Annotated in this window: 53 protein-coding genes and 2 tRNA genes (2 of these 55 only partly in view); 45 read left to right on the forward strand and 10 right to left on the reverse strand. The window is 71.3% G+C overall.

All coding sequences use genetic code 11. The annotated features are described in order from the left end of the window. Positions 1-87, forward strand: the final stretch of a protein-coding gene (locus IEZ20_RS19670; protein WP_189300412.1) for a GNAT family N-acetyltransferase. Its footprint begins 738 nt before the window's first position; only the last 87 of its 825 coding nucleotides appear in the window; its start codon lies off the left edge, out of view; the stop codon is at positions 85-87. A 119-nt stretch (positions 88-206) separates the two neighbouring features. Here the strand turns inward: IEZ20_RS19670 and IEZ20_RS19675 are convergent, their stop codons facing one another. Beyond that, positions 207-734 (reverse strand): DsbA family protein, encoded by a 528-nt coding sequence (locus tag IEZ20_RS19675; RefSeq protein ID WP_189300414.1) that lies wholly within the window; start codon positions 732-734, stop codon positions 207-209. A 312-nt stretch (positions 735-1,046) separates the two neighbouring features. Between IEZ20_RS19675 and IEZ20_RS19680 the strand changes: the two genes are divergently transcribed. Beyond that, complete coding sequence (locus tag IEZ20_RS19680) at positions 1,047-1,502, forward strand: hypothetical protein (RefSeq protein WP_189300416.1); 456 nt, start codon at positions 1,047-1,049, stop codon at positions 1,500-1,502. Between the two features lie 132 nt (positions 1,503-1,634). Beyond that, entirely contained in the window at positions 1,635-1,808 is a 174-nt protein-coding gene (locus IEZ20_RS19685; protein ID WP_189300597.1) for a hypothetical protein, read from the forward strand. Positions 1,809-1,896: 88 nt separating this feature from the next. Here IEZ20_RS19685 and IEZ20_RS19690 read toward each other — a convergent pair whose 3' ends face one another. Together IEZ20_RS19690 and IEZ20_RS19695 are read right to left on the reverse strand one after the other, a co-directional pair. After that, positions 1,897-2,457: a CGNR zinc finger domain-containing protein gene (locus tag IEZ20_RS19690; protein ID WP_189300419.1), complete on the reverse strand. Its 561-nt coding sequence runs from the start codon at positions 2,455-2,457 to the stop codon at positions 1,897-1,899. A gap of 328 nt (positions 2,458-2,785) precedes the next feature. Beyond that, a complete protein-coding gene (locus IEZ20_RS19695; RefSeq protein ID WP_004002642.1) occupies positions 2,786-3,199 on the reverse strand; it encodes an SsgA family sporulation/cell division regulator in 414 nt (137 codons plus the stop codon). 191 nt (positions 3,200-3,390) lie between these two features. Between IEZ20_RS19695 and IEZ20_RS19700 the strand changes: the two genes are divergently transcribed. The 10 genes from IEZ20_RS19700 to IEZ20_RS19745 all read left to right on the forward strand — a co-directional run bounded on the left by IEZ20_RS19700 (position 3,391) and on the right by IEZ20_RS19745 (position 13,415). Beyond that, positions 3,391-3,879 carry a TIGR02611 family protein gene (locus IEZ20_RS19700; protein WP_189300422.1) on the forward strand — a complete coding sequence of 163 codons (489 nt, stop codon included), beginning with the start codon at positions 3,391-3,393 and terminating at the stop codon, positions 3,877-3,879. 85 nt (positions 3,880-3,964) lie between these two features. After that, a tRNA-Val gene (locus IEZ20_RS19705) sits at positions 3,965-4,036 on the forward strand. 835 nt (positions 4,037-4,871) lie between these two features. Then, positions 4,872-5,879 carry an alpha/beta fold hydrolase gene (locus IEZ20_RS19710; RefSeq protein WP_189300424.1) on the forward strand — a complete coding sequence of 336 codons (1,008 nt, stop codon included), beginning with the start codon at positions 4,872-4,874 and terminating at the stop codon, positions 5,877-5,879. Between the two features lie 246 nt (positions 5,880-6,125). After that, entirely contained in the window at positions 6,126-7,409 is a 1,284-nt protein-coding gene (locus IEZ20_RS19715; RefSeq protein WP_189300426.1) for an ABC transporter substrate-binding protein, read from the forward strand. Then, positions 7,409-8,380, forward strand: coding sequence for a carbohydrate ABC transporter permease (locus tag IEZ20_RS19720; RefSeq protein ID WP_189300428.1), 972 nt, complete (start codon positions 7,409-7,411; stop codon positions 8,378-8,380). Before IEZ20_RS19715 ends, IEZ20_RS19720 begins: the two co-directional genes overlap by 1 nt. Then, positions 8,377-9,246: a carbohydrate ABC transporter permease gene (locus IEZ20_RS19725; protein ID WP_189300430.1), complete on the forward strand. Its 870-nt coding sequence runs from the start codon at positions 8,377-8,379 to the stop codon at positions 9,244-9,246. Before IEZ20_RS19720 ends, IEZ20_RS19725 begins: the two co-directional genes overlap by 4 nt. A gap of 4 nt (positions 9,247-9,250) precedes the next feature. Beyond that, entirely contained in the window at positions 9,251-9,844 is a 594-nt protein-coding gene (locus tag IEZ20_RS19730; RefSeq protein ID WP_189300437.1) for a hypothetical protein, read from the forward strand. Between the two features lie 150 nt (positions 9,845-9,994). Next, the gene (locus tag IEZ20_RS19735) at positions 9,995-12,733 is read left to right on the forward strand and encodes an exo-rhamnogalacturonan lyase family protein (RefSeq protein WP_189300439.1); all 2,739 of its coding nucleotides are present in this window, start codon (positions 9,995-9,997) and stop codon (positions 12,731-12,733) included. A 124-nt stretch (positions 12,734-12,857) separates the two neighbouring features. Next, positions 12,858-13,304, forward strand: coding sequence for an SRPBCC family protein (locus tag IEZ20_RS19740; protein ID WP_189300441.1), 447 nt, complete (start codon positions 12,858-12,860; stop codon positions 13,302-13,304). A 39-nt stretch (positions 13,305-13,343) separates the two neighbouring features. Next, a tRNA-Val gene (locus IEZ20_RS19745) sits at positions 13,344-13,415 on the forward strand. Between the two features lie 50 nt (positions 13,416-13,465). Here the strand turns inward: IEZ20_RS19745 and IEZ20_RS19750 are convergent. Beyond that, positions 13,466-14,191 carry a 3'-5' exonuclease gene (locus IEZ20_RS19750; RefSeq protein WP_189300443.1) on the reverse strand — a complete coding sequence of 242 codons (726 nt, stop codon included), beginning with the start codon at positions 14,189-14,191 and terminating at the stop codon, positions 13,466-13,468. A 168-nt stretch (positions 14,192-14,359) separates the two neighbouring features. On the opposite strand from IEZ20_RS19750, the gene IEZ20_RS19755 reads away from it, so the two are divergent. The 3 genes from IEZ20_RS19755 to thrS all read left to right on the forward strand — a co-directional run bounded on the left by IEZ20_RS19755 (position 14,360) and on the right by thrS (position 18,231). Next, a complete protein-coding gene (locus tag IEZ20_RS19755; protein ID WP_189300446.1) occupies positions 14,360-14,926 on the forward strand; it encodes a DUF4365 domain-containing protein in 567 nt (188 codons plus the stop codon). Then, the gene (locus IEZ20_RS19760; protein WP_189300448.1) at positions 14,923-16,140 is read left to right on the forward strand and encodes a hypothetical protein; all 1,218 of its coding nucleotides are present in this window, start codon (positions 14,923-14,925) and stop codon (positions 16,138-16,140) included. The genes IEZ20_RS19755 and IEZ20_RS19760 overlap by 4 nt, the downstream gene beginning before the upstream one ends. Positions 16,141-16,254: 114 nt before the next feature. Further along, on the forward strand, positions 16,255-18,231 hold the full coding sequence (gene thrS, locus IEZ20_RS19765; protein WP_189300450.1) for a threonine--tRNA ligase: 1,977 nt from the start codon (positions 16,255-16,257) through the stop codon (positions 18,229-18,231). A 37-nt stretch (positions 18,232-18,268) separates the two neighbouring features. Here thrS and IEZ20_RS19770 read toward each other — a convergent pair whose 3' ends face one another. Next, positions 18,269-18,934, reverse strand: a complete 666-nt coding sequence (locus IEZ20_RS19770) for a potassium channel family protein (RefSeq protein ID WP_189300452.1) — start codon at positions 18,932-18,934, stop codon at positions 18,269-18,271. Between the two features lie 67 nt (positions 18,935-19,001). On the opposite strand from IEZ20_RS19770, the gene IEZ20_RS19775 reads away from it, so the two are divergent. Then, positions 19,002-19,559 (forward strand): HIT family protein, encoded by a 558-nt coding sequence (locus IEZ20_RS19775; RefSeq protein WP_189300454.1) that lies wholly within the window; start codon positions 19,002-19,004, stop codon positions 19,557-19,559. 33 nt (positions 19,560-19,592) lie between these two features. Here IEZ20_RS19775 and IEZ20_RS19780 read toward each other — a convergent pair whose 3' ends face one another. Continuing rightward, the gene (locus tag IEZ20_RS19780; protein ID WP_189300456.1) at positions 19,593-21,239 is read right to left on the reverse strand and encodes an AbeC-like domain-containing protein; all 1,647 of its coding nucleotides are present in this window, start codon (positions 21,237-21,239) and stop codon (positions 19,593-19,595) included. 213 nt (positions 21,240-21,452) lie between these two features. After that, the gene (locus IEZ20_RS19785) at positions 21,453-23,654 is read right to left on the reverse strand and encodes an elongation factor G-like protein EF-G2 (RefSeq protein WP_189300458.1); all 2,202 of its coding nucleotides are present in this window, start codon (positions 23,652-23,654) and stop codon (positions 21,453-21,455) included. A 252-nt stretch (positions 23,655-23,906) separates the two neighbouring features. On the opposite strand from IEZ20_RS19785, the gene pgsA reads away from it, so the two are divergent. The 18 genes from pgsA to IEZ20_RS19875 all read left to right on the forward strand — a co-directional run bounded on the left by pgsA (position 23,907) and on the right by IEZ20_RS19875 (position 42,334). After that, positions 23,907-24,626, forward strand: coding sequence for a phosphatidylinositol phosphate synthase (pgsA, locus tag IEZ20_RS19790; RefSeq protein ID WP_189300593.1), 720 nt, complete (start codon positions 23,907-23,909; stop codon positions 24,624-24,626). After that, positions 24,623-25,531, forward strand: a complete 909-nt coding sequence (locus tag IEZ20_RS19795; protein ID WP_189300460.1) for a phosphatidylinositol mannoside acyltransferase — start codon at positions 24,623-24,625, stop codon at positions 25,529-25,531. Before pgsA ends, IEZ20_RS19795 begins: the two co-directional genes overlap by 4 nt. After that, positions 25,528-26,691 (forward strand): glycosyltransferase family 4 protein, encoded by a 1,164-nt coding sequence (locus IEZ20_RS19800; protein WP_189300462.1) that lies wholly within the window; start codon positions 25,528-25,530, stop codon positions 26,689-26,691. Before IEZ20_RS19795 ends, IEZ20_RS19800 begins: the two co-directional genes overlap by 4 nt. 340 nt (positions 26,692-27,031) lie before the next feature. Next, complete coding sequence (locus IEZ20_RS19805) at positions 27,032-27,574, forward strand: LemA family protein (RefSeq protein WP_189300465.1); 543 nt, start codon at positions 27,032-27,034, stop codon at positions 27,572-27,574. 114 nt (positions 27,575-27,688) lie between these two features. Then, positions 27,689-28,594: a pyridoxal 5'-phosphate synthase lyase subunit PdxS gene (gene pdxS / locus IEZ20_RS19810; RefSeq protein ID WP_023552068.1), complete on the forward strand. Its 906-nt coding sequence runs from the start codon at positions 27,689-27,691 to the stop codon at positions 28,592-28,594. 22 nt (positions 28,595-28,616) lie between these two features. After that, positions 28,617-29,222: a pyridoxal 5'-phosphate synthase glutaminase subunit PdxT gene (gene pdxT, locus IEZ20_RS19815; protein WP_189300467.1), complete on the forward strand. Its 606-nt coding sequence runs from the start codon at positions 28,617-28,619 to the stop codon at positions 29,220-29,222. Between the two features lie 75 nt (positions 29,223-29,297). Then, positions 29,298-30,050, forward strand: coding sequence for a YebC/PmpR family DNA-binding transcriptional regulator (locus tag IEZ20_RS19820; RefSeq protein ID WP_059248257.1), 753 nt, complete (start codon positions 29,298-29,300; stop codon positions 30,048-30,050). Between the two features lie 106 nt (positions 30,051-30,156). After that, positions 30,157-30,696 (forward strand): crossover junction endodeoxyribonuclease RuvC, encoded by a 540-nt coding sequence (ruvC, locus tag IEZ20_RS19825; RefSeq protein WP_189300469.1) that lies wholly within the window; start codon positions 30,157-30,159, stop codon positions 30,694-30,696. Then, on the forward strand, positions 30,693-31,298 hold the full coding sequence (gene ruvA / locus IEZ20_RS19830) for a Holliday junction branch migration protein RuvA (protein ID WP_189300471.1): 606 nt from the start codon (positions 30,693-30,695) through the stop codon (positions 31,296-31,298). The genes ruvC and ruvA overlap by 4 nt, the downstream gene beginning before the upstream one ends. A 25-nt stretch (positions 31,299-31,323) precedes the next feature. Next, a complete protein-coding gene (gene ruvB, locus IEZ20_RS19835; protein ID WP_189300473.1) occupies positions 31,324-32,394 on the forward strand; it encodes a Holliday junction branch migration DNA helicase RuvB in 1,071 nt (356 codons plus the stop codon). A 178-nt stretch (positions 32,395-32,572) separates the two neighbouring features. Further along, positions 32,573-33,070, forward strand: coding sequence for a preprotein translocase subunit YajC (gene yajC, locus IEZ20_RS19840; protein ID WP_189300476.1), 498 nt, complete (start codon positions 32,573-32,575; stop codon positions 33,068-33,070). Positions 33,071-33,212: 142 nt separating this feature from the next. Continuing rightward, complete coding sequence (secD, locus tag IEZ20_RS19845) at positions 33,213-34,997, forward strand: protein translocase subunit SecD (protein WP_189300478.1); 1,785 nt, start codon at positions 33,213-33,215, stop codon at positions 34,995-34,997. Positions 34,998-35,000: 3 nt separating this feature from the next. Continuing rightward, complete coding sequence (secF, locus tag IEZ20_RS19850; RefSeq protein ID WP_189300480.1) at positions 35,001-36,110, forward strand: protein translocase subunit SecF; 1,110 nt, start codon at positions 35,001-35,003, stop codon at positions 36,108-36,110. After that, entirely contained in the window at positions 36,107-36,646 is a 540-nt protein-coding gene (locus IEZ20_RS19855) for an adenine phosphoribosyltransferase (protein WP_189300482.1), read from the forward strand. The genes secF and IEZ20_RS19855 overlap by 4 nt, the downstream gene beginning before the upstream one ends. Before the next feature lie 198 nt (positions 36,647-36,844). Continuing rightward, positions 36,845-39,388 carry a RelA/SpoT family protein gene (locus tag IEZ20_RS19860; RefSeq protein WP_189300484.1) on the forward strand — a complete coding sequence of 848 codons (2,544 nt, stop codon included), beginning with the start codon at positions 36,845-36,847 and terminating at the stop codon, positions 39,386-39,388. 25 nt (positions 39,389-39,413) lie between these two features. Continuing rightward, positions 39,414-40,772, forward strand: coding sequence for a serine/threonine-protein kinase (locus tag IEZ20_RS19865; protein ID WP_189300486.1), 1,359 nt, complete (start codon positions 39,414-39,416; stop codon positions 40,770-40,772). Further along, a complete protein-coding gene (locus IEZ20_RS19870; protein ID WP_189300488.1) occupies positions 40,765-41,211 on the forward strand; it encodes an effector-associated constant component EACC1 in 447 nt (148 codons plus the stop codon). The genes IEZ20_RS19865 and IEZ20_RS19870 overlap by 8 nt, the downstream gene beginning before the upstream one ends. Further along, positions 41,195-42,334 carry a caspase family protein gene (locus tag IEZ20_RS19875; RefSeq protein WP_189300491.1) on the forward strand — a complete coding sequence of 380 codons (1,140 nt, stop codon included), beginning with the start codon at positions 41,195-41,197 and terminating at the stop codon, positions 42,332-42,334. Before IEZ20_RS19870 ends, IEZ20_RS19875 begins: the two co-directional genes overlap by 17 nt. Before the next feature lie 73 nt (positions 42,335-42,407). Here the strand turns inward: IEZ20_RS19875 and IEZ20_RS19880 are convergent, their stop codons facing one another. Both IEZ20_RS19880 and IEZ20_RS19885 read right to left on the reverse strand, forming a co-directional pair. After that, positions 42,408-43,637: a DUF349 domain-containing protein gene (locus IEZ20_RS19880; protein WP_189300493.1), complete on the reverse strand. Its 1,230-nt coding sequence runs from the start codon at positions 43,635-43,637 to the stop codon at positions 42,408-42,410. Positions 43,638-43,791: 154 nt separating this feature from the next. Next, positions 43,792-44,616 (reverse strand): peptidylprolyl isomerase, encoded by an 825-nt coding sequence (locus IEZ20_RS19885; RefSeq protein WP_189300495.1) that lies wholly within the window; start codon positions 44,614-44,616, stop codon positions 43,792-43,794. A gap of 168 nt (positions 44,617-44,784) precedes the next feature. Here IEZ20_RS19885 and IEZ20_RS19890 point away from each other — a divergent pair, with 168 nt between their 5' ends. From IEZ20_RS19890 to rpsD, 5 genes are all read left to right on the forward strand, one after another. After that, entirely contained in the window at positions 44,785-45,492 is a 708-nt protein-coding gene (locus IEZ20_RS19890; protein WP_189300497.1) for an MBL fold metallo-hydrolase, read from the forward strand. A 13-nt stretch (positions 45,493-45,505) separates the two neighbouring features. Further along, on the forward strand, positions 45,506-46,768 hold the full coding sequence (gene hisS / locus IEZ20_RS19895) for a histidine--tRNA ligase (RefSeq protein WP_189300499.1): 1,263 nt from the start codon (positions 45,506-45,508) through the stop codon (positions 46,766-46,768). A gap of 233 nt (positions 46,769-47,001) precedes the next feature. Then, positions 47,002-47,658, forward strand: a complete 657-nt coding sequence (locus IEZ20_RS19900) for a vitamin K epoxide reductase family protein (protein WP_189300501.1) — start codon at positions 47,002-47,004, stop codon at positions 47,656-47,658. Between the two features lie 43 nt (positions 47,659-47,701). Beyond that, positions 47,702-49,057, forward strand: coding sequence for a replication-associated recombination protein A (locus IEZ20_RS19905; protein ID WP_189300503.1), 1,356 nt, complete (start codon positions 47,702-47,704; stop codon positions 49,055-49,057). Positions 49,058-49,350: 293 nt separating this feature from the next. Next, a complete protein-coding gene (gene rpsD / locus IEZ20_RS19910; protein ID WP_189300505.1) occupies positions 49,351-49,965 on the forward strand; it encodes a 30S ribosomal protein S4 in 615 nt (204 codons plus the stop codon). 21 nt (positions 49,966-49,986) lie between these two features. Here the strand turns inward: rpsD and IEZ20_RS19915 are convergent, their stop codons facing one another. Then, on the reverse strand, positions 49,987-52,158 hold the full coding sequence (locus IEZ20_RS19915; RefSeq protein WP_189300507.1) for an ATP-binding protein: 2,172 nt from the start codon (positions 52,156-52,158) through the stop codon (positions 49,987-49,989). Positions 52,159-52,311: 153 nt separating this feature from the next. On the opposite strand from IEZ20_RS19915, the gene IEZ20_RS19920 reads away from it, so the two are divergent. From IEZ20_RS19920 to mltG, 5 genes are all read left to right on the forward strand, one after another. Next, a complete protein-coding gene (locus IEZ20_RS19920) occupies positions 52,312-52,746 on the forward strand; it encodes a DUF948 domain-containing protein (RefSeq protein WP_189300509.1) in 435 nt (144 codons plus the stop codon). 16 nt (positions 52,747-52,762) lie between these two features. Further along, positions 52,763-53,110 (forward strand): hypothetical protein, encoded by a 348-nt coding sequence (locus tag IEZ20_RS19925; protein ID WP_189300511.1) that lies wholly within the window; start codon positions 52,763-52,765, stop codon positions 53,108-53,110. After that, positions 53,110-55,782, forward strand: a complete 2,673-nt coding sequence (gene alaS, locus IEZ20_RS19930) for an alanine--tRNA ligase (protein WP_189300513.1) — start codon at positions 53,110-53,112, stop codon at positions 55,780-55,782. Before IEZ20_RS19925 ends, alaS begins: the two co-directional genes overlap by 1 nt. A gap of 2 nt (positions 55,783-55,784) precedes the next feature. Further along, positions 55,785-56,249: a Holliday junction resolvase RuvX gene (gene ruvX, locus IEZ20_RS19935; RefSeq protein WP_189300515.1), complete on the forward strand. Its 465-nt coding sequence runs from the start codon at positions 55,785-55,787 to the stop codon at positions 56,247-56,249. Between the two features lie 176 nt (positions 56,250-56,425). Beyond that, positions 56,426-56,731 carry the start of an endolytic transglycosylase MltG gene (gene mltG, locus IEZ20_RS19940; protein ID WP_189300517.1) on the forward strand. It continues 1,308 nt past the right edge of the window, so only the first 306 of its 1,614 coding nucleotides appear in the window; it begins with the start codon at positions 56,426-56,428; its stop codon lies beyond the right edge, outside the window.

Genomic DNA, 56,731 nt, shown 5'->3' on the forward strand with positions numbered 1-56,731 from the left:
TTCGCGGACAACACCCCGGCCGAGCGGCTGTACGCGTCACTCGGCTACGAGACGGTGACCCGCTCCCTGAGCAAGACCCTGCTGTAGCGGCAGACCCCGCTGCAGCGCCGGTCACGGTCGTCCGGCGTCGCCGGTTCCCCGCTGCTCTCGGTGGTCATGGTGTTGCCGGTGTTCTTGGTGCTGTGGTGCTGTGCTGCTCTGCGTGCTCAACGGCCGTCGCGGTCGGCCAGCAGGCGGTCCGCGATCTCCTCGATGCGTGCGCGCAGACCTTCCTGGCTCTTGCCGCCGTCGAGGCGTTCACCGCCGATGACGTAGGTCGGGGTGCCGGTCACGCCGATCGCCTTGCCCTCGGCCTGGTCGGCGTCCACGGCCAGGATGTGCCGGCCGTCGATCAGCGCGGTGTCGAACTCCTCGGCGTCCAGCCCGAGTTCCCGGGCCACGTCGACCAGGAGGGGTTCTCCCTGACGGTCCAGCTCCGCCACCCGCTCCAGCACGGCCTCCACGTACGGCCAGCCCTTGCCCTGCTCCAGCGCCTCCTCGGCGGCCTGGGCGGCGGCGAAGGCGTGCTTGTGCTTCTCCAGCGGGAAGTGCCGCAGCCGCAGCTCCAGCCGGTCGCCGTAGCGGGCGCGCAGGGCACGGACGTCGTCCAGGGCGGTGCGGCAGTCGGGGCACTGCAGTTCGCACCAGACGTCGAGGACGAGGGCATCGGTGCGTGCGGGGGTGGAGTCGCTCATGCCCACCAGTCTTCCAGGCCGGGCGCGGGCGACCCAATCGGGACGCCGACGGCTCGGGGTGCGACAGGCTGGGGAGAGGGTCGGCACTCGGGACGGGCATTCCGGAGGGGACCGGCGTTCCGGAGGAGATCGCCGCTTCGGAGGGGAGCGGCGCTTCGGCAGAGGCAGGAACTCCGGAAGAGACAGGTACTCCGGGTGGACGCGACCCGGAGAGCGACCCGGAGATGTCCCTGATGTCCGGCTGGAGCATGGCATCGCGGGGATCCGGCGGTGCACGATGGAAGCGACGAGACGACCTGCCAGGAGGACCGGATGATCGCCGAGACAGTCTGCTCCGCCGTGTCCGCGGCGGGCCTGGGTATCGCGGTGGTCACGGCCTACCGCAAGCGTTTCCTGACGGCGGCCCGCCTCGCGGCCTACTCGCTGGTGCCGATCGGCCTGGTGATGACCGGAGTCGTCGGCTGGCTCGCCGACACCGCCCTCAGCCCCACCGCCTGGGCGGGATTCGGCGTGCTGGGCGCGGCCTGGCTGCTGTTCGCCGGTACGCGTGCCGTGGAGCGCCGGCGCGCAGGTGCCGGCGCCGACCGCAAGGCGGCCGGGAGGGCCGGGCGGGACGCGGTGGCGCCCACGGCCTCGGCGCCGTCCCTGGGCGGGACCGCCCGCGGTACCGCCCGCCCCGGGGCGCGCCCGTCCGCCACGCCCCGTGCCGCCGACTCCGCCGAGGACTTCAGCGACATCGAGGCGATCCTCAAGAAGCACGGCATATGACAGTCACATGACTCGGTGAAACGACACACTGTGTCCCCGGCCGTCCGGAATCGTTCACCAGCCGAACGAGACCTCACGGTATTGGCGAACTCCCGCAAGATCCCTGTGCGCTGATCGCGAGCGGGGCGCCGCGTGCGTCATGATCTGCGCGAGATGCTGGACACGACACAGAGCGAGGCCGCGCCGCCGAAGGACGAGCCGCGCGGGTGCCTCTTCGCCCTTTCCCAGCCACCGCTGATGATCTTCCTGGCGGTGATCGGGTGTCTGATCCTCATGGCTGCGCTGCACGATCTGCTGTTGCTGTGAGCCGTACACGTCCGTCCCGGCGCCACCCGCCGGGACCGACGTCGCAGTGGCCGGGCGGGCGCCGTACGCGCCGTACGCGCCGCACGCCTCAGCCCGCCGCCTCCCTGCGCCGCGCCCGGTAGGCGGCGACATGCAGCCGGTTTCCGCAGGTGCGGCTGTCGCAGTAGCGGCGCGAGCGGTTGCGGGACAGGTCCACGAAGGCGCGCCGGCAGTCCGGTGCCTCACAGCGCCGCAGTCGTTCCCGTTCCCCGGCCACCACGAAGAAGGCGAGCGCCATCCCGCAGTCGGCGGCGAGGTGATCGGCCACGGAGGCGCCGGGTGCGAAGTAGTGCACATGCCAGTCGTAGCCGTCGTGGTCCGTCAGCTGGGGCGTGGTGCCCGCCGCCGCGACCAGCTCGTTGATCATCATGGCGGCGGAGCGGGAGTCCGGCGCCGCGAAGATCGCCGCGAACCGCCCCCGGACCCTGCGTACGGCCGAGAGATCGAACTCCGACAGCACGCCGATGTCGCTCATCTTGTGGTTCCGCACGAAATCCGCGAGGGCCGGGACATCGGGCAGTCCGTCCGCCGCCGCGTCGTCCTCCGGCGCGGTGTTCACCAGATCCACCACGGTGTCGAGGGCGCACCGGGTGTCGTGGGTGATCAGCACGTTTCGCTCCCTGGCCTGAGGGTCGGGCGCGGGCGCCCGCCGATGCTGGCCGATGGTAGCGACAACCGCGCCCACCGCACCCGCCCGTGACCGACCTGACTCCCCGGAACCGGCTCACCGGGAGAACGCGACGGAACCTTCCGGGGTTCCAGCCCCCGGTCGGCACCGGCTGCTGTCGGCCGCACACGCTCGGCAGCGGCCGCACACGGCCCGACGCCGTCACCGCGAGTACTTACGGTGACGGCGTCGGCCTGTGCCGTATGCGGTTGTCTTGGCCCGAGCCGTCTCCCCGAGTGGACGGCGCCGGGCTGCTTCGAAGGGCCGCGACCTAGCTCTCCGCCAGGATGTGCGACAGTTCCTGATCCAGATCGAAGTGCCGGTGCTCCGTGCCGGGCGGCACGGCGGCGTCGGTTCGCTTCAGGAAGGACTCCAGAGCCCGCGCCGGGGCCTCAAGCAGCGCCTCCCCCTCCGGGGAGCTGAGGGCGATGCACACGACGCCCTGACCATGACTGCGCGATGGCCAGACGCGGACGTCGCCGGTGCCGGTGGGCCGGTGAAGCCCCTCGGCGAGGAGGTCGCGGGCGAACACCCACTCGACGGTCTCCTCGGCTCCGGTGTGGAAGGTGGCGTGCACGGCGTAGGGGTCGGCCGTGTCGTACCGCAGGCCTGCGGGGACAGGCAGGGAGGACTCGCTCGACACAACGAGGCGCAGGTGCAGCTCGCAGCTGACCGTGGTGTTCATAAGCGCCAGGGCCTTTCGCTCAGTGTGCGCTCGGGGATTCGCACGTCGGCGAAATCGACATGCCACCTACGGTGCCGTTGTAAACCCCTCTGAGGGTTTTGCGTGTCTTTACGTAACTCTTCCGGCCGAGAACTCGTACCAGTCCTGCCGCCATTCCGGTGACTGGATTCACTCCGGTAGGGTTTGTCTGTATGAATACGGGGAGTGACGAGCCGGGCGAGGTCGCCGTGGCAGCAGACAAGGCGGGAACGGGTCGGCCCGAGGCCGTGCGGGAGGCCGGACAGGAGGCCGGGCAGAACGCCGAGCGCGGGCTCGGCTCACGCGCGCCGGAATTCGTCAAGGCCCGCCGGCTCCTGCACCTGAGCTGGCAGGTCGGGGTCTTCGTGGTCGGCCTCGCGGTGGTCGGCGCGGGCATCGTCATGCTCCCGCTGCCCGGTCCCGGCTGGGTGGTGATCTTCGGCGGCATGGCGATCTGGGCGACCGAGTTCGTCTGGGCCCAGCTGGTGCTCCGCTGGACCAAACGCAAGGTCACCGAGGCGGCCCAGCGGGCCCTCGACCCCAAGGTGCGCCGCCGCAACATCACCCTGACCGTGATCGGACTGGTGATCATCGCCGTGCTCGCCGGGGTCTACCTGTGGAAGTTCGGCCTCGTCATGCCATGGAAGATCAAGGACCAGTGACGCGGCTTCGGGGGCTGGTGCCGTCCGCCGCCCGGCCCTTGGTCGGAAGCACCCCCTGACATGCGGTAATGTTCTTCCTGCGCCCGGGCGATTAGCTCAGTGGGAGAGCGCTTCGTTCACACCGAAGAGGTCACTGGTTCGAACCCAGTATCGCCCACCCGGACCGACGGCCCACCTGCGACAAGCAGGTGGGCCGTCGGCGTATCCACACCCCTGCGACAGCTCCGCGACGACCTCCGCCCCTGCGACAGCTCCGCAACGACCTCCGGTCCCTACGGCAGCTCCGCGATGACCTCCGGTCCCTACGGCAGCTCCGCGCGGCCCCTGTCCTCTGTGGCGGCTCCGCGACGACCTCCGTCCCTACGGCAGCTCTCCGAAGACCCCGCCCAGCTCTGCGACGGTCTCACCCCCTTCGGCAGCCCTGCGCCGGTCGCCCCCGCGGCGGCTGCGCTGCGGTGCCGCCCCGCGGCAGCTCCACGGCGATCCCGCCCCCGCGGCCTCGCCCCTGCGACGGCGCCAGCGCAGTCCCGCCCCCGCGGCCTCGCCCCTGCGACGGCTCCACCGCAGTCCCGCCCCTGCGGCAGCTCGCTGCACCCCCCTGCGGCAGCTCCCTGCGCCCCCCTGCGGCGGCTCCACCGCAGGCTCCCTCTCGGCAGCTCCCCTGCGGCCCCGCCCGCACCTCCCACAGCCCAGACGCGGCCCCGCCACAGCTCACGCACGCAGACAAGCCCCACCGGAGCTCACGCACCCAGACAAGCCCCACCGCAGCTCACGCACCCAGACAAGCCCCCGGATCTCACGCACCCAGGCAAGCCCCGCCGCAGCTCACGCACCCAGACAAGCCCCACGCCCTTTTTGCCGAACCGGCAACAACCCTCGTGCCCGCCCGCCCGCTCACCGGATCATCGTCCTGCGGAGCCTGCCCAGCCCAGCCCTCTCCCCGCGACCACCCGGCAGCCCCCGCGCCATGCCCCACCACCCCAGGAGGCCCCATGTCGCCCACCACCCCGGACCGTACGCCCGCCCCCGCGCACCTCCTCGTCCCCAGCCCCGCGGGCCGTACCCACCTCGTCCAGCAGGGCCCCGACGACGGCCCCCTGGTGCTGCTCCTGCACGGCTTCCCGGAGTCCTGGTACGCCTGGCGGCACCAGTTGCCGGTGCTCGCGGCCGCCGGTTACCGGGCGGTGGCGATCGACGTCAGGGGCTACGGCCGCTCGTCGAAACCGGAGCCCGTGGACGCGTACCGGATGCTCGACCTGGTCGCGGACAACGTCGCCGTGGTGCGGGCGCTGGGCGAGCGCCCGGCGGTGGTCGTCGGGCACGACTGGGGCGCGACGATCGCCGCCGTATCCGCCCTGACCAGGCCGGACGTGTTCCGCGCGGTGGGGTTGCTGGGCGTGCCGTACACCCCGCCCGGGGGCCCGCGGCCCAGCGACGTCTTCGCGGGGATGACCGGGGAGGGGACCGGTGAGGAGTTCTACGTCTCGTACTTCCAGCGGCCGGGCCGCGCGGAGGCCGAGGTGGAGCCCGATGTGCGCGGCTGGCTCGCCGGTTTCTACGCCGCCCTGTCCGCCGACACCATGCCCGCGCCGGGCGCCCCGGACCCGCACTTCGTCGGCGCCGGCGGCACCCTGCGCGAACGTTTCCCCGCCGGTGTGCTGCCGTCCTGGCTGGGGGAGCGGGACCTCGACGTCCTCGCCGGGGAGTTCGAGCGGACCGGGCTGACCGGGGCCCTGAACCGGTACCGGAACATGGACCGGGACTGGGCGGATCTGGCCGGCTTCGCGGGCGCGGCGATCGAGCAGCCGTCGCTGTTCATCGGGGGTGCGCGGGACGCCTCCCTCGCCTGGCTGGCCGACGCCGTCGCGGCGTACCCGCGGACCCTGCCCGGACTCCGGGGCTCGCACATCCTGGACGGATGCGGGCACTTCGTCCAGCAGGAACGCCCGGACGACACGAACCGGCTCCTGCTCGACTGGCTGGCGTCCCTTCCTCTCTGAGCCGGCCTCTCTGAGCCGGCCCGCCCGCGTGTTCGGCCCGCCGGTCGCGCCCCCTCTCACCAGGGCGGACGACCGACGGGCCGCGCCTGCCCGCCCGCACCGCCGGCAAGGCTCCCGCGCGCGGCCGGGAGAAAATCCTGTGCGAATCATTGACGCACCACGGACCCCTCCGTACCTTGTGCCAGCAAGCGCTTACTTGAAACGATTCATGCGCGCGGCGACGATGCCGCGGGGAGGGGCCCGACTGTGGGAACCAGGAATCTTGACAGGCGTACGATCCTGAAGGCGGCCGGGGCCTCGGCGGCCGCGTTCGGGCTCGCGGCGACGGCCGGCTGCGGGGGTGAAAGCGGTTCCGGGAACGGGACGGTGACGATCCGTTACTCCTGGTGGGGTGCCGAGGAGCGGGCCAAGAAGATCAACCGGTCCATTGCCCTCTTCGAGGAGAAGCACCCCAGGATCAAGGTCAAAACGGACTTCCAGACGTACCAATCGTTCTGGGAGAAGTTCCAGACCCAGGCGGCCGGCGGAAATCCCCCGGACGTTTTTCAAAACGCCGTCACTTTCCTGCGGAAGTACGACAAGCGAGGAATTCTCCTCGATCTGAAGTCCCAGGTGCAGGCCGGGAATCTGAGCCTGGATCACTTCCGTGAGGGCGTCACGAAGGTCGGCGAGGTCGACGGCAAGCAGCTCGGCATTCCCGTCGGCTCCAACACCATGTCACTCGTCGTCGACAAGAAGCTCTTCCGGAAGGCGGGCGTCGAGCCGCGACCGGGCTGGACCTGGGACGAGTACTTCAAGGCCCTGAAGACCATCCACGACAGGACGAAGGTCCCCGGGGACACCGGTTACTTCACCATCATGTACCTGTACGACCTCTACCTCCGGCAGAACGGCAAGGCGTTCTTCACCGACGACGGGCTCGGCTTCGACCAGGCCGATCTGACGGAGTGGTGGGCCGACGGCCTGGGCCGCGTCAAGGCCGGCCACGTCACCGACCCGAAGGTCGTCTCCCAGGACCAGCCCAAGTCCTCCCTCTCCGCGGGCCACGGCGCATCCGAGTTCACCTGGGACAACTTCACCGTCCGCTACTCCGCCGAAGGCGACAGCGAGTACGGCCTCGCGCCGATCCCCACCACGGACGGCAAGCACACCGGTCAGTACCTCGCCTCCCTGATGCTCAGCGCCTCCGCCCGCACCTCGCACCCCAAGGAAGTCGCGCAGTTCATCGACTTCATGGTCCACGACCCCCGCGTCGGCAAGATCATGGGCTACGACCGGGGCATCCTCGCGAGCACCGAGCAGTACGAGGCCTACAAGCCGGCCGACCCGACCGACAAGGAGATCGCGCAGTACGAGGAGGACACCGCCAAGTCCAAGGTCCTCGGCACGATCACCCCGCACCCCTCCGGTGCCGACACCATCGAGGCCGCCTTCCTGCGCATCGGCGGCGACCTCGGACAGGGCAAGGCGAAGGTCGCGGACGCGGTGAAGCAGTTCTTCACCGAGGCCGAGGCCGCCTTCCAGGCCTGATGGGAACAGCCGTGACGCTCGTCAAGGACTCCGTGCCCACGACCCGCGCGGCACGCTCGGCCGCCACCGCGAGGACGGGGCGCCCGGGCCGGCGGCGGGAGAACCTCGCCGGCTACCTCTTCATGTCCCCGTGGATCGCCGGCTTCCTGCTGCTGACCGCGGGCCCGATGGTCGCCTCGCTGTACTTCGCGTTCACCGACTACAACCTCTTCAACACCCCCAGGTGGATCGGGTTCGACAACTTCACCAGGATGTTCGACGACCCGCGCTGGCAGAAGTCGGTGGAGGTGACGGCCAAGTACGTCGTCATCGGGACCCCGCTGAAGCTGTTGCTCGCCCTGGGTGTCGCCCTGCTCCTCGCACAGAGCCGCCGCGGCCAGGCCTTCTACCGGGCCGCGTTCTACGCCCCCTCGCTCATCGGCGCGAGCGTCTCGGTCGGCTTCGTGTGGCGGTCGCTGTTCTCCGACGACGCCGTCGTGGACCGTGCGCAGAGCTTCCTCGGCTTCCACGTCGGCGGCTGGGTCGGCAACGCCGACTGGGTGCTGTACTGCCTGGTCGCACTGACCGTCTGGCAGTTCGGCGCACCGATGGTCATCTTCCTGGCGGGGCTCAAGCAGGTGCCGAGGGAACTGTACGAGGCGGCCGAGATGGACGGCGCCGGCCCCTTCCGAAGGTTCTGGAACATCACCCTGCCGATGATCTCCCCCGTGCTGTTCTTCAACGTCCTGCTGGAGACCATCCACTCCTTCCAGATCTTCGGCTCGGCCTACGTCGTCTCCAACACCTCCTGCGGACCGGCCGACGCCACGCTCGTCTACACCTGCTACCTCTACCAGCAGGGCTTCAAGAACTCCCAGATGGGATTCGCCTCCGCCATGGCCTGGATGCTGCTGCTCGCCGTGGCCCTGGTGACGGCCGCCCTCTTCTGGTCCCAGAAGAAGTGGGTGCACTACGAGGAGGGCGCCCGATGAGTTCCACGAGTTCCCTCGCCGGCGCCGGCCGCAAGCGCACCGGCTCCCTCGCCTGGCACCTCGGCGCCCTGCTGATCCTGGCCGTCATCCTCTACCCGGTCGTCTGGGTCATCGGCGCCTCCTTCAAACCGAGCAAGGACATCGTCAACAGCCTCACGCTGTTCCCGTCCCACCCGATCCTGTCCAACTTCAAGGGCCTCGCCGACGGCATGGCGGACATCAGCATCTGGACGTTCTTCCAGAACTCCCTCGTCTACGCGGTCGGCGCGGTCGTCGGCGTCCTGGTCTCCTGCTCGCTCACCGCCTACGCCTTCGCGCGCATCCGGTTCGCCGGGCGCAACCTGCTGTTCTCCCTCATGATCGGCACGCTCCTGCTGCCGTACCACGTGCTGCTGATCCCGCAGTACGTGATGTTCCAGAAGCTGGAGCTGGTCAACACCTACGTCCCGCTGCTGATCGGCAAGTACCTCGCCACCGAGGCCTTCTTCGTCTTCCTCATGGTGCAGTTCATGCGGAACCTGCCCCGGGAACTGGACGAGGCCGCCCGCCTCGACGGCTGCGGACACCTGCGGATCTACTGGTCGATCGTGCTGCCGCTGTGCCGGCCCGCCCTCATCACCAGCGCCATCTTCACCTTCATCAACGCCTGGAACGACTTCATGGGCCCGCTGATCTACCTGAACGAGCCCGGCAAGTACACCGTCTCGCTGGGCCTGATGATGTTCCGCGACTCCGACGGCGTGGCCGCGAACTACGGCGGCATGATCGCGATGTCGCTCGTCGCGCTGCTGCCCGTGCTGCTGTTCTTCCTCGCCTTCCAGCGCTACCTCATCGACGGCATGGCGACCTCCGGACTGAAGGGCTGAAGCCATGGCCGAAGCACGGGTGAAGCCGCGCAGGGAGTCCTCCCTGTACGCGGAGCGGCTGGGGATCTTCGCCGAGTGCCTGCTGACCGGGGTGTGGATCGCGGTCGCCTCCCTCGGGGTCGTCACCTACCCGGCCGCGTTCGCCGCCGGTGCCCGGCACCTGCGCCGGCGCGCGGGCCACCGGGGCGGCGGCCTGCGGGAGTTCACCGCCGACTTCCGCTCCGCCCTGCGCGGGGGCTGGGCGGTCGGGGTCGCCGGGTGGGTCGCCGCGGGGCTCGCTTGGGTGGACGTCCAGGCGGTCCGAGCGGGGCTGCCCGGCGGGCCGCTGGTCGGGGCCGTGGGGCTGTTCGCGCTGATCGGGCTCGCCGTGGCCGGGCTGCGGGCGGCGGCTGTCTGGGCGCCGGGGGAGCGCTGGAGGGTGCTGCTCGCCGGTGCGGCCCGCCGTACCGTCCGGGACCCCGCCGGATCCTTCCTGCTCGTCGGCGGAGCCGTGCTGACCTGCTGTTCCGCCCTGCTCATCGCCCCGCTGGCGGTCCCCGTGTCGGGGGCCGTCGCCGCGGCGGCCGTCGCCGTCGAGGAGCGGTACCGGCGCCGCTGAGCCGTGGCACCGCCCCGTCGCTGAGCCGTGGTACCGGCGCCGCGGTGGCCGTCGCCGAGGGCCGGCGCCGCGCCTCTTCATGTCATGCACCTGCCATGCCTGTCACGCGCTTGACCAGGACACCCCGTACGGAAGGAAGGCCGCACTCCCATGTCTCCCATCCCCCGCAGATCCCTCCTCAAGGCCGCCGCCGTCGCCGGAGCCGCCGCCCGGTTCAGCTGGGCCCTGGGCACCAAGAGCGCGGAGGCGGCACCCTCGGCCGCCGCCGACGGTGCCGGCCCGGTGACCCTGGACTGGCTGGAGGACGGCGGCCTCGGCGCCGCCCCCGGGGCCACCGTCGGCGTGCCCTGGCCGATGGGCGCCCACCAGGAGGGCCAGACCTTCGCCGTCACCGACGCCGACGGCGAGGACGTCCCCGTCCAGACCTGGCCGCTCGCCTACTGGCCCGACGGCTCCCTCAAGTGGACCGCCCACGCCGTCAGCTCCGGAACCGGCAGGCTCACCCTCACGGCAGGCACCCCCGCAGGACCCGCGAAGAAGGTGACCGTCGACCGGAGCGGCGGCACCATCGACGTCTCCACCGGCGTCATCACCGCGAGGATCGGCAAGAGCGGCTCCACGATCGTCAAGTCCGTCACCCGGGGCACCACCGAGATCGCCAGGAACGGCAGACTCGTCCTCATCCGCCAGCCCGAGACCGAGGACGAGGACCAGGGCACGGTCAGGACCGAGCGGTTCGACGGCGCGATCTCCGGGGTCACCGTCGAACAGGACGGCCCCGTCCGCGCCGTCGTCCGCGTCGACGGCAAGCACCGCAAGGGCGACCGCGGCTGGCTGCCGTTCTCCCTGCGCCTGTACTTCTACGCCGGCTCGGACTCCTTCCGCATGGTGCACACCATCACCTACGACGGCACCCAGGAACCCGGCAAGGCCTCCGGCGACTTCATCCGCGGCCTCGGCGTCTGCTTCACCGTGCCCCTGCGCGACGCGGCCTACGACCGGCACATCCGCCTCGGCGGCGAGGGCGCCGGCCTGCTCCGCGAGGCCGTCCAGGGCATCACCGGCCTGCGCCGCGACCCCGGCGCCGCCGTCCAGGCCGCCCAGTACGAGGGGAAGAAGCTGCCCGACCCGGCCACCTGGGACCAGCGGGTCACCACCCGCCTCCCGTACATCCCGCACTGGGGCGACTACACCCTCGCCCAGCTCTCCGCCGACGGCTTCACCGTCCGCAAGCGCACCAGGAAGGGCCACGGCTGGATCACCGCCGGTGGCGGCCGGCGGGCCTCCGGATTCGGCTACGTCGGCGGCGCGAGCGGCGGCCTCTCCTTCGGCCTGCGCGACTTCTGGGAGAAGTTCCCCGCCCAGCTCGACATCCGCGACGCCCACACCGACGAGGCCACCGTCACCCTCTGGCTCTGGTCGCCCGAGGCCCAGCCCATGGACCTGCGCTTCTACCACGACGGCATGGGCCAGGACACCTACGCCGAACAGCTCGAAGGCCTCAACATCACGTACGAGGACTACGAGCCCGGCTTCGGCACCCCGTACGGCATCGCCCGCACCTCCGAACTCCTCTTCTGGGCCAACGACTCCACCCCCACCGCCGACACCCTCGCCCGGCAGGCCGAAGCCGTACGCGTCCTGCCCCAGCTCGCCGCCCCGCCGGCGCAGCTCATCAAGGCCGAGGTCTTCGGCCCCGGCCTGTACTCCGAACCCGACCGCTCCACCCCGGCCAAGGCGAAGATCGAGGACCACCTCGACTTCCTCTTCACCTACTACCGCGACCAGGTGGAGATGCGCCGCTGGTACGGCTTCTGGGACTACGGCGACATCATGCACACCTACGACGCCGCCCGGCACGTGTGGCGGTACGACATCGGCGGTTACGCCTGGGACAACTCCGAGCTCTCACCCGACCTCTGGCTCTGGTACGCCTACCTGCGCTCCGGCCGGTCCGACATCTTCCGCTTCGCCGAGGCGATGACCCGGCACACCGGCGAGGTCGACGTCTACCACCTCGGCACGTGGGCCGGCCTCGGCACCCGGCACGGCGTCCAGCACTACGCCGACAGCGCCAAGCAGCAGCGCATCGCCAACACCACGTACCGGCGCTTCTACTACTTCCTCACCGCCGACGAACGCGTCGGCGACCTCATGCACGCCAACGTCGACTCCGACGAGACCTTCCTCGTCCTCGACCCGCAGCGCAAGGTCCGCACCGACCCCTACACCCCCGACCGGCACGCCCTCTCGATCGGCTTCGGCACCGACTGGAGCGGCCTCGTCTCGGCCTGGCTCACCGAGTGGGAACGCAAGGGCCCCAAGTGGGAGAAGGCCAGGGCCCGCGTCCTGTCCACCATGGAGGGCATCGCCGCCCAGCCCAACGGCTTCGTCCAGGGCAGCGGCCTGTACGACCTCGACACCGGTGAGTTCGCCGTCGCCGGCAAGCCGGCGGTCTCCGTCTCCCACCTCTCGGCCGTCTTCGGCCTGAACGAGCTGTGCGCCGAACTGATCCACCTCGTCGACATGCCGGAGTTCAAGGAGGCCTACCTGGACTACTGCCGCTACTTCAACGCCACGAAGGCCGAGCAGAAGGCCCGCTACGGCTCCGACTTCGGCACCCTGCTGCTCTTCCAGGGCCACTCCCGCCTCGACGCCTACGCCGCCGTGCAGACCGGGGACGCCGCCCTCGCCCAGCGCGCCTGGGCCAAGTTCTACAGCTCCGACGGCTACACCGAGTCCTCCCCCTGGAAGACCGAGAAGCTCACCGGACCGGCCACGCTGGTCGCCGGCAGCGAGGCGACCTGGGTGTCCACCAACGACACCGCCCTCTACGGCCTCGCCGCCATCGAGAACCTGGCCCTCCTCGGCGACCGGATGCCGGGCTGACCGGAACGGGGGAGCGCCGCTGCACGGGCGGCGGCGCTCGCGCCCCCAGTGTGACGTGTGCCACGGTGCGGCGCATGAGTACGCGTACTCAGACGTACGCAGGCTTTCGCGCCACACTCGTCCCATGGACCGGAACCACTACCGCTTCCGCAGCCTGTGGCCCCTGCCCGCCCCGCCGGGCGTCGTATACGCCGTACTGGAGCGCGCCGAGGACTACCCCGGCTGGTGGCCGCAGGTGCGGGCGGCCACCCGCCTGCCCGGGGGCACCGGCACGATCACCATCCGGTCCGTGCTGCCCTACAGCCTCACCTGCACCGTCCGCGAGACCCGCCGGGACCCGGCCGCCGGCGTCCTGGAGGCCGCCCTGTCCGGAGACATCGACGGCTGGGTCCGCTGGACGGTCGGCCCCGGCGGCCCCGGCACGCTCGCCCGCTACGACCAGGAGGTCCACGTCCGCAAGGCCCTCCTCCGGCGGCTCGCGCTCCCCGCACGGCCGCTCTTCCGCCTCAACCACCGCCTGATGATGCGGGCCGGACGGCGCGGACTGCTGCGCCGGCTGCGAGCGGTTTGAAGGAACGGCGCCCGGACCTGTATTGTTCAGTGCGTTCCCGGGCGATTAGCTCAGTGGGAGAGCGCTTCGTTCACACCGAAGAGGTCACTGGTTCGAACCCAGTATCGCCCACCGGGAAAGGCCGGTCCGCCACCGCGGACCGGCCTTTTTGCTGTCGCCTCTCACGCCGCAGCCGGCAGCTCCGGACGCAGCGGCCACTCCGTGCTGACGATCTCCTCCGAACCACTGCGCGCGAACCACGCCTGCAGCCCCCGCGCCTGCGCCGCGTACCAGTTCGCCTGCAACGTGTGCAGCTCGGCCGGGGACAGCCGCTCCAGCCGCGTCGCGAAACGGCGGCCCACGGCCCGTACGACATCCAGCGCCGCCAGCGCGTCCGCCGCCGCGTCATGCGCGTCCTGGAGCGTCACGCCGTAGTGCGCGCACAGATCCGTCAGCGTCCGCCGGCCCTTGCGGTACCGGTCCAGATGCTTGTCCAGCACCCGCGGGTCCAGCACCCGCAGCGGCACCGACTGGAACCAGTGGTCCAGCGCCGACGCCCGGTGCCGGCGCAACTCCCGGTCCAGCAGCGTCAGATCGAACGGCGCGTTCATCACCACCAGCGGCCGCCCCAGCGCCGCGTGCTCCGCCAGCTGCTCCGCTATCTCGTACACCACCGGCGCCGGCCAGCGCCCGTTGTGCTGCAGGTGCTCCTCCGTCAGCCCGTGCACCGCCGTCGCCGCGGCCGGCACCGGCACACCCGGATTCACCAGCCAGCGGGAGACCCGGGGCCGGGTCCCCGGCGCGTCCTGGACGACGACGGCGGCCGACACGATCCGGTCGGTCTCGACGTCCACGCCCGTCGTCTCCGTGTCGAAGGCGGCCAGCGGCCCTTCGTACCAGGTCGTCATCCCAACCCAACTCCTCGTTCACCCACGGCAGATGACGTTCCGTCTTCTGCCTGTTTGGTGATACCCGGGCCGTTTGCGCCGTACGCCGGGAGGAGACAACAGGAATACGGGTCTTTGCAGTTCAGCGACCCGCAGCGGGGAAAACCTTGTCTGGGAAGGCTGTTGGTCATGGCCATAGCGCAGCCCGAGCGGGGCGGGCTGCTGCCCGAAAGCCCGGGCACCCTTCGCGGCACGCTCGCCACCACCGCCTGCATGGAGACACTGCAGGTCGGCTACCTCCACGCGGTCGCCGCCGCGGCCGGCTGCTCGCTGTCCCAGCCCTTCCCGGACAACGGCATCGACTGGCACGTCAGCCACAGCGCGCCCGGACACACCGTCGACGACGAGGTCACCATCAAGGTGCAGCTCAAGGCCACCTACCAGATCGCCCCCAACCCACCGGGGCGCTTCTTCTCCTTCACCCTCGACAACGACCACCTGCGCAAGCTCGCCCGCACCCCCGTCTCGGTCCACAAGATCCTCGTCGTGATGCTCGTGCCGCGCGCCCAGGACGACTGGCTGCGCGCCAGCCACGACCGCCTCGACCTCAGGCACTGCTGCTACTGGACCAACCTCGCCGGCCACCCGATCACGGGCCGGCACCGGACCACCGTGCGGATACCGACCTCGCGCATCTTCGACGACCGGGCGCTCTGCGAGATCATGACGCGGGTCGGGACGGGAGGCAGACCATGAGGAACCGTCCCTGCGAGGAGCCGGTACGGCAGCTCCGGCCGCACCCCGACGACCTCCCCTGGCACCGGCCCCCGCGGCCCGCCGACGTCGACCCCGCCGTCCTCGGCGCCCTGCTGCTCCGCCACGGCTGGCAGCGGCGCGGAGGAGCGGCGGGGCGCTACGGCCGCTGGACCCCGCCCGGCCCCGGCGGCGCCGGAACCAGCCTCCTCGTTCCCGAGACCCGCGCCTTCCCGGACAGCGACGACCTGCTCGGCGAGGCCCTCGACGCCCTCACCCGCGACCCCACCCCCTCCGCGCGCGAGGTACTGATCTCCCTCGCCGTCCCCAGTGACGAAATCCGCTGGTGGCGCGACACCCCCGGCGGACCCGCCGGAGCCGCCCCCTGGAGCGCCGACGACCAACTGCGCGGCGCCGCCCGCCGGACCCTGCTCGCCGCCGCCCTCGCCACACGCGCGCGTGCCGGCTACTACGGTGCCCGGCACCGCCGCCCCGCCGCCGCCCTCCTGGCGGACGTCCTCGTCGGCCCCGCCGCCGAGGGCCGCACCCTCACGGCCTTCGCGCCCGTGTCCACCCACCGCCCCCTCGCCGTCCGCCTCCACCAGGCCCTGTACGCCGCCCGCGAGGCCATCGACTACCGGCGCGCCACCGGCGGGATGGACGCCTTCGACGGCGCCGTCGAGGCCGGCGTCAGCCGCGAGCTGACGGAGGCGCTCGGCGTCCTCGTCCGCGGCACCGAGGGCGCCCGCGTCGCCGTCGCCTGGGCACCCGGCGCCGGCCCGCCCGAAGGCTGCGCCCCCTGCGCCGAACCCGTCGAGTTCTCACCCGGCGACCTGCCCGTCCTCCGCGAGGCCGCCGCCCGCTACCTCAGCGCCGAGCCCTCCGTCCCGGTCACCGTGACCGGCGCCGTCGTCCGCATGCGCCGCTCCGGACCCGGCGGCGCGGGCACCGTACGCCTGCGCGTCCTCGCCGGCGCCGACGTCCCGCACCTGCGCGTCACCCTGGACGAGGAGGACTACCGCATCGCCGGCCACGCCCACCTCGTCGGACTCCCCGTCCGCGTGCACGGCCGGCTGGAGCGCCGGGGTGGCTTCCGCAGGCTCACCGGCGCCTGCGGAGTCGTCCCCGTGCAGGTGGACGAGGCGGAGCGGGACCGGCTGCTGAAATCCCTCCAGGAGAACCTCGACTTCTTCGAGGAGGCGGGCGGGGAAGCGTGAGGGAGGGGCGACCGAGGGTGACCGTTTCGCGGTCGGTGCCGTCGGGTCGGTACGATCGCCTGTGCGCGCGCTCCTGGTATGGCGCCGCACCCCACCTTCAGTCAGGAGAGACCGGTGTCAGACGTCCGTGTGATCATCCAACGCGATTCCGAGCGGGAAGAACGCGTGGTGACGACGGGCACTACGGCCGCCGACCTCTTCGCGGGCGAGCGCTCGATCATCGCCGCGCGCGTGGGCGGTGAGCTGAAGGACCTCACCTACGCACTGTCCGACGGCGACGAGGTCGAGGGCGTCGAGATCGCGTCCGAGGACGGCCTGAACATCCTGCGCCACTCCACCGCGCACGTCATGGCGCAGGCCGTGCAGGAGCTGTTCCCGGAGGCCAAGCTGGGCATCGGCCCGCCCGTCAAGGACGGCTTCTACTACGACTTCGACGTCGAGAAGCCGTTCACGCCCGAGGATCTCAAGGCCATCGAGAAGAAGATGCAGGAGATCCAGAAGCGCGGGCAGAAGTTCGCCCGCCGCGTGGTCACCGACGAGGCGGCCCGCGAGGAGCTCGCGGACGAGCCGTACAAGCTGGAGCTGATCGGCCTCAAGGGCTCCGCGTCGCACGACGACGGCGCGGACGTCGAGGTCGGCGCCGGCGAGCTGACGATCTACGACAACCTCGACGCCAAGACCGGCGAGCTGTGCTGGAAGGACCTGTGCCGCGGTCCGCACCTGCCCTCCACCCGGCTGATCCCGGCGTTCAAGCTGATGCGCAACGCGGCCGCCTACTGGCGCGGCAGCGAGAAGAACCCGATGCTCCAGCGCATCTACGGCACCGCCTGGCCGTCGAAGGACGAGCTGAAGGCGTACCTGGACTTCCTCGCCGAGGCCGAGAAGCGCGACCACCGCAAACTCGGCAGCGAGCTGGACCTCTTCTCGATCCCCGAGCAGATCGGCTCCGGCCTGGCCGTCTTCCACCCCAAGGGCGGCATCGTCCGCCGGGTCATGGAGGACTACTCGCGGCGCCGCCACGAGGAAGAGGGCTATGAGTTCGTCTACACCCCGCACGCGACGAAGGGGAAGCTCTTCGAGACGTCCGGACACCTGGACTGGTACGCCGAGGGCATGTACCCGCCCATGCAGCTCGACGAGGGCGTGGACTACTACCTCAAGCCCATGAACTGCCCGATGCACAACCTGATCTTCGACGCGCGCGGCCGGTCGTACCGCGAACTGCCGCTGCGCCTCTTCGAGTTCGGGACCGTCTACCGGTACGAGAAGTCGGGCGTCGTGCACGGTCTGACCCGTGCGCGGGGCTTCACGCAGGACGACGCGCACATCTACTGCACCCGTGAGCAGATGTCCGAGGAACTGGACAAGACGCTCACCTTCGTCCTGGGCCTGCTGCGGGACTACGGTCTGACCGACTTCTACCTGGAGCTGTCGACCAAGGACCCGGAGAAGTTCGTCGGCTCCGACGAGGTCTGGGAGGAGGCGACCGAGACGCTGCGCCAGGTCGCCGAGAAGCAGGGCCTGCCCCTCGTGCCCGACCCGGGCGGCGCCGCCTTCTACGGTCCGAAGATCTCCGTCCAGGCCAAGGACGCGATCGGCCGGACCTGGCAGATGTCGACCATCCAGCTCGACTTCAACCTGCCCGAGCGGTTCAACCTGGAGTACACGGGCCCGGACGGTTCCAAGCAGCGCCCGGTCATGATCCACCGCGCGCTGTTCGGTTCCATCGAGCGGTTCTTCGCCGTCCTGCTGGAGCACTACGCGGGCGCCTTCCCGGCGTGGCTGGCCCCCGTCCAGGCGCTCGGCATCCCGATCGGCGACGCGCACGTGGAGTACCTGGAGAAGTTCGCGGCGGCGGCCCGGAAGAAGGGCCTGCGCGTCGAGGTGGACTCCTCCTCGGACCGGATGCAGAAGAAAATCCGCAACGCCCAGAAGCAGAAGGTGCCCTTCATGGTCATCGCGGGCGACGAGGACATGTCGAACGGCTCGGTGTCGTTCCGCTACCGCGACGGCTCGCAGGAGAACGGCATCCCCTTCGACGAGGCCATCGCCAAGATCGCGCAGGTCGTGGAGGAGCGGACCCAGGTCTGAACCGTCCGCACCGCCTGAACCGCGAAGGCCCCCGGGATCACTGTCCCGGGGGCCTTCCCCCGTTCTCGTCCTCCTCCCGCGAGAACCGCCGCAGCATCAGCGACGAGAACGACCCCGTCACCGCGCCCAGCAGGGCCAGGCCGCAGACCATGAGGCCGACGGCGAGGGTGCGGCCCCCGGGGGTGACCGGGGTGACGTCGCCGTAGCCGACGGTCGCCAGGGTGGAGCAGGCCCACCACACCGAGTCGCCGAAGGTGCGGATCGTGGCGTGCGGGGCCCCGCGTTCCTGCTGGTACACCGCGAGCGCGCTCGAGAAGCCCAGCAGCACCGCGGACAGGCCGGCGTAGAGCATCACGCGCGCGTACAGGCTGAGGCGGGGCCGGCCGCGCCGCCGCAGGACCACGTCGTAGAGCCGCACGATGCGCAGCGGCCACAGCAGGGGCAGCAGCATGACCACGGTGTCCAGCCAGTGGCGGGTGACGAAGCCGGGTCCGCGGCCGCTGAGCCGCCAGTGCACCGCGTAGTCGACGACGAAGACAGCCCAGGCGGCACCGGTGACGGCCCGCAGGACGTCGTGTACGAGCGGGGGCAGGCCCGGCGCCAGCACGTGCGTCGCGTAGCAGCCGAGGTAGAGCAGCGACGCGATGCCGAGGGGCAGCGCGGCGCGCCCCTCCCAGCGCTGGGTGCGGCTGTCGGCGTCCATCGGCCAAGCTTGGCCGGAGAGCACCGACGGGCAGCCCCGGCGACACGCCGGGAAGGAGTGAAGCCATATGCTGCCTAGCATGACGAGTGAGCCGGAGCAGCAGATCGGAGTGGGGACGCAGGACGCGTTCCAGCGCCTGTGGACGCCCCACCGGATGGCGTACATCCAGGGCGAGAACAAGCCGACCGGCCCGGGGGCCGACGACGGCTGCCCGTTCTGCTCGATTCCGGCCAAGTCGGACGAGGACGGGCTGATCGTCCGGCGCGGTGAGCATGTGTACGCGGTGCTCAACCTGTACCCGTACAACGGCGGTCATCTGATGACCGTGCCGTACCGGCACGTGGCCGACTACACGGACCTGACCGGGCCGGAGACCGCCGAGCTGGGGGAGCTGACCAAGCAGGCGATGACAGCGCTGCGGACCGCGTCCGGGGCGCAGGGTTTCAACATCGGCATGAACCAGGGCGCGGTCGCGGGTGCCGGTATCGCGGCGCACCTGCACCAGCACATCGTGCCGCGCTGGGGTGGCGACACGAACTTCATGCCGGTGGTGGGCCACACGCGGGTGCTGCCGCAGCTGCTCGCGGACACCCGGAAGATGCTGGCGGAGGCCTGGCCGGCATAGGCCTGCGGGTGCCCTCCGCCGAGGGCACCCCTCTCACGCGTCGTAGAGGTCGGCCTTCCTGGGGGTCGGGTCCTGGACGTTGCCGCTGAGGAACGCCGAGCGGGCGCCGAACTTCTCCGTGTTCACGCCGTTCTCCTCCAGGACCCTGATCGCGGCGGAGTGGACCACGCGCAGCACCGGCGTGGCCGCGCGGAGCGCGTCGTCGGCCATGAAGCGGTGGCGCCAGGGCTGGTCGGCCCAGGCGTGGCGCAGGCCGAACGGCTCGGGCAGGCCCAGGGAGCCGCCGAGCCAGTTCAGCAGCGGCGGGTACCAGGTCAGCGGGGCGCGCACGGCGAGTCGTACGACCTCGTCGGTGTTGACCAGGGGCAGCTTGATCGTGCGGTTCTCCCAGGGTTTGAAGGACTTGGCGACCTCCTTGGTCGGCGCCTCCGGCTTGCTGGTGAACAGCGAGTTCACCGGGCCCAGCGCGTGTCCGGTGACCTCGATGCGCAGGGTCTCGTGGAGCACGGTGACGGTGATCAGCATGGTGATGACCAGCTGTCCGTCCCAGAGGGTCCACTGCACGCCCAGGTAGTGCCGGTCGCCGCTGCCGAACTGCTGCTTGTTGCAGATCTCCTGTATGGCGTGCGGTTTGACCTGGAAGGCCTCGACATCGGTGCCCTCGGGCCGGGAGACCGCCGTGGCCTTCTCGCCGATCGGGGTGACGATCCAGTGCCGTATCGACGGCTTGGGGAAGCCGCCGGTGTTGAGCGGGCCGCGCTCCAGGAGGGTGAGCTGGTCGTGGATCGCGCGTACGACGTCCCAGCTGCGGAAGGGGTGGATCTCCCGGCCGGGGTCGGCGGAGACGAGGTCCTCGGCGAGCTGCCAGGCACCCCAGCGGGTGCCCATGCCGAGTATGCCCTTGGGGCCGGCGTAGAAGACGGAGTTCGACTGCTGCTCGGCGCTCAGCCGGGCCAGGGACTGGCGCAGCGCCTCGGCGGCGGTCTGGTTGGGGCCGCGCGGGACGGCCTCCGGGACCTTGGCGCCGACGCTGGTGCCGGAGAGCAGGCCGTCCCAGCGGGCTCGGAGGTCCTTGGCGGTGCGTTCGCAGATCTGCTTGGCCCAGTACCAGCCGAGGACGGGGACGACGACGGCCGCGCGGGCGTACCACGCCCAGAAGCCGGTGAACGGCATCTTGATCAGGAACAGCGCGGCGAGCAGGCCGACGCCCAGGAGGAGCGCGGTGGCCAGGGTGCCGGCCCGTTTGTCGTCGCGTCTGGCGACGAGGGTGCGCAGCTGGAAGACGAGCAGCCAGCCGAGCATCCCGGGCAGGAAGAGCAGGCCGCAGACGACGGTGATGGCGGTCAGCCGGTTGTCGCGCTCACGGCGGATGTTGTTGGCGGCCAGGGCGTGCTCGACGACGAACTGCGGTTCGGAACCGAAGGACTGGATGAGCGGTTTGCGGCCGGGGGCGAGCATCCGGTCGACGAGGGCGCGGGAGAACGCCTCGCCGAGATTGGGCCGGAACAGTTTCATCCGGCCGGCCTTGACGGTCGACTGGTGCCATTCGTTGTCGGCCTTCTTGATCTCCTCGATCGGGCTGTCCCGGTACGCCGCGGAGGCCAGCGCGGAGGTCGCCGCCTGCCCCTCGTCGCCCGAGACGGGTACCTGGGGCCCGTCCCACTCCGTTCCAAACGACATTCCCGCCCCCATCGCCGCCGGTGCCGTTCCTGCGGCCTTCCCGACTTCCCTGCTGCGCACACCTGTTGGACCGGTCGCCGTGCCGGTACCGGCCGGTTCGCCCGTCGGCGGCGGCACGACATGATCCGGTGATCAGCGTATCCGCCGGCACGGACAACGCGTGGGCGGACGACCGAAGCCGCCCGCCTGTGCGCCGAGTTGTGCGCCGGCGCGCTACGCGTCGTCCCCGGCCTGTTCGCGGAGGCGTTCGGCGATCTGCGGCGGCATCGGCTCGTGCCGGGCGTAACTCCGGTCGAAGCGGGCGGTGCCGTGCGAGAGCGAGCGCAGGTCGACGGCGTACCGGCCGATCTCGAACTCGGGTACCTCGGCGCGGATCAGGGTCCGTCCGGTGCCGACCTGTTCGGTGCCCAGCAGCCGGCCGCGGCGGCTGGAGAGGTCGCTCATCACGGGGCCCACGTAGTCGTCACCGACCAGCACGGTCACCTCGGCGACCGGCTCCAGCAGATGGATCCTCGCGTCCGCCGCGGCCTCGCGCAGGGCGAGGGCGCCCGCGGTCTGGAAGGCGGCGTCGGAGGAGTCCACCGAGTGGGCCTTGCCGTCCAGCAGCGTGATCCGGACGTCGACCAGGGGGTAGCCGGCGGCGACGCCCTTGGCGGCCTGGGCGCGCACGCCCTTCTCGACGGACGGGATGAACTGGCGGGGCACCGCGCCGCCGACCACCTTGTCCACGAACTCGATGCCGGAGCCGCCGGGCAGCGGTTCGACCTCGATCTCGCAGATGGCGTACTGGCCGTGGCCGCCGGACTGCTTGACGTGCCGGCCGCGCCCGGTGGCCCTGGTCGCGAACGTCTCCCTCAGGGAGACCTTGTGCGGGACGACGTCGACCTGGACGCCGTAGCGGCTGCGCAGCCGTTCCAGGGCGACGTCGGCGTGGGCCTCGCCCAGGCACCACAGGACGATCTGGTGGGTGTCCTGGTTCTGCTCCAGGCGCATGGTCGGGTCCTCGGCGACCAGCCGGGCCAGGCCCTGGGAGAGCTTGTCCTCGTCGGCCTTGCTGTGCGCGTGGATGGCGACCGGCAGCAGCGGGTCGGGCATCCGCCAGGGCTCCACCAGGAGCGGGTCGTCCTTGGCGGAGAGGGTGTCGCCGGTCTCGGCGCGGCCGAGTTTGGCCACGCAGACCAGGTCGCCGGCGACGGCGTGGGTGACCGGGCGCTGCTGTTTGCCGAAGGGCATGGACAGGGCGCCGACCTTCTCGTCGACGTCGTGGTCCTCGTGTCCGCGGTCGGCGAGGCCGTGCCCGGAGACGTGCACGGTCTGGTCGGGGCGGAGGGTGCCGGAGAAGACGCGGACCAGGGAGAGCCGGCCGACGTAGGGGTCGGAGGAGGTCTTGACGACCTCGGCGACCAGCGGACCGGCCGTGTCGCAGGGCTTCAGCTCGCGGGGCTCGCCGTCGATGCCGGTGACCCCGGGGAGCGGGTGCTCGAAGGGCGTGGGGAAGCCACGCGTGACCAGTTCCAGCAGTTCGACCGTGCCGAGGCCCTGCCGGGCGCCCTCGGCGGCCGGGGCGGCGGCCAGCACGGGGAAGAAGGACCCGCGTGCCACGGCCCGTTCCAGGTCCTCGATCAGCGTCTTGACCTCGACCTGCTCGCCGCCGAGGTAGCGGTCCATGAGGGTCTCGTCCTCGCTCTCGGCGATGATGCCCTCGATGAGCCGGTTGCGGGCCTCCTCGATGTCCGGCAGCTGGTCCTCACCGGGTTCGGACTCCTTGCGCTCTCCGGTCGCGTAGTCGAACAGCTTCTGCGACAGCAGTCCGACCAGCCCGGTCACGGGCGCGTGCCCGTCGGGCCCCTCGGGTCCGCGCAGCGGCAGGTAGAGGGGCAGGACGGCGTCGGGGTCGTCGCCCCCGAAGGCCTCCGCGCAGGTCCGGGTCATCTCCTCGAAGTCGGCGCGCGCGGCCTCCAGGTGGGTGACGACGATCGCGCGGGGCATGCCGACGGCCGCGCACTCCTCCCACACCATGCGGGTGGAGCCGTCGACCCCGTCCGAGGCCGAGACGACGAACAGGGCCGCGTCGGCGGCGCGCAGACCGGCCCGCAGCTCCCCGACGAAGTCGGCGTAGCCGGGGGTGTCCAGCAGGTTGATCTTGATGCCGTCCCATTCGACCGGCACGAGGGAGAGCTGTACGGAGCGCTGCTGCCGGTGCTCGATGTCGTCGTAGTCGGAGACGGTGGCGCCGTCCTCGACGCGGCCCGCCCGGTTCACGGCCCCCGCGGTCAGCGCGAGGGCTTCCACGAGGGTGGTCTTCCCCGATCCGGAGTGGCCGACCAGCACCACATTCCGTACGGACGCGGGTTGGTCGGCCGCCAGAGCCCTGCCGGCGGCCCCGGGGTGGTGTGTCTGTGCCTTGTCGCCCATGATCCTGCCTCCCGTGCACGGTGAGGTCACTGTGGGCGCGGACACGCGGGACCCGCGTGCTCGAGGCGGCTCCGGCGACGCCCGCGGTTATTCGAGCTTTCCACTCCCGTCACGCGGCGTCCATACGAAGGACTACGAAGGGTGCGCACGCGCCGCCGTTCCCGTCACGCACGCCCCGCGCGCGGGGCCGGGCGCCGCCTCCCGGCGCGGCTGCGGGTGCCCGCCAGCCACGCACGCGCGCGCGTGGCTACGATGGGCCAGCCGGAGGCCACCAGGGCCGCGGCGACACCGACCGTCGGGAAGGCCATGCTGAACAAGTACGCGCGTGCATTCTTCACGCGTGTCCTCACACCGTTCGCCGCGTTTCTCATCCGCCGGGGCGTGAGCCCCGACACGGTCACGCTCATCGGCACGGCCGGTGTGGTCGCGGGAGCGCTGGTCTTCTACCCCCGGGGCGAGTTCTTCTGGGGCACGGTCGTGATCACCCTGTTCGTCTTCTCCGACCTGGTCGACGGCAACATGGCCCGCCAGCTGGGCCGCTCCAGCCGCTGGGGCGCCTTCCTGGACTCCACCCTGGACCGGGTCGCCGACGGCGCGATCTTCGGCGGCTTCGCGCTCTGGTACGCGGGACGGGGCGACGACAACGTGCTGTGCGCGGTGTCGATCTTCTGCCTGGCCAGCGGCCAGGTGGTGTCGTACACCAAGGCGCGCGGCGAGTCGATCGGGCTGCCGGTCGCCGTCAACGGGCTCGTCGAGCGTGCCGAACGGCTGGTCATCTCGCTGGTCGCGGCCGGTTTCGCGGGCCTGCACACGTTCGGTGTCCCGGGCATCCAGTGGCTGCTGCCGATCGCGCTGTGGATCGTCGCCGTGGGCAGCCTGGTCACGCTCGTCCAGCGGGTCGTCACCGTCCGCCGCGAGTCCGCCGAGGCGGAGGCGGCGGCGCGGGCCGGCGCGAGCGAGGCGGCACAGTGAGCGCCTCCGACCGGCTCACCGACGCCCTGTACGGCGTCGGCTGGAGCACCGTCAAGAAGCTGCCCGAACCGGTCGCGGTGCGCCTCGGCCGGACCATCGCCGACCTCGCCTGGAAGCAGCGCGGCAAGGGCGTGCAGCGCCTGGAGGCCAACTACGCGCGCGTGGTGCCCGATGCCACTCCCGAGCGGCTCGCCGAGCTGTCCCGCGCGGGGATGCGCTCCTACCTGCGCTACTGGATGGAGTCCTTCCGGCTGCCGGCCTGGAGCGCCGAGCGCGTGCGGACGGGCTTCGACCCGAAGGACGTCCACCACCTGACCGACGGACTCGCCTCCGGCCGGGGCGTGATCCTCGCGCTGCCGCACCTGGCCAACTGGGACCTGGCCGGCGCCTGGGTCACCACCGCGCTCCGGACGCCGTTCACGACGGTCGCCGAGCGCCTGAAACCGGAGACGCTGTACGACCGCTTCGTCGCCTACCGCGAGGGCCTCGGCATGGAGGTCCTGCCGCACAGCGGCGGCTCCGCCTTCGGCACCCTGGCCCGCAGGCTGCGCGACGGCGGCCTGGTCTGCCTCGTCGCCGACCGCGACCTGTCGGCCTCCGGCGTCGAGGTCGACTTCTTCGGCGAGACGGCCCGGATGCCCGCCGGCCCCGCGCTGCTCGCCCAGCAGACCGGAGCGCTGCTGCTGCCCGTCACCCTCTGGTACGACGACTCGCCGGTCATGAAGGGCCGGGTGCACCCGCCGGTCGACGTCCCCGAGTCAGGTACGCGGCCCGAGAAGACGTCCCTCATGACACAGGCCCTGGCCGACGCCTTCGCCTCCGGGATCGCCGAGCACCCGGAGGACTGGCACATGCTCCAGCGGCTGTGGCTCGCCGACCTCGACCCCGCGAAGGGACCCTCGTGAGAATCGGGATCGTCTGCCCGTACTCCTGGGACGTGCCCGGTGGCGTCCAGTTCCACATCCGCGACCTCGCCGAGTACTTCCTCCGCCTCGGCCACGAGGTCTCCGTCCTCGCCCCGGCCGACGACGACACCCCGCTGCCGCCGTACGTCGTCTCGGCCGGCCGCGCGGTCCCGGTGCCGTACAACGGCTCGGTGGCCCGCCTGAACTTCGGCTTCCTGTCGGCCGCGCGGGTGCGGCGCTGGCTGCACGAGGGCAAGTTCGACGTGGTCCACATCCACGAACCGACGTCCCCGTCGCTGGGCCTGCTGACCTGCTGGGCGGCGTCCGGTCCGATCGTGGCCACGTTCCACACGTCCAACCCGCGCTCGCGCGCGATGATCGCCGCGTACGCGATCCTGCAGGCCGCCCTGGAGAAGATCAGCGCGCGGATCGCGGTCAGCGAGTACGCCCGGCGGACGCTGGTCGAGCACCTCGGCGGGGACGCGGTGGTCATCCCCAACGGCGTCGACGTCGACTTCTTCGCCAGGGCCGAGCCCGACCCGCGGTGGCAGGGCGACACCATCGGCTTCATCGGCCGTATCGACGAGCCCCGCAAGGGCCTTCCCGTGCTGATGCAGGCCCTGCCGAAGATCCTCGCCGCCCGGCCGCAGACCCGTCTGCTGGTCGCGGGCCGCGGCGACGAGGAGGCGGCCGTCGAGCAACTGCCGGCGGAGCTGCGCCCGCGCGTGGAGTTCCTCGGCATGATCAGCGACGAGGACAAGGCGCGCCTCCTGCGCAGCGTCGACCTGTACGTCGCACCCAACACGGGCGGCGAGAGCTTCGGCATCATCCTGGTCGAGGCGATGTCGGCGGGCGCCCCCGTGCTCGCCTCCGACCTGGACGCGTTCGTGCAGGTCCTCGACCAGGGCGAGGCCGGCGAGGTCTTCGCCAACGAGAACGCCGACGCGTTGGCCGAGGCGGCCGTACGGCTCCTCGCGGACCCCGCCCGCCGGGCCCTGCTCCGCGAGCGCGGCAGCGCCCACGTACGGCGCTTCGACTGGTCCACGGTCGGCGCGGACATCCTCTCCGTCTACGAGACGGTCACGGCCGGCGCGGCAGCGGTCGGCGCCGACGAGCGGGCGACGGGCCTGCGGGCGCGGTTCGGGTTGGCGCGGGACTGAGGGGGCCGGGCGGCCCGGGGGCGGACCGCGGCAGCGGCTCGCCGTCGGCGCCGAGGGTGTGCCGGGGCCGTCCTCTTCGGCGCCGAGGGTGTTCCGGGGCTGTTCCCTTCAGCGCCGAGGGGTGTGCCGGGACTGCGCCCTTCCGCGTTGAGGGTGTGTTCCGGCGCCGTTCCCTGCGGCGTCGAGGGTGTGTGCCGGTGGCCGTCCCCTTCGGCAGCGAGGGTGCGTGTGCCGGGAGCCGTTCCCCCCGGCAGCGAGGCTGTCCCAGGAGCCGTCCCCGGTGGCAGCCGGGTGCTGACCGGCGCCGGGAGTGCCGGCCGGCAGCCGATAGCCTTCCGCCGTGACCGCAACCCTCATCTGGATCCTCGTCGCGCTCGTCGCCATCGGTGTGTACCTCAGCTGGACGGCCGGGCGGCTGGACCGGCTGCACGTGCGGATGGACGCCGCGCGGGCCGCGCTCGACGCGCAGCTGCTGCGGCGCGCCTCCGTGGCGCAGGAACTGGCGACCTCGGGCGTGCTGGACCCGGCCGCCTCGATCGTGCTGTACGAGGCCGCGCACGCGGCCCGGCAGGCCGAGGAGGAGCAGCGGGAGGTCGCCGAGAGCGAGCTGAGCCAGGCGCTGCGCGCGGTCTTCGAGGACCCGGCGCAGGTCGAGGCCGTACGCGAGGCCCCGGGCGGCGAGGAGGCGGCCCGTGAGCTGGCCGAGGCGGTCCGCCGGGTGCCGATGGCCCGCCGCTTCCACAACGACGCCGTGGGCGCGGCCCGCAGGCTCCGCGAGCACCGCAAGGTCCGCTGGTTCCGGCTGGCCGGCCACGCCCCCTTCCCGCTGGCCTTCGAGATGGACGACGAGCCGCCCACGGCGCTGGTCGAGAGGGTCTCCTGAACGCACGGTGGACCAAAAGGATCCACCGGCTTTCCATTGGCCCTTGCTGTGGCCTGGTCCACTCGCGTTTCCTCAGCGGTGCAGAAACCCTCTTTCCCATCAGTGAGGTCACCCGTGTCCACCACCGAGAACCAGGCTCCCGAGACCGGTACCGCCCGCGTGAAGCGCGGCATGGCCGAGCAGCTCAAGGGCGGCGTGATCATGGACGTCGTCACGCCGGAGCAGGCGAAGATCGCCGAGGACGCGGGCGCCGTCGCCGTCATGGCCCTGGAGCGGGTCCCGGCCGACATCCGCAAGGACGGCGGCGTGGCCCGTATGTCCGACCCGGACATGATCGAGGGCATCATCGACGCCGTCTCGATCCCGGTCATGGCCAAGTCCCGCATCGGCCACTTCGTCGAGGCCCAGGTCCTGCAGTCCCTCGGCGTCGACTACATCGACGAGTCCGAGGTGCTCACCCCGGCCGACGAGGTCAACCACTCCGACAAGTGGGCCTTCACCACCCCCTTCGTCTGCGGTGCGACCAACCTGGGCGAGGCCCTGCGCCGCATCGCCGAGGGCGCCGCGATGATCCGCTCCAAGGGCGAGGCCGGCACCGGCAACGTCGTCGAGGCCGTCCGCCACCTGCGCCAGATCAAGAACGAGATCGCCAAGCTGCGCGGCTTCGACAACCACGAGCTGTACGCCGCCGCCAAGGAGCTGCGCGCCCCGTACGAGCTGGTCAAGGAGGTCGCCGAGCTGGGCAAGCTGCCCGTCGTGCTGTTCTCCGCCGGTGGCGTGGCCACCCCGGCCGACGCCGCCCTGATGCGTCAGCTCGGCGCCGAGGGCGTCTTCGTCGGCTCCGGCATCTTCAAGTCCGGCGACCCCGCCAAGCGCGCCGCCGCCATCGTCAAGGCCACCACCTTCTACGACGACCCGAAGATCATCGCGGACGCGTCCCGCAACCTCGGCGAGGCCATGGTCGGCATCAACTGCGACACCCTCCCCGAGACCGAGCGGTACGCCAACCGCGGCTGGTGACCCAGACAGGTAACGACATCCCATGAACACTCCTGTCATAGGCGTCCTGGCCCTCCAGGGCGACGTACGGGAGCACCTCATCGCCCTGGCCGCGGCCGACGCCGTGGCCAGGCCGGTGCGGCGCCCCGAGGAACTCGCCGAGGTCGACGGTCTCGTCCTGCCCGGCGGCGAGTCCACCACCATCTCCAAGCTGGCCGTCCTGTTCGGCCTGATGGAGCCCCTCCGCGCGCGCGTGCGGGACGGCATGCCCGTCTACGGCACCTGCGCCGGCATGATCATGCTCGCCGACAAGATCCTCGACCCGCGCTCGGGCCAGGAGACCATCGGCGGCATCGACATGATCGTGCGCCGCAACGCCTTCGGCCGGCAGAACGAGTCGTTCGAGGCCGCGGTCGACGTGAGGGGCGTCCCGGGCGATCCTGTGGAGGGCGTCTTCATCCGCGCGCCCTGGGTGGAGTCCGTGGGCGCCGGGGCCGAGGTGCTCGCCGAGCACGACGGCCATATCGTCGCCGTACGCCAGGGCAACGCGCTCGCCACCTCGTTCCACCCGGAACTGACCGGCGACCACCGCGTGCACGCGCTCTTCGTCGACATGGTGCGGGCCACCCGGGCACCGGAGTCCTTGTAGGATCTCCGGGGGTCCCCCCGGCCTCTCGACCAGGGGGCGTTCGTACAGGATGGGTTACGCGAAGGAGACAGGCAGATGTCCGGCCACTCTAAATGGGCCACGACGAAGCACAAGAAGGCCGTGATCGACGCCAAGCGCGGCAAGCTCTTCGCGAAGCTGATCAAGAACATCGAGGTCGCGGCCCGGATGGGTGGTGCCGACCCGGACGGCAACCCGACGCTGTACGACGCCATCCAGAAGGCGAAGAAGTCGTCGGTCCCGAACAAGAACATCGACTCCGCGGTCAAGCGCGGCGCGGGCCTCGAGGCCGGCGGCGCCGACTACGAGACGATCATGTACGAGGGTTACGGCCCGAACGGTGTCGCGGTGCTCATCGAGTGCCTCACCGACAACCGCAACCGCGCCGCCTCCGAGGTCCGCGTCGCCATGACCCGCAACGGCGGCTCCATGGCCGACCCGGGCTCGGTGTCGTACCTGTTCAACCGCAAGGGCGTGGTGATCGTCCCCAAGGGCGAGCTGACCGAGGACGACGTGCTCGGCGCCGTCCTGGACGCCGGTGCCGAGGAGGTCAACGACCTCGGTGAGAACTTCGAGGTCCTCAGCGAGCCGACCGACCTCGTCGCCGTCCGCACCGCCCTGCAGGAGGCCGGCATCGACTACGAGTCGGCCGAGGCCAACTTCGTGCCGACCATGCAGGTCGAGCTGGACGAAGAGGGCGCCAAGAAGATCTTCAAGCTCATCGACGCGCTGGAGGACAGCGACGACGTGCAGAACGTCTTCGCCAACTTCGACGTGAGCGACGAGATCATGGAGAAGGTCGACGCGTAACGCGCACGGCTGACCGACCGGGCCGACGGGACACACCCCGTCGGCCCGTCGCGTTGTCAGTGGCACCCGATAGCCTGCACGAACAGGCCGTCGAAGGGAGGGGCGCGTGCGCGTACTGGGGGTGGACCCCGGCCTGACGCGGTGTGGTGTCGGCGTGGTCGAGGGAGTCGCGGGCCGCCCGCTCACCATGCTCGGCGTCGGTGTCGTACGGACCCCGGCGGACGCCGACCTCAGCCACCGGCTGCTCGCCGTGGAGCAGGGCATCGAGCAGTGGCTGGACGAACACCGGCCCGAGTTCGTCGCCGTGGAGCGCGTCTTCAGCCAGCACAACGTGCGCACGGTCATGGGCACCGCCCAGGCCAGCGCCGTCGCCATGCTGTGCGCCGCCCGGCGCGGCATCCCCGTCGCCCTGCACACCCCCAGCGAGGTCAAGGCCGCCGTCACCGGCAGCGGACGCGCCGACAAGGCGCAGGTGGGAGCCATGGTGACCCGCCTGCTCCGGCTCGCCGCCCCGCCGAAGCCGGCCGACGCCGCCGACGCCCTCGCGCTCGCCATCTGCCACATCTGGCGGGCCCCCGCCCAGAACCGACTCCAGCAGGCCGTCGCCCGGCAGGCTGTCCACGCAACGAAAGGCCGTACGGCATGATCGCCTTCGTCAGCGGCACGGTCGCCGCACTCGCCCCCGACGCAGCCGTCGTCGAGGTCGGCGGCGTCGGCATGGCCGTCCAGTGCACGCCGAACACGCTCTCGACCCTGCGCATCGGCCAGCCCGCCAAGCTGCACACCTCCCTCGTCGTCCGCGAGGACTCGCTCACCCTGTACGGCTTCGCGGACGACGACGAACGCCAGGTCTTCGAGCTGCTGCAGACCGCCAGCGGCGTCGGCCCGCGCCTGGCGCAGGCGATGCTCGCCGTGCACACCCCGGACGCGCTGCGCCGCGCGGTCGCCACCGGGGACGAGAAGGCCCTCACGGCCGTCCCCGGCATCGGCAAGAAGGGCGCCCAGAAGCTGCTGCTGGAGCTGAAGGACCGGCTCGGCGAGCCCGTCGGCGCCCCCGCCGTCGGAGCGCCCGTCAGCCAGGGCTGGCGCGACCAGCTGCACGCCGCCCTGATCGGCCTCGGCTACGCCACCCGCGAGGCCGACGAGGCGGTGACCGCCGTCGCACCCCAGGCCGAACAGGCGGGCGGCACCCCCCAGGTCGGGCAGCTGCTCAAGGCGGCCCTGCAGACCCTGAACCGAGCCCGCTGACCTGCGCCACCGCTAGGAGATCTTCGTGAACTGGGACGACCCGACCGACGCCCCCGCCGCCGAGCGGCTGGTGGACTCCGCCGCCGACCGGGAGGACCAGGCCGTCGAGGCCGCCCTGCGCCCCAAGGACCTCGGAGAGTTCATCGGCCAGGAAAAGGTCCGCGAACAGCTCGACCTCGTCCTGCGCGCCGCACGCGCGCGCGGCGCCACCGCCGACCACGTGCTGCTCTCCGGCGCGCCCGGCCTCGGCAAGACCACCCTTTCGATGATCATCGCCGCCGAGATGGGCGCCCCCATCCGCATCACCTCCGGCCCCGCCATCCAGCACGCCGGCGACCTCGCCGCGATCCTCTCCTCCCTCCAGGAGGGCGAGGTCCTCTTCCTCGACGAGATCCACCGCATGTCCCGGCCCGCCGAGGAGATGCTGTACATGGCGATGGAGGACTTCCGCGTCGACGTCATCGTCGGCAAGGGCCCCGGCGCCACCGCGATCCCGTTGGAGCTGCCGCCGTTCACCCTGGTCGGCGCCACCACGCGCGCGGGCCTGCTGCCGCCGCCGCTGCGCGACCGCTTCGGCTTCACCGCGCACATGGAGTTCTACGAGCCGCACGAGCTGGAGCGGGTCGTCCACCGCTCGGCGCACCTGCTGGACGTCGGGATCGAGCCGGACGGCGCCGCCGAGATCGCCGGCCGTTCCCGGGGCACGCCCCGCATCGCCAACCGCCTGCTGCGCCGGGTCCGCGACTACGCGCAGGTCAAGGCCGACGGGCTGATCACCCGCGACATCGCGGCCGCCGCCCTCGCGGTGTACGAGGTCGACGCGCGCGGCCTCGACCGGCTCGACCGCGCGGTCCTCCAGGCCCTGCTGAAGCTGTTCGGCGGCGGACCGGTCGGCCTGTCCACCCTCGCCGTCGCGGTGGGGGAGGAGCGGGAGACCGTCGAGGAGGTCGCCGAGCCCTTCCTGGTCCGCGAGGGTCTGCTCGCCCGCACCCCGCGCGGCCGGGTCGCCACCCCCGCCGCATGGGCGCATCTCGGCCTCACCCCACCGGGCTCGCACGCCGCGGGAAACGGACAACAGGACCTCTTCGGGGCGTGACGGCAGTCGCCCGGCGAGGGCGATGGCACGGGCAGGAACCCAGGTGCCATGCTGAGCGTTGTTCCATGAGAGCGGACTCGCTTAGACTCCGCCGATGCCGCCCTTGCGGGCGGCGCCGACCACACCCCCATCCAACTGGCCGCTCACCCGCGCGGTCGCGCGAAGGAAATTCCGTCCCGTGAATGCCTATACCCTTCTCCCGTTCATCGTGCTCATCGCGGCGATGTTCCTGATGACGCGTTCGGCCAAGAAGAAGCAGCAGCAGGCCGCCCAGATGCGGAACGAGATGCAGCCCGGCTCCGGTGTCCGCACGATCGGGGGTATGTACGCGACGGTCAAGGAGGTCAACGAGGACACGGTCCTCCTCGACGCCGGACCGGGCGTCGACCTCCTCTTCGCCAAGAACGCCATCGGCGCCGTCCTGTCCGACGACGAGTACAACCGCATCGTCCACGGCATCGAGCACGACCTGAAGTCCGACGCCGACCTCGTCCCGGACGACGCCTCCTCCCTCACCGAGACCGACGAGACCGACGGATCCGCTGCCGCCGCCTCCGACGACAAGATCGACCTCGGTAAGAAGGACGCCGCCGAGGACGCCGACGCGGCCGGTGCCGCCGAGGCGAAGGCGGAGGACGAGCCGAAGAAGACCGACGGCGACTCCGACGCGAAGTAGTCACGCCCCGGGAGGCGCGGCGGCGGCATGATGGCGCCCCGCGCATCCCGGGCGCGTCTGTTTCCCGCACGGGAGCCCGATTCCATGTCATGGCCGACCGCGCCGACCGGGCGCGGGGCGGCCCGAGAGGGAGTACGAGAAGGTGGCAGCACCCAAGAGGGGCCGAACCGCGAGTGCCCAGAGCAAGCCAGGGCGCTCGCTGGCCCTCATCCTGATCGCCATCGTGGCGCTCACCGGAGGGATGTTCCTCTCCGGGCACACGACCCCGCGTCTCGGCATCGACCTCGCCGGTGGCACGAGCATCACGCTGAAGGCGAAGGCCGACCAGGGGTCCGCGATCAACAAGGCCAACATGGACACCGCGGTCGACATCATGAACCGCCGTGTCAACGGCCTGGGCGTCTCCGAGGCGGAGGTGCAGACCCAGGGGAACGACAACATCATCGTCAACATCCCCAAGGGCACCAACTCCAAGGAGGCCCAGCAGCAGGTCGGCACCACCGCGAAGCTGTACTTCCGGCCGGTTCTGGCCACCGAGCCCAGCGGGACGGCCGCACAGAGCCCCTCGCCGAGCGCCTCCTCCAGCGGCAGCTCCTCGCCGAAGCCGAGCGGCAGCCCCTCCTCGACCGCCTCCTCCGGCCAGAAGGCGACCTCGCCCGGCTCCGCGTCCCCCACGGCCACGGCCACCTCCCAGGGCCGCGCCGTCAGCGACGCGCTGAAGGCCGACTCGACCCCCTCGCCGTCCGCCTCCTCCAGCGGCAAGCCGTCGGCCACCCCGTCGGCCTCGCCCTCCGGCGGCTCCGCCGCGAACTCCAAGCTCCAGGCCCAGTACGCCGCCCTGAACTGCGCCAAGGCCACCGACCGCGCCAAGGCCGGCAAGAACGCCAAGCCCGGTGACACCACCGTGGCCTGCGGCGAGATCGACGGCAACTGGTACAAGTACCTGCTCGGCCCGGCCGCCGTGGACGGCACCGAGGTGAAGAAGGCCCAGGCCGTCTTCAACACCCAGAGCGCCGCGGGCTGGCAGGTCCAGATGACCTTCACCGGCAGCGGCGCCAAGAAGTTCGCCGACATCACCGGCCAGCTGGCCCAGAAGCCGGACCCGCAGAACGAGTTCGGCATCGTCCTCGACGGCGACGTCGTCTCCAGCCCGGTCGTGCACGAGGCCATCACCGGCGGCCAGGCGGAGATCTCCGGCAGCTTCAAGCAGGAGGAGGCCCAGAGCCTCGCCAACATGCTGTCGTACGGCGCCCTGCCGCTGTCCTTCCAGGAGCAGTCGGTCACCACCGTGACGGCCGCGCTCGGCGGTGAGCAGCTGCACGCCGGTCTGCTGGCCGGCGCGATCGGCCTCGCCCTCGTCGTGATCTACCTGGTGGTCTACTACCGCGGCCTGTCGATCGTCGCGATGGCCTCCCTGCTGGTCTCCGCGATCCTCACCTACGTGATCATGTCGCTGCTCGGCCCGGCCATCCACTTCGCGCTGAACCTGCCGGCCGTCTGCGGTGCCATCGTCGCCATCGGCATCACCGCCGACTCGTTCATCGTGTACTTCGAACGCATCCGGGACGAGATCCGCGAGGGCCGCTCGCTGCGCCCCGCCGTGGAGCGGGCCTGGCCGCGCGCCCGGCGCACCATCCTGGTCTCCGACTTCGTGTCGTTCCTCGCCGCCGCGGTCCTGTTCATCGTGACCGTCGGCAAGGTCCAGGGCTTCGCGTTCACGCTCGGCCTGACCACCCTGCTTGACGTCGTCGTGGTCTTCTTCTTCACCAAGCCGCTGATGACGCTCCTGGCCCGCCGGAAGTTCTTCGCGAACGGCCACAAGTGGTCCGGTCTCGACCCGAAGAGCCTCGGTGCCAAGCCGCCGCTGCGCCGTACCCGCCGTCCCGCCGGTCCTGCCGCCGGCTCTGTCGACCCGAAGGAGGCCTGAGCGATGTCGAAACTCGGCAACCTCGGCGCTCGACTGCACCGCGGCGAGATCTCGTACGACTTCGTCGGCAAGCGCAAGATCTGGTACGGCGTCTCGATCCTGATCACCATCACGGCCATCGTCGGCCTGGCGGTGCGCGGCCTGAACATGGGCATCGAGTTCCAGGGCGGCGCGGTCTTCACCACGCCGACCAAGATGAGCACCTCGGTGGCCAAGGCCGAGGAGTACGCCAACGACGCCTCGGGCCACCAGGCGGTCGTGCAGAAGCTCGGCAACGGCAGCCTGCGCATCCAGATCGCGGGCATCGACACCGGCCAGTCCGACAGGATCAAGCAGGAGCTGGCCAAGGACCTGAACCTCGACCCCGAGAAGCTCGCCGCCGACCTGGTCGGACCGAGCTGGGGCGAGCAGATCGCCAACAAGGCCTGGGAGGGCCTGGCGATCTTCATGGTCCTCGTCGTGATCTACCTGGCGATCGCGTTCGAGTGGCGCATGGCCATCGCGGCGCTGGTCGCGCTGATCCACGACATCACCATCACGACCGGTATCTACGCACTGGTCGGCTTCGAGGTCACGCCCGGCACGGTCATCGGTCTGCTGACCATCCTCGGTTACTCGCTCTACGACACGGTCGTCGTCTTCGACAGCCTCAAGGAGCAGACGAAGGACATCACCAAGCAGACCAGGTGGACGTACAGCGACATCGCGAACCGCTCCATCAACGGCACCCTGGTCCGCTCCATCAACACCACGGTCGTCGCCCTGCTGCCGGTCGCCGGTCTGCTCTTCATCGGCGGCGGCTTCCTCGGCGCGGGCACGCTCAACGACATCTCCCTGTCGCTGTTCGTCGGCCTCGCGGCCGGTGCCTACTCGTCGATCTTCATCGCCACGCCGCTCGTCGCCGACCTCAAGGAGCGCGAGCCGGCGATGAAGGCCCTCACCAAGCGGGTCCTGGCCAAGCGCGCCCAGGCCGGTTCGGACGAGGAGGTCGTGGAGGCCCGCACCGCCGGTGCCGACGCCGACGACGACGCCGCGCCCGCCGTGGTGGGCCCGCGCAACCAGCCCTCCTCCCGTGGCCGTGGCCGCGGCCGTCCCTCGGGGAAGCGCCGATGACCGACATCCAGGAGCTGCTGCTCAGCCGCATCCGTGACGTCGCCGACTACCCGGAGCCGGGCGTGATGTTCAAGGACATCACCCCGCTCCTGGCGGACCCGGCGGCCTTCACCGCGCTCACCGACGAGCTGGCCGGGATCGCCGCGGCCACCGGCGCCACCAAGGTCGTCGGCCTGGAGGCCCGGGGCTTCATCCTCGGCGCCCCGGTCGCCGTCCGCGCGGGCGTGGGCTTCATCCCGGTCCGCAAGGCGGGCAAGCTGCCCGGGGCCACCCTGCGCCAGGCCTACGACCTGGAGTACGGCTCGGCGGAGATCGAGGTGCACGCGGAGGACCTGGCCCACGGCGACCGTGTCCTGATCGTGGACGACGTCCTGGCCACGGGCGGCACGGCCGAGGCCGCGATCCAGCTCATCCACCGCGCGGGCGCCGAGGTCTCCGGCCTCGCGGTCCTGATGGAACTGACCTTCCTGGCCGCCCGCCCCCGCCTGGAACCGACCCTGAACGGAGCCCCCCTGAAGGCCCTCCTCCAGGTCTGACCCCACCCGCCCGAACGGCCGCCCCACCCCCGGGGCGGCCGTTCGGCATTCCGCCCCCGGAATCCCCCGGCCACCTCCCGCGTTGCACGGTTTGACGGTCCTCACAGGCGCCTGCAGGCGATGACCGGGCGCAGGATCGCTACCATTGGGGTTTCCGGAGCCTGACCGGGGGACCCGGATCGCGCACGAGGAGTCCTCTTGCCAGACGAGGCCCAGCCACTGACCGCCGCCAAGCCCGAGCCCGCCTCGGCCCCCGCGGCGAAACCCGCGCCGAACGCTTCCCACGTGAAGAACGACCCCCGCGGGACGGTCGAGCACGCCCAGTCGGCGCCCGTCGAGAAGAGCGCCGAGTCCGCGCGCCCCAAGCCGTCCCCCACCCCCTCGCCCGAGCGCCCGGCCCAGCCCCCCGTGGTGCGCCAGCCGGCCTCCCCGCCCACCCGCACCGGCTCCTCCAACCGCGTCCGGGCCCGCCTCGCCCGCCTCGGTGTCCAGCGCGCGAACCCGTACAACCCGGTCCTGGAACCGCTGCTGCGGATAGTGCGCAGCAACGACCCGAAGATCGAGAACTCCACGCTCAGGCAGATCGAGCGCGCCTACCAGGTCGCCGAGCGCTGGCACCGCGGCCAGAAGCGCAAGAGCGGCGACCCGTACATCACGCACCCCCTCGCCGTCACCACGATCCTCGCCGAGCTGGGCATGGACCCGGCCACCCTCATGGCCGGCCTGCTGCACGACACCGTCGAGGACACCGAGTACGGCCTCGACCAGCTCCGCCGCGACTTCGGCGACACCGTCGCCCTCCTCGTGGACGGCGTCACCAAGCTGGACAAGGTGAAGTTCGGCGAGGCCGCGCAGGCCGAGACCGTGCGCAAGATGGTCGTAGCCATGGCCAAGGACCCGCGCGTCCTGGTCATCAAGCTCGCCGACCGCCTGCACAACATGCGCACGATGCGCTACCTCAAGCGCGAGAAGCAGGAGAAGAAGGCCCGCGAGACGCTGGAGATCTACGCTCCGCTCGCCCACCGCCTGGGCATGAACACCATCAAGTGGGAGCTGGAGGACCTCGCCTTCGCGATCCTCTACCCCAAGATGTACGACGAGATCGTACGGCTCGTCGCCGAACGCGCGCCCAAGCGGGACGAGTACCTCGCCATAGTGACCGACGAGGTCCAGGCCGATCTCCGGGCCGCCCGCATCAAGGCGACCGTCACCGGCCGCCCGAAGCACTACTACAGCGTCTACCAGAAGATGATCGTGCGGGGCCGCGACTTCGCCGAGATCTACGACCTGGTGGGCATCCGTGTCCTCGTCGACACGGTCCGCGACTGCTACGCCGCCCTCGGCACCGTGCACGCGCGATGGAACCCGGTCCCCGGCCGGTTCAAGGACTACATCGCGATGCCCAAGTTCAACATGTACCAGTCGCTGCACACGACGGTCATCGGCCCCAACGGCAAGCCGGTCGAACTGCAGATCCGCACCTTCGACATGCACCGCCGCGCCGAGTACGGCATCGCCGCGCACTGGAAGTACAAGCAGGAGGCCGTCGCCGGCGCCTCCAAGGTGCGCACCGACGTGCCCAAGGCCGGCAAGAAGGACGACCACCTCAACGACATGGCGTGGCTGCGCCAGCTGCTCGACTGGCAGAAGGAGACCGAGGACCCCGGCGAGTTCCTGGAGTCCCTGCGCTTCGACCTGTCCCGCAACGAGGTCTTCGTCTTCACCCCCAAGGGCGACGTCATCGCGCTCCCGGCCGGTGCCACCCCGGTGGACTTCGCCTACGCCGTCCACACGGAGGTCGGCCACCGCACCATAGGAGCGCGGGTCAACGGCCGCCTGGTCCCGCTCGAGTCCACCCTGGACAACGGCGACCTGGTGGAGGTCTTCACCTCCAAGGCGGCGGGCGCCGGCCCGTCCCGGGACTGGCTCGGCTTCGTCAAGTCGCCGCGGGCCCGGAACAAGATCCGCGCCTGGTTCTCCAAGGAGCGCCGGGACGAGGCGATCGAGCAGGGCAAGGACGCCATCGTGCGGGCCATGCGCAAGCAGAACCTGCCGATCCAGCGGATCCTCACCGGCGACTCGCTGGTCACCCTCGCCCACGAGATGCGCTACTCGGACATCTCCGCGCTGTACGCGGCGATCGGCGAGGGCCATGTCTCGGCGCAGAACATCGTGCAGAAACTCGTCCAGGCCCTCGGCGGCGAGGAGGCCGCCACCGAGGAGATCGACGAGACGGTCCCGCCGTCCCGCACCCGCGGCCGCAAGCGCCGTTCCAGCGCCGACCCGGGTGTCGTGGTCAAGGGCGTCGAGGACGTGTGGGTCAAGCTGGCCCGGTGCTGTACGCCGGTGCCCGGCGACCCGATCATCGGCTTCGTCACCCGCGGCAGCGGCGTATCCGTCCACCGCAGCGACTGCGTCAACGTCGACTCGCTGTCCCGTGAACCCGAGCGCATCCTCGACGTCGAGTGGGCGCCCACCCAGTCCTCGGTCTTCCTGGTCGCCATCCAGGTGGAGGCGCTGGACCGGTCCCGTCTCCTCTCGGACGTCACCCGGGTCCTGTCCGACCAGCACGTCAACATCCTCTCGGCGGCCGTCCAGACCTCCCGCGAACGGGTGGCCACCTCCCGGTTCACCTTCGAGATGGGCGACCCCAAGCACCTCGGTCACGTCCTGAAGGCCGTCCGGGGCGTGGAGGGCGTGTACGACGTCTACCGCGTGACATCGGGACGCAGCCGGTCCTAGGGCTGTCAGCGACGGGGGGAGCGGTATGAGCGGGCGGCAGCCCGGCTGGTCGGACGCTGCGGCACCGGACGGCCCGGCCCACGTAGTCGCGGGCCGGTACCGGGTCCTGCGCCGGCTGGGGCGGGGCGGCATGGGTGTCGTGCACGAGGCGGAGGACGTCCGGCTGGGCCGCCGCGTCGCGGTCAAGATGCTGACGGCCGTCGAGGGCCTCGCCACCCAGGACACGGCGTGGGAACGCTTCCAGCGGGAGATCCGTGCCCTGGCGCGGATCGATCACCCCGGTGTCGTCACGCTGTACGACAGCGGGATGCACGAGGGTGTCCCGTACCTGGTCATGCAGGTCCTCGACGGCACGAGCCTGGCCGATCTGGTCGTGGCCACGGGCCCGCTGCCGAGCCCCGCCGCCTGCACCGTGGCACTGGGCATCACGGACGCCCTGGAAGCGGCGCACGACAAGGGAGTGTTCCACCGCGACGTCAAACCGTCCAACGTGGGGGTCACCGGCAACGGGCGCGTGGTGCTCCAGGACTTCGGGCTGGCCCGGCTGGCCGGCGAGGCCGCGATCACCCGGACCGGAGCCCTCATCGGCACCCCGCAGTTCATGGCGCCCGAAGCCATGAGCGGCGGCCCGCGCGAGGCCGCGGCGGACTGGTACGGGCTCGGGGCCTGCCTCTTCCTGATGCTCACCGGCGAACTGCCCTTCGGCCCGACCGCGGACGTCGGCGCCATCATCGGGCGCGCCCTCGGCGAGGGGATCCGGCCGCTCACCGCGGACGAGGGCATACCCGAGCCCCTGGCCGAACTGGTCGGCCGACTGTGCCGGCGGGACCCCTTGGAGCGCCTCACGGACGCCGCGGCCGTACGGGAGACACTCGTCCCCCTGATGTACGGCGGGACCGAGGACCTCTCGGAGCGGGTGACCCGCCACCTGCGCGCCCAGGCCGTGGACGCCGCGCGCGGCACCGAGGTGTCTGCCCGGGCCCTGCCCGCCCTCCAGGACGAGCAGCCCGAGTACCACTGGGACGAGGACGTGTCCGTCCCGGGAGCCGCCCCGGATCCCATGCATCCCGCCACCCTCAGCGACACCACCCGGCGCATCGTCCTCGGCAGCATGACTCCGCAGGGGGCGCTGTCCCGGCAGCGCGAAGCCGTCGGCCTGGTGCAGCGCGGGCAGATCCGGGAGGCCGCGCAGATGCTGGCGGTGGTCGTCCAGGTCTGTCTGTCGAAGCTGGGCCCCGACCACCCCACGACCCTCACCAGCCAGTACTGGCAGGCCGTGTGCCGGGCCAGGCTCGACGCCGGAGAAGAGGCCCTCGACATGCTCTCCCGAGTCAACAGACGCATCGGACGACGAGCGGAGCGAACGGACACGAGCGATGACTGACCTCGTCCTGGCCCTCGGCGCACCCCCCGGGCACCCGCCCTCCGGCAACGGGAACCCCGGCACCGAGGACGACCTGCGATCCCTGCTGCGCTGGCTGCATGCCGACGACACGGTCCCCGTGCGCGGACGGATCGTCGGCGGCGCACCACCCGCCCCGGGCGGCATGGGCTCCGGCTTCGACCTCCTCCAACTGGCCGTCAGCAGCGGCCTGTCCGTCGGCTCGCTCGTCGTCTCGGTCCTCCAGTGGCAGGCGGCCCGCCGCCACGCGCCCGCCGTCACCCTCCGCCGCGGTGACGTGGAGGTCGTCCTGACCGCGCGGGCCGCGCGGGACGAGGAGACCGTCCGCGGCATCGTCGAACTGCTCGACGGCACCACACCGAACCCCAGTCCGCCCCGCCCGCGAGCCGAGGAGCCTGGAGGCGATGACGGTACTGCCTGACCCGACGTGCTCGCGGGCCGTCCTCGTCGGCACCGCCTCCTACCGCCATCTGCCGCAGCTGCCCGCGGTGGAGGCCAACGTGGTGGACCTCGCCGCGGAGCTGTGCGACCCCGCCGTGTGGGGGTTGCCGGTACGGAACTGCACGGTCGTCACCGATCCGCTCAGCCCCCAGACCGTCCTGGACCCGGTGTACCGGGCCGGAGAGGAGGCCACGGACACCCTCCTCGTCTACTTCGCGGGCCACGGCATGCGGGACGCCGACTCCGCCGACCTGTATCTCGCGCTGGGCGACTCCCGCGAGCACCTGGGGTACACGGCCGTCGCCTACCAGCACCTGCGCACCGCGCTGCGGTCCGCCCGCGCCCGCCGCAAGATCGTCGTCCTCGACTGCTGCTTCAGCGGCCGGGCCGCCCGGGCCCTGACGGGCGGGGACGTGCTCGCCGCCCAGGCCGCCGTGGACGGCGCGTACGTCCTGACCGCCTCGCCCGCCGACCGGATCGCCCTGGCCCCGGAGGGGGAGCGCAACACCGCCTTCACCGCCGAACTGCTGCGCATCCTGCGCGAGGGCGTCCCGGAGGGCCCCGAACTGATCGACCTGGACACCCTCTACCGGGTCCTGGAAGAACGCCTGCGCGCCAAGAACCGGCCACTGCCGCAGCGTTCCCAGGAGAACGGCGTCGGCCGGCTCCCCCTGGCCCGCAACAAGGCCCGCGCGGGCCGGCGCACCCCCTCCGGACCGGTCCTGGCCGCCGAGGTGCGCGCCGCCGTCGTCGCCACCGGCCTCGCCCTCGCCCGGCTGCTGCGCGCCACCGGCAACGCCCGTGACGCCCAGCCGGTGCTCCGGCTCGCGCTCCAGGAACAGCAGCAGTCCGGCCAGGCGCAGGGCGACCTGGTCGCCGTACAACTGGAGCTGTCCGAACTGCTCGCGGAGACCGGTCAGGTACGGGAGGCCATCGAGATCCTGGAACTCGCCTTCCACCAGGTGCACAAGGGGTACGGCCCCGAGGCCGTGCTCGTCTGCCGGCGGCTGGCCGAGCTGCTGCAGGAGTCCGGCAACCACCTCCAGGCCTGCGAGGTGCTCAAGCACGCCCTGGACATCATGGAAGACACCGGACCCGCCTGAAAACGACCGGGCGGCCCGGGGTGGTCGCACCACCGGGCCGCCAGGACGGGACGGGGAAAGCCGAAGGCGTCGGTCAGCCGCCGAACTCCTGCAGGCCCTTCAGAGCCTGCTCCAGGAGCGCCTGACGACCCTCCAGCTCCCTCTCCAGCTTGTCGGCCTTGGCGTTGTTGCCCTGGGCGCGCGCCTGCTCGATCTGCGCCCGCAGCTTGTCCACGGCGGCCTGGAGCTGACCGGTCAGACCCTCGGCACGCGCGCGTGCCTCCGGGTTCGTCCGGCGCCACTCGGCCTCCTCGGCCTCCTGGATCGCCCGCTCGACGGCGTGCATCCGGCCCTCGACCTTCGGCCGGGCGTCCCGCGGGACGTGACCGATGGCCTCCCAGCGCTCGTTGATCGAGCGGAAGGCGGCCCGTGCGGCCTTCAGGTCCGTGACCGGCAGGAGCTTCTCGGCCTCCTCGGCCAGCTCCTCCTTCAGCTTGAGGTTCTCCGACTGCTCCGCGTCCCGCTCGGCGAACACCGAGCTGCGGGCGGCGAAGAAGACGTCCTGGGCGCCGCGGAAGCGGTTCCACAGGTCGTCCTCGTGCTCGCGCTGGGCGCGGCCCGCGGCCTTCCACTCCGCCATCAGCTCGCGGTAACGGGCGGCCGTCGGACCCCAGTCCGTCGAACCCGACAGCGCCTCGGCCTCGGCGACCAGCCGCTCCTTGACGCGGCGGGCCTCCTCGCGCTGCGCGTCCAGCTGCGCGAAGTGGGCCTTGCGGCGCTTGGAGAACGCCGACCGGGCGTGCGAGAAGCGGTGCCACAGCTCGTCGTCCGACTTGCGGTCCAGCCGCGGCAGGCCCTTCCAGGTGTCCACCAGCGACCGCAGCCGCTCACCGGCCACCCGCCACTGGTCGGACTGCGCCAGCTCCTCCGCCTCGACGACCAGCGCCTCCTTGGCCCTGCGGGCCTCGTCGGACTGCTTGGCCCGCTGCGCCTTGCGCTCCTCGCGGCGCGCCTCGACGGTCTCGACCAGTTTGTCCAGCCGCTGCCGCAGCGCGTCCAGGTCACCGACCGCGTGGTGCGCGTCGACCTGCTCGCGCAGGTGGTCGATGGCGGCCTGGGCGTCCTTCGCCGACAGATCGGTGGTCCGCACGCGCTTCTCGAGGAGGCCGATCTCGACAACCAGGCCCTCGTACTTGCGCTCGAAGTAGGCCAGCGCCTCCTCGGGGGAGCCGGCCTGCCAGGAACCGACGACCTGCTCGCCGTCGGCCGTACGCACGTACACGGTCCCCGTCTCGTCGACGCGGCCCCACGGGTCGCTGCTCACAGCGCCTCCTCCACATGATGCCTGCGGGGGCCTCAGCGCCCCCGGGCATCGTCCACAGTTTCGTCACGGCCAACATAGGCGACCAGCGGGTTGCCTGTCCGCATCCAGCGCGACCGAAATTCGGCAGTCGGCCGTTCCCGGGCCTCCGGTGACGTCAGGATTTGGTGATCGTCGCCTTGTCGATCACAACGGTCGCGTTGGGGGCGCCGTCACCGGCACCCGTGCTCTCGCCGGCCGCGGCGATCTTGTTCAGCACCTTCATGCCCGCCGCGTCGATCGTGCCGAACGGGGTGTAGCTGGGCGGCAGCTGGCTGTCCTTGTAGACGAGGAAGAACTGGCTGCCGCCGGTGTGCTTCTGGCCCGTGTTGGCCATCGCCACCGTGCCCGCCGGGTAGGTGTTGTTCTTCAGGCTCTTGTCCTTGAGGTTCTCGTCCGGGAGCGTGTAGCCCGGACCGCCCATGCCGGTGCCCTGCGGGTCGCCGCACTGCAGGACGTAGATGCCCTGGGTGGTCAGGCGGTGGCACTTGGTGTGGTCGAAGTAGCCCTTGCCCGCGAGGAAGTCGAACGAGTTCACCGTGTGCGGGGCCGCCGACGTCTTCAGCGCGATGCCGATGTCACCGCACGTCGTCGCGAGCTTCAGCGTGTACTTCGCCGACGTGTCGATCGACATCGCCGGCTCCTTCTTCCAGCTGAGCTTCTCCGCCGAGCCGGCCGCCGGCTTCCGGCACGGGTCCGGGGCCTTGCTGGTGGGCGTCGCGCTCGGGGTGACCTGGGAGCTCGCGTTCTCCTTCTTGTCGCCGTCGTTCTTCAGCACCCCGGTCGTGTACAGGGCGACACTGCCGATCACGACCACGCCCAGTACCGACGCGATCACCGAGTTGCGCAGGCGGGCCTTGCGCCGCGCCTCGGTGCGCCGCTGCTGCTGCCGCAAGAACTTCTCCCGGGCGAGCTGACGCCGCCGCTGCTCCTGGCTGACCACCGGGTTCTCTCCTCAAGGTGTCGTGTGTCGGGCGGTACGCGTGCGTCCTCGTGATCCGACCGCTGCGTGTAGCCCCGTACCGTATATGGGTTCGCTGAGGAAACGGCAGCGCCGGTAGGCTCTGACAGCAGCTGAAGCCGCCTGTAACCGACACAACGAAGGACGATCGTGCTCATTGCCGGGTTCCCCGCCGGGGCCTGGGGGACGAACTGTTATCTCGTCGCCCCCGCCGCCGGTGAGGAGTGCGTGATCATCGACCCGGGCCACCAGGCCGCCCCAGGCGTCGAGGAAGCGCTGAAGAAGCATCGGCTCAAGCCCGTCGCCGTCGTCCTCACCCACGGCCACATCGACCACGTGGCCTCGGTCGTCCCCGTCTGCGGGGCGCACGACGTACCCGCCTGGATCCACCCCGAGGACCGGTACATGATGAGCGACCCGGAGAAGGCGCTCGGCCGGTCCATCGGCATGCCGCTGATGGGCGAGCTGACCGTGGGGGAGCCCGACGACGTCAAGGAGCTGGCCGACGGCGCGAAGCTGGAGCTGGCCGGGCTGGAACTCTCCGTCGCACACGCGCCGGGCCATACCAGGGGGTCGGTGACCTTCCGGATGCCCGAGACCGCCGACGTCCCGTCGGTGTTCTTCTCCGGGGATCTGCTGTTCGCCGGCTCCATCGGACGCACGGACATGCCGGGCGGATCCATGGAGGACATGATGCGGTCACTGGCCCGCGTGTGCCTGCCGCTCGACGACTCCACCGTGGTGCTGTCCGGCCACGGCCCCCAGACGACCATCGGCCAGGAGCGCGCCACCAACCCCTATCTGCGGCAGGTGGCGGCCGGCCAGGGAGCCGCCGAGGCTCCCCGACGAGGAATGTGACGAGAGAGCTTCCGTGAGCACCTTCAAGGCCCCCAAGGGCACCTACGACCTGATCCCGCCGGTCTCGGCCACGTACCTGGCGGTCCGCGAGGCGATCGCCGCCCCGCTGCGCAACTCCGGCTACGGCTACATCGAGACCCCCGGCTTCGAGAACGTCGACCTCTTCGCGCGCGGTGTCGGCGAGTCCACCGACATCGTGACCAAGGAGATGTACGCCTTCGAGACCAAGGGCGGCGACAGGCTCGCCCTGCGCCCCGAGGGCACCGCGTCCGTGCTGCGCGCGGCCCTGGAGGCCAGCCTGCACAAGTCGGGCAACCTCCCGGTCAAGCTCTGGTACTCCGGCTCCTACTACCGCTACGAGCGCCCCCAGAAGGGCCGCTACCGCCACTTCTCCCAGGTCGGCGCCGAGGCGATCGGTGCCGAGGACCCGGCGCTGGACGCCGAGCTGATCATCCTGGCCGACCAGGCGTACCGCTCGCTGGGCCTCAGGAACTTCCGCATCCTGCTGAACAGCCTCGGCGACAGGGAGTGCCGCCCTGTGTACCGGACGGCGCTGCAGGAGTTCCTGCACGGCCTGGACCTGGACGAGGACACGCGCCGCCGCGTCGACATCAACCCGCTGCGGGTCCTCGACGACAAGCGCGAGTCGGTGCAGAAGCAGCTGACCGGCGCGCCGCTGCTGCGCGACTACCTGTGCGACGCGTGCAAGGCGTACCACGAGGAGGTCCGCGAGCTGATCACCGCGGCGGGCGTCTCCTTCGAGGACGACCCGAAGCTGGTGCGCGGCCTGGACTACTACACCCGCACCACCTTCGAGTTCGTGCACGACGGTCTCGGCTCGCAGTCCGCGGTGGGCGGCGGCGGCCGGTACGACGGCCTGTCCGAGATGATCGGCGGCCCCGCGCTGCCGTCCGTCGGCTGGGCCCTGGGCGTCGACCGCACGGTCCTCGCCCTGGAGGCCGAGGGCGTGGAACTGGACATCCCGTCCACCACGTCGGTCTACGCCGTCCCGCTCGGCGAGGAGGCCCGGCGGGTGCTGTTCGCGAAGGTCACCGACCTGCGCAAGGTCGGCATCGCGGCGGACTTCGCCTACGGCGGCAAGGGCCTGAAGGGCGCCATGAAGAACGCCAACCGCTCCGGCGCCCGCTACGCGATCGTCGCCGGCGAGCGCGACCTCGCCGAGGGTGTCGTCCAGCTCAAGGACATGGAGTCCGGCGAGCAGACGCCCATCGGTGTCAACGAGATCGTGGCGGAGCTGGAAGCGCGGCTGGGCTGAGACGGCGGGCGGGGGAGCGGACGCGGTCCGGTTCCCCGCCCCACCCGTCCGCGCGTGCTCCCGCCGGCCGTCAACCCGGTGCGCGCAGGTTCCCTCCGCCGGAGGTTTTCCGAACGGTCCGTGGCCGGTGTCCGTACGTCCTTATGCGCAGCGAACGGTGCGCACACAGGCCTGTGCGGCACAATGACCCGTGCCCGAAGGTGGTCCAACTCCCAAGCGACGGAATCGGCGTGATGAGCAAGACGACAGTCACAGACATCTCCGCGGAGCCCGGTCCGGAGCGCGGCGCCGGCGTCCCGCGCGCAGCCGGCGGCAGCCGCGCCTTCGCCGTTCTGCTGGTGATCACCGGCGCGGCCGGACTGCTGGCCGCCTGGGTCATCACGATCGACAAGTTCAAGCTGCTGGAAGCCAAGGTCGCCGGAAAGACGTTCACCCCCGGGTGCAGCATCAACCCGGTGGTCTCCTGCGGCAGCGTCATGGAGAGCAAGCAGGCCGCCGCCTTCGGCTTCCCGAACCCGATGCTCGGCCTGGTCGCGTACGGCATCGTCGTCTGCGTCGGCATGAGCCTGCTGGCCCGCGCCCGGTTCCCGCGCTGGTACTGGCTGACCTTCAACTTCGGCACGCTCTTCGGCGTGGCCTTCTGCACCTGGCTGCAGTTCCAGTCCCTGTACCGGATCAACGCCCTGTGCCTGTGGTGCTCGCTGGCCTGGGTCGCCACGATCACGATGTTCTGGTACGTCACCTCGTTCAACGTCCGCAACGGCTTCCTGCCGTCCCCGCGCTGGCTGAGGTCCTTCTTCGGCGAGTTCACCTGGGTGCTGCCGGTCGCGCACGTCGGCATCATCGGCATGCTGGTCCTCACCCGCTGGTGGGACTTCTGGACCAGCTGACGGTCCCGGACCGATTGTCAGTGCGGTGTTCTAGGGTTTCAGCGTGGAACCCGACCTCTTCACCGCAGCAGCAGAAGAACGCCAGGAGAAGGACCCGTCGGCCAGCCCTCTGGCGGTGCGCATGCGCCCGCGCACGCTCGACGAGGTCGTGGGACAGCAGCACCTGCTGGGGCCCGGCTCCCCCCTGCGCCGGCTGGTCGGCGAGGGCAACGGCGGCCCCGCCGGACCCTCCTCGGTGATCCTGTGGGGCCCGCCCGGCACCGGCAAGACCACCCTGGCCTACGTGGTCTCCAAGGCCACCAACAAGCGGTTCGTGGAGCTGTCCGCGATCACCGCGGGCGTCAAGGAGGTCCGCGCGGTCATCGACGGCGCCCGCCGCGCCACCGGCGGCTTCGGCAAGGAGACCGTCCTCTTCCTGGACGAGATCCACCGCTTCAGCAAGGCCCAGCAGGACTCCCTGCTCCCGGCCGTGGAGAACCGCTGGGTGACCCTGATCGCGGCCACCACGGAGAACCCGTACTTCTCGGTGATCTCCCCGCTGCTCTCCCGCTCCCTCCTGCTCACCCTCGAACCGCTCACCGACGACGACATCCGCGGCCTGCTCCGGCGCGCCCTCGGCGACGAACGCGGCCTGAAGGACGCCGTCGCCCTCCCCGAGGACACCGAGGAGCACCTGCTCCGGATCGCCGGCGGCGACGCCCGCCGCGCCCTGACCGCCCTGGAGGCCGCCGCCGGCGCCGCCCTCGACCAGGGCGAGAGCGAGATCAGCCTCCAGACGCTGGAGCAGACCGTCGACCGTGCCGCCGTGAAGTACGACCGCGACGGCGACCAGCACTACGACGTCGCCAGCGCCCTCATCAAGTCCATCCGCGGCTCCGACGTCGACGCGGCCCTGCACTACCTGGCCCGCATGATCGAGGCCGGCGAGGACCCCCGGTTCATCGCCCGCCGCCTGATGATCTCCGCCAGCGAGGACATCGGCCTGGCCGACCCGGGCGCCCTGCCGATCGCGGTCGCCGCCGCCCAGGCCGTCGCCATGATCGGCTTCCCGGAGGCCGCCCTCACCCTCAGCCACGCCACCATCGCCCTGGCCCTCGCCCCCAAGTCCAACTCGGCGACCACCGCGATCGGCGCCGCCATGGAGGACGTACGCAAGGGCCTGGCCGGCCCGGTCCCGCCGCACCTGCGCGACGGGCACTACAAGGGCGCCGCCAAGCTCGGCCACGCCCAGGGGTACGTGTACCCGCACGACCTGCCCGAGGGCATCGCCCAGCAGCAGTACGCCCCGGACGCCCTGAAGGACCGCGAGTACTACACGCCGAGCCGGCACGGAGCCGAGGCCAGATACGCGGACGCCGTCGAGTGGACCCGCGCCCACCTCGGTCGCAGACGGTCCTGAGCACCCTGTAGACTGCTCCGGAGTGCTGAGTCCCGTGCTGTCAGAGCGGGACGGACAGCCGGAACCCCCAGCGGGTTCCAGGAGCGTCGCGCACCGTCGAACGGTGTCGCGGGCAGCCCACCACCACCCGGAGTCCCGGGACGGTCGGTGGGCCACTCGCGTGCTGCACGTATGTGCCCAGACCAGGGAAGCGGCTGCCCGGCAGGTCCCTCGCGGGACCCGGCGGGTTTTCCCGGCTGCGGATGCGACCTCCCTAACGCTGACGAGCCGAACCTACGAAAGAGATTGAGACAGTGGCGAACCAGTCCCGCCCCAAGGTCAAGAAGTCGCGTGCCCTCGGCATCGCGCTGACCCCGAAGGCCGTCAAGTACTTCGAGGCCCGCCCCTACCCGCCGGGTGAGCACGGCCGCGGCCGCAAGCAGAACTCGGACTACAAGGTCCGTCTGCTGGAGAAGCAGCGCCTGCGCGCTCAGTACGACATCTCCGAGCGCCAGCTGGTCCGCGCCTACGAGCGTGCGTCCAAGGTCCAGGGCAAGACCGGTGAGGCCCTGATCGTGGAGCTGGAGCGTCGCCTCGACGCGCTGGTCCTGCGTTCGGGCATCGCCCGCACGATCTACCAGGCCCGCCAGATGGTCGTCCACGGCCACATCCAGGTCAACGGCCAGAAGGTCGACAAGCCGTCCTTCCGTGTCCGCCCGGACGACGTCGTGCAGGTCCGCGACCGCTCCAAGGACAAGACGCTCTTCACGATCGCCCGTGAGGGTGGCTTCGCCCCCGACGGCGAGACCCCGCGCTACCTGCAGGTGAACCTCAAGGCCCTGGCGTTCCGCCTGGACCGCGAGCCGAACCGCAAGGAGATCCCGGTGATCTGCGACGAGCAGCTCGTCGTCGAGTACTACGCCCGCTGACCCCAGCCCCGGCGCAGCACCTCAGCCCGCCGTCTCCCCGCCCTTCCGGGTGGGCGAGGCGGCGGGTTCGCGCTGTCCGGCGCGGGCGTGCGGGACCGGCCCCCGGGGCGTCGGCAGCGCCGGCAGCGGCCGTGTGTCGTGCCTCAGGGCCCGCTCCACCGCCGTCTCCCGGTCCAGCCGCGCCCCCCGGCGCACCCATCCCTCGTACCCCTCGTCGCCCAGCGCCTGCCGGGCCGTCGCCTCGCACAGCTCGTGCGGGGCGTTGTAGTACGCCGAGCCGAACAGCGGCAGCCCGACCGAGGGCCACATCCGCCCGGCGGCGCCCTGCAGCACCGCCGCCTCCACCGCGTCGCCCTGCGTCACCGTCACCAGGGCCAGCAGCTCGATCGACAGCACCGTCCCCAGCAGATCGCGGAACGTGTGCACGTCGCCCAGGCAGTCGATCAGCAGCTCCCGCGCCCGGGCCGCGTCGCCGCCCTGCCACGCCGCGTACGCCAGCACGTACAGCGCGTACGACCGCGCCCACCGCTCCCCGTGGTCCTCGCACACCCGGCGCACGTCCTCGCACAGCCGCACCGCCTCCGGCAGATCCCCCTGGAACGCCCGCGTCATCGCCAGCTCCACCTGGCCCATCAGCACGTTGCTGTTCAGCTCGCCGATCTCCTGGTAGCGCTCCAGCGCCGACCGCAGCAGCGTTTCTGCGCGGGCCATGTCATCCGAGACCAGGGCCAGACAGCCGGTGCGGTGCTCGGCGTACGCCACCGCCGCCGGATCGGCCGACCGCTCCGCCTGCTCCCGGCAGACCTGGAGCGCCTGCAGCGCCGGCACGGTGTCCCCCTGCAGGATCGCCACGTAGCCGAGCACCCACAGCGCCTTCAGCCGGGACTGCTCGTACTCCGAGTCCAGCTCCACGCTGCGCTCCAGCCAGCGCCGCCCCTCCGCGAGCCGGCCGCAGCCCACCCAGCAGAACCACAGCGAACCCGCCAGGTGCTGCGCGAGGTGGGCCTCCTCCGGCTCGGTGAGACAGAACTCCAGCGCGGTCCGCAGGTTCGGCAGCTCGGCCTCGACCCGCGCGGCCACCTCCCGCTGCCGGGGCGAGAACCACTCCAGTTCGCACCAGGTCGCCAGGCCCAGGTACCAGTCCCGGTGCCGTCTGCGCAGCCGGCCCGCGTCCCCGGTGGCCTCCAGCCAGTCGGCGCCGTAGGCCCGGACGGTGTCCAGCATCCGGTAGCGGGGACCCGCCGGGGTCTCCTCGCGGGCCAGGACCGACTGGGCGAGCAGCTCCGACAGCACGTCCAGGACGTCCTCGGCGGGCAGTCCGTCGCCGCTGCACACGTACTCGGCCGCCTCCAGGTCGAAGGTCTGCGCGAACACCGACAGCCGGGCCCACAGCAGCCGCTCGGCCGGCGTGCACAGCTCGTGGCTCCAGCCGATCGCCGTGCGCAGCGTCTGGTGCCGGGGCAGGACGTCCCGGCCGCCGCCGGTCAGCAGCCGGAACCGGTCGTCCAGGCGCTGCAGCACCTGCCCCGGGGACAGTGCCCGCAACCGCCCGGCGGCCAGCTCCAGCGCCAGCGGGATCCCCTCCAGCCGCCGGCACAGCTCCCGCACCTCGGCGCCGTCGGCCACCGGCACGCCCTGCGCCCGGGCCCGGTCCGCGAACAGCTCCACCGCCTCCTCCTCGCCGAGCGGCGCCAGCGGGAACAGCCGCTCGCCCGCGAGGCCCAGCGGGCGCCGGCCGACGGCCAGCACCCGCAGCCCCGGCAGCCGGCGCAGCAGCTCCGCCGTCAGGTCCGCACAGGCCGCCACCAGGTGCTCGAACCCGTCCAGCACCAGCAGCGCCGGGTGGCAGGCCAGATGCTCCAGCAGGGTCTCCCGGGGCATGCGGGCGGTGTGGTCGGTCAGCCCGAGCGCCTCCACGACCGCGTACTCCAGGAACTGCGGATCGCGCACGGGCGCCAGCTCCACCCGCCCCCAGCCCGGGCCGTCGCCCGGGGCGCCGGACGCCCACCGGGCCGCCGCCCGCGCGGCCAGCCGGGACTTGCCGACCCCGCCCACCCCGGTGACGGTCACCAGCCGTGTCTGGCCGAGCGCCGCCGTCAGCTCGGCCAGCTCGGCCGAGCGCCCGACGAAAGCGGTGAGTTCGAGGGACGGATCGCCGTCCGCCCGGGAGCCGGGGCTGTGAGGACCTCGCATGGGACACGGAGCGTACTGAACCGTGTTCACTCCGTACAATCCCCTGCCGCAACTCCGCCCGCTCCGCCGGGTAATCGGGTACGGAGCCGCGGCCCCGGCGCGATAGGCTCGGGGCACGACTTTTTCGATGTTCAGGCACGTTTCAGGGAGCGGGTGCGCACAGTGTCCGGTGGAGAGGTGGCCGGGATCCTGGTGGCCGTGTTCTGGGCGATCCTGGTCTCCTTCCTCGCGGTCGCACTGGCGAGGCTGGCCCAGACGCTCAAGGCGACCACCAAGCTCGTCGCGGACGTGACCGACCAGGCGGTGCCGCTGCTCGCCGACGCCTCCCAGGCGGTGCGCTCGGCGCAGACCCAGATCGACCGGGTCGACGCGATCGCCTCCGACGTCCAGGAGGTCACGTCCAACGCCTCCGCGCTGTCCTCCACCGTCGCCTCCACCTTCGGCGGCCCGCTGGTCAAGGTCGCGGCCTTCGGCTACGGCGTGCGCCGGGCACTCGGCGGCCGCAAGGAGGACGTGCCTGCGAAGTCGCCCCGGCGTACCGTGATCGTGGGCCGGACGGTCCCCGCCGCACGACGCAAGCGGAAGTAAGGACTGAGACCGAGCGATGTTCCGCCGTACGTTCTGGTTCACCACCGGTGTCGCCGCCGGAGTGTGGGCCACCACCAAGGTCAACCGCAAGCTGAGGCAGCTGACCCCGGAGAGCCTGGCCGCCACCGCCGCCAACAAGGCCCTGGAGACCGGTCAGCGGCTGAAGGACCGCGCGGTCGGCTTCGCGCTCGACGTCCGCGACAACATGGCCCAGCGGGAGGCCGAGCTGGAGGAGGCCCTCGGCATCCAGGAGAGCCCCGAACTCCCGGCACCGCGGCGGTACGCCGCCATCGAGAACAACCGCAGCAACCCGAAGTACATCGAGAACCCGACGTACTCGCACAACCGGAATGAGGACCACTGATGGAGTCGGCCGAGATTCGCCGCCGCTGGCTGAGCTTCTTCGAGGAGCGCGGGCACACCGTCGTCCCTTCGGCGTCGCTCATCGCGGACGACCCGACTCTGCTCCTCGTCCCCGCCGGCATGGTGCCCTTCAAGCCCTACTTCCTGGGTGAGGTCAAGCCCCCGTTCCCGCGCGCCACCAGCGTGCAGAAGTGCGTGCGCACCCCCGACATCGAAGAGGTCGGCAAGACCACGCGCCACGGCACGTTCTTCCAGATGTGCGGCAACTTCTCCTTCGGCGACTACTTCAAGGAAGGCGCCATCAAGCTCGCCTGGGAGCTGCTCACCAGCCCCCAGGACAAGGGCGGCTACGGCCTCGACCCCGAGCGCCTGTGGATCACCGTCTACCAGGACGACGACGAGGCCGAGCAGATCTGGCACGAGGTCGTGGGCGTGCCCAAGGAGCGCATCCAGCGCCTGGGCATGAAGGACAACTTCTGGTCCATGGGCGTACCCGGTCCCTGTGGCCCCTGCTCCGAGATCAACTACGACCGCGGCCCCGAGTTCGGCGTCGAGGGCGGCCCCGCCGTCAACGACGAGCGGTACGTGGAGATCTGGAACCTCGTCTTCATGCAGTACGAGCGCGGCGAGGGCATCGGCAAGGACAACTTCGAGATCCTCGGGGACCTGCCGAGCAAGAACATCGACACGGGCCTCGGCCTGGAGCGGCTCGCCATGATTCTGCAGGGCGTGCAGAACATGTACGAGATCGACACCTCCATGGCCGTCATCGACAAGGCCACCGAGCTGACCGGCGTCCGCTACGGCGAGGCCCACGACTCGGACGTGTCCCTCCGCGTGGTCACCGACCACATGCGCACGGCCACCATGCTCATCGGCGACGGCGTCACCCCCGGCAACGAGGGCCGTGGCTACGTCCTGCGCCGCATCATGCGCCGCGCCATCCGCAACATGCGCCTGCTCGGCGCCACCGGTCCGGTCGTCAAGGACCTGATCGACACCGTGATCGGCATGATGGGCCGGCAGTACCCCGAGCTGATCACCGACCGCGAGCGGATCGAGAAGGTCGCCCTCGCCGAGGAGAACGCCTTCCTCAAGACGCTCAAGGCCGGCACCAACATCCTCGACACCGCCGTCAACGAGACCAAGCAGTCCGGCGGCACGGTCCTCTCCGGCGACAAGGCCTTCCTGCTCCACGACACCTGGGGCTTCCCGATCGACCTCACCCTGGAGATGGCCGCCGAGCAGGGCCTGTCCGTGGACGAGGAGGGCTTCCGCCGCCTGATGAAGGAGCAGCGGGAGCGCGCCAAGGCCGACGCCCAGGCCAAGAAGACCGGCCACGCCGACATGGGCGCCTACCGCGAGATCGCCGACGCCGCCGGCGAGACCGACTTCATCGGCTACACCGACACCGAGGGCGAGTCCACGATCGTCGGCATCCTGGTCGACGGCGTCTCCTCCCCGGCCGCCACCGAGGGCGACGAGGTCGAGATCGTCCTCGACCGCACCCCCTTCTACGCCGAGGGCGGCGGCCAGATCGGCGACACCGGAAAGATCAGGATCGACTCCGGTGCCGTCATCGAGGTCCGCGACTGCCAGAAGCCGGTCCCCGGTGTGTACGTCCACAAGGGCGTCGTCCAGGTCGGCGAGGTGACCGTCGGCGCCAAGGCCCACGCCTCCATCGACGCCCGCCGCCGCCACGCCATCGCCCGCGCCCACTCGGCCACCCACCTGACCCACCAGGCCCTGCGCGACGCCCTCGGCCCGACGGCCGCCCAGGCCGGTTCCGAGAACCAGCCCGGCCGCTTCCGCTTCGACTTCGGCTCCCCGTCCGCCGTCCCGACGGCCGTGATGACCGACGTCGAGCAGAAGATCAACGAGGTGCTCGCCCGCGACCTCGACGTGCACGCCGAGGTCATGGGCATCGACGAGGCCAAGAAGCAGGGCGCCATCGCCGAGTTCGGCGAGAAGTACGGCGAGCGGGTCCGCGTCGTCACCATCGGCGACTTCTCCAAGGAGCTGTGCGGCGGCACGCACGTGCACAACACCGCCCAGCTGGGCCTGGTGAAGCTGCTCGGCGAGTCCTCCATCGGCTCGGGTGTGCGCCGTATCGAGGCCCTCGTCGGCGTGGACGCCTACCACTTCCTCGCCCGCGAGCACACGGTCGTCAACCAGCTGACCGAGCTGCTCAAGGGCCGCCCGGAGGAACTGCCGGAGAAGGTCTCCGCCATGCTCGGCAAGCTCAAGGACGCCGAGAAGGAGATCGAGAAGTTCCGCGCCGAGAAGGTGCTCCAGGCCGCCGCCGGCCTCGCCGAGTCCGCCAAGGACGTGCGCGGTGTGGCCCTGGTGACCGGCCGGGTCCCGGACGGCACCACCCCGGACGACCTGCGCAAGCTGGTCCTGGACGTGCGCGGCCGGATCCAGGGCGGACGCGCCGCCGTGGTCGCCCTGTTCACGGTGAACAACGGCAAGCCGCTCACGGTCATCGCCACCAACGACGCCGCCCGCGACCGCGGCCTCAAGGCCGGTGACCTGGTCCGCACGGCCGCCAAGACGCTCGGCGGCGGCGGTGGCGGCAAGCCGGACGTCGCCCAGGGCGGCGGCCAGAACCCGGCCGCGATCGGCGAGGCCGTCGACGCCGTCGAGCGGCTCGTGACGGAAACAGCGAAGTGACGATGCGCAGAGGGCGTCGGCTCGCGATCGACGTCGGGGACGCCCGGATCGGGGTCGCCTCGTGCGACCCCGACGGGATCCTCGCCACCCCGGTGGAGACCGTCCCCGGGCGGGACATCCCCGCCGCCCACCGCCGGTTGCGTCAACTGGTGGAGGAGTACGAACCGATCGAGGTCGTCGTCGGCCTCCCTCGCTCCCTCAAGGGGGGCGAGGGGCCGGCCGCGGTCAAGGTCCGCGCCTTCGCCCAGGAGCTGGCCAGGGGCGTCAAGCCGGTGCCGGTGCGGCTGGTGGACGAGCGGATGACGACGGTGACGGCCAGTCAGGGACTGCGCGCCTCGGGCGTGAAGTCGAAGAAGGGCCGCGCGGTCATCGACCAGGCCGCCGCCGTCATCATTTTGCAGCAGGCCCTGGAATCCGAACGGGTGTCAGGCAATCCACCCGGCGAAGGCGTCGAAGTGGTCATCTGATCGCGATACGGTAACGTTCCGCGCGATGCGCCGGTGTTCGAACAGCCGGCGCACAGCAAGAGGCGGAGCGGAAGCCGGCCCACCGGCCGCGTGACCGTCGGCCTCGCGGCTCTAGGGGATCGATGACTGAGTATGGCCGGGGCCCAGGCTCCGAACCGTGGCATCCGGAGGACCCGTTGTACGGGGACGGCGGATGGGGAGGACAGCAGACCCAGGCGGGCCGGCAGTCCGCCTACGACGGCCATCCGCAGCAGCACCATCCCCAGACGCCGCAGTACGGCGACTGGAACCAGGAACAGCAGCCCGGGTACGACGGGCAGCAGCAGCCGTACCACGACGGGTCCGGCCGGCACCAGGTCGACCAGCGGTTCGCCGGTCACACCCAGCAGCAATTCCACCAGGGCGGCTGGGACGCGACCGGCACCCACGGCCATATGCCGTACGCCGCCGACCCCGGCGACCCGTACGGCCAGCAGCCCGTG

This window comes from Streptomyces cinerochromogenes (assembly GCF_014648635.1).
GTDB lineage: Bacteria > Actinomycetota > Actinomycetes > Streptomycetales > Streptomycetaceae > Streptomyces > Streptomyces cinerochromogenes.

What these genes read in the sequence shown, in the direction of transcription:
- IEZ20_RS19675 (WP_189300414.1), bottom strand. Translation starts at nt 734, where the DNA reads ATGAGCGACTCCACCCCCGCACGCACCGATGCCCTCGTCCTCGACGTC.
- IEZ20_RS19680 (WP_189300416.1), top strand. Translation starts at nt 1,047, where the DNA reads ATGATCGCCGAGACAGTCTGCTCCGCCGTGTCCGCGGCGGGCCTGGGT.
- IEZ20_RS19695 (WP_004002642.1), bottom strand. Translation starts at nt 3,199, where the DNA reads ATGAACACCACGGTCAGCTGCGAGCTGCACCTGCGCCTCGTTGTGTCG.
- IEZ20_RS19700 (WP_189300422.1), top strand. Translation starts at nt 3,391, where the DNA reads ATGAATACGGGGAGTGACGAGCCGGGCGAGGTCGCCGTGGCAGCAGAC.
- IEZ20_RS19710 (WP_189300424.1), top strand. Translation starts at nt 4,872, where the DNA reads ATGTCGCCCACCACCCCGGACCGTACGCCCGCCCCCGCGCACCTCCTC.
- IEZ20_RS19720 (WP_189300428.1), top strand. Translation starts at nt 7,409, where the DNA reads ATGGGAACAGCCGTGACGCTCGTCAAGGACTCCGTGCCCACGACCCGC.
- IEZ20_RS19725 (WP_189300430.1), top strand. Translation starts at nt 8,377, where the DNA reads ATGAGTTCCACGAGTTCCCTCGCCGGCGCCGGCCGCAAGCGCACCGGC.
- IEZ20_RS19730 (WP_189300437.1), top strand. Translation starts at nt 9,251, where the DNA reads ATGGCCGAAGCACGGGTGAAGCCGCGCAGGGAGTCCTCCCTGTACGCG.
- IEZ20_RS19735 (WP_189300439.1), top strand. Translation starts at nt 9,995, where the DNA reads ATGTCTCCCATCCCCCGCAGATCCCTCCTCAAGGCCGCCGCCGTCGCC.
- IEZ20_RS19740 (WP_189300441.1), top strand. Translation starts at nt 12,858, where the DNA reads ATGGACCGGAACCACTACCGCTTCCGCAGCCTGTGGCCCCTGCCCGCC.
- IEZ20_RS19750 (WP_189300443.1), bottom strand. Translation starts at nt 14,191, where the DNA reads ATGACGACCTGGTACGAAGGGCCGCTGGCCGCCTTCGACACGGAGACG.
- IEZ20_RS19755 (WP_189300446.1), top strand. Translation starts at nt 14,360, where the DNA reads ATGGCCATAGCGCAGCCCGAGCGGGGCGGGCTGCTGCCCGAAAGCCCG.
- IEZ20_RS19760 (WP_189300448.1), top strand. Translation starts at nt 14,923, where the DNA reads ATGAGGAACCGTCCCTGCGAGGAGCCGGTACGGCAGCTCCGGCCGCAC.
- IEZ20_RS19770 (WP_189300452.1), bottom strand. Translation starts at nt 18,934, where the DNA reads ATGGACGCCGACAGCCGCACCCAGCGCTGGGAGGGGCGCGCCGCGCTG.
- IEZ20_RS19775 (WP_189300454.1), top strand. Translation starts at nt 19,002, where the DNA reads ATGCTGCCTAGCATGACGAGTGAGCCGGAGCAGCAGATCGGAGTGGGG.
- IEZ20_RS19780 (WP_189300456.1), bottom strand. Translation starts at nt 21,239, where the DNA reads ATGTCGTTTGGAACGGAGTGGGACGGGCCCCAGGTACCCGTCTCGGGC.
- IEZ20_RS19785 (WP_189300458.1), bottom strand. Translation starts at nt 23,654, where the DNA reads ATGGGCGACAAGGCACAGACACACCACCCCGGGGCCGCCGGCAGGGCT.
- pgsA (WP_189300593.1), top strand. Translation starts at nt 23,907, where the DNA reads ATGGGCCAGCCGGAGGCCACCAGGGCCGCGGCGACACCGACCGTCGGG.
- pdxT (WP_189300467.1), top strand. Translation starts at nt 28,617, where the DNA reads ATGAACACTCCTGTCATAGGCGTCCTGGCCCTCCAGGGCGACGTACGG.
- IEZ20_RS19820 (WP_059248257.1), top strand. Translation starts at nt 29,298, where the DNA reads ATGTCCGGCCACTCTAAATGGGCCACGACGAAGCACAAGAAGGCCGTG.
- ruvA (WP_189300471.1), top strand. Translation starts at nt 30,693, where the DNA reads ATGATCGCCTTCGTCAGCGGCACGGTCGCCGCACTCGCCCCCGACGCA.
- secF (WP_189300480.1), top strand. Translation starts at nt 35,001, where the DNA reads ATGTCGAAACTCGGCAACCTCGGCGCTCGACTGCACCGCGGCGAGATC.
- IEZ20_RS19855 (WP_189300482.1), top strand. Translation starts at nt 36,107, where the DNA reads ATGACCGACATCCAGGAGCTGCTGCTCAGCCGCATCCGTGACGTCGCC.
- IEZ20_RS19865 (WP_189300486.1), top strand. Translation starts at nt 39,414, where the DNA reads ATGAGCGGGCGGCAGCCCGGCTGGTCGGACGCTGCGGCACCGGACGGC.
- IEZ20_RS19870 (WP_189300488.1), top strand. Translation starts at nt 40,765, where the DNA reads ATGACTGACCTCGTCCTGGCCCTCGGCGCACCCCCCGGGCACCCGCCC.
- IEZ20_RS19875 (WP_189300491.1), top strand. Translation starts at nt 41,195, where the DNA reads ATGACGGTACTGCCTGACCCGACGTGCTCGCGGGCCGTCCTCGTCGGC.
- IEZ20_RS19900 (WP_189300501.1), top strand. Translation starts at nt 47,002, where the DNA reads ATGAGCAAGACGACAGTCACAGACATCTCCGCGGAGCCCGGTCCGGAG.
- IEZ20_RS19915 (WP_189300507.1), bottom strand. Translation starts at nt 52,158, where the DNA reads ATGCGAGGTCCTCACAGCCCCGGCTCCCGGGCGGACGGCGATCCGTCC.
- IEZ20_RS19925 (WP_189300511.1), top strand. Translation starts at nt 52,763, where the DNA reads ATGTTCCGCCGTACGTTCTGGTTCACCACCGGTGTCGCCGCCGGAGTG.
- alaS (WP_189300513.1), top strand. Translation starts at nt 53,110, where the DNA reads ATGGAGTCGGCCGAGATTCGCCGCCGCTGGCTGAGCTTCTTCGAGGAG.
- ruvX (WP_189300515.1), top strand. Translation starts at nt 55,785, where the DNA reads ATGCGCAGAGGGCGTCGGCTCGCGATCGACGTCGGGGACGCCCGGATC.